The organism is Oceanobacillus jeddahensis (assembly GCF_000750635.1).
Taxonomy (GTDB): Bacteria; Bacillota; Bacilli; order Bacillales; family Amphibacillaceae; genus Oceanobacillus; species Oceanobacillus jeddahense.
Map to the genome: position 1 here is coordinate 1,499,461 of NZ_CCDM010000001.1, position 57,671 is coordinate 1,557,131.

The window sequence follows — 57,671 nt, forward strand, 5'->3', positions numbered from 1 at the left end:
AAATCCTATAAAAAAGACTAATAGGATCACCATTGAAATAATTACCATTTTTACTACCGTTAAAAATTTCCCTAAAAAGATCACCGAATAATTGATGGGCATTGCTAATAATTGTTTCCAACCTCCACCGACATGCTCACTTCTGCAAACAAGCGCTGTGTATATCCCGACCAGGATGGGCAATACAAAAGGACCCATAAACAATGCTACTTGTGTCCACACCTCTATCCATTCGTTATCTCCAGGCTGCATAAAAAGGTCGTAGTTTTTAAAGAAATTAATATAAGCCAGGAATACGCCTAATAAGGGTCCTATTACGTAAAGTAACCACAATTTGGAGCGTTTTAACTTTAATCGTTCTACATATAAAATATTTTTCAACATCATCTCTCCTTACTGAACACTCTGTTTAGCAAAATGTGTGGCCCCGATAAATACTAGGCTTATCCCTAATAGCAAACTGATAACGAGAAAGGCAGAAAAATCTGGATTATCTCCTAATCCCTCATATTGCAATATAACTGTTGATGATTGACTTGGATAGGCTAAAGGGAACCATCTTGTCGTTTGAGCAGCTGCTAAAAACAGCCCCATAATAGCAGAAATGGAACCAATAAGGATGGAGAAGGCCTGATTTTTAATGGTCATGGATAACCAAAATTGAAAAGCCATTATTGGTAATACAGTAATTAACATTCCATAACAGTCGCCTATCATTAAGTCCCATGGAATTTCCCCTTCAAATCCGAGTATCTTTCCCAAAAAAACCATGCCAAACAGAAATACAGTAACGGAAAGGAATAGGCTAATTGTTAGCCAAATAAATTTACTCAAATAGATTTTTCCTCTCGAAATAGGCATAGAAAGGGTTTGTTTCCATCCATTTGCTTGATGTTCAATATTTGCTATTACTGATGCAGTCAGGGTGGCGGCCAATGGAAAACCTAGTCCAAATAACAAACTATTGTCGTATAATAAATATATCCACATGGAATCAGCACCGAACATCTCCACTTGGTTTTCAACAAACGCAGCGCGGTAAGTTAAATTCACCATCTCATATGCCAATACAAGTAACGGTACCAATAAAACAATAAACATTAACGCCGAACGTTTTAATTTTAATTGTTCTGCCCATAATATCTTTATCATAAGCTACCCTCTGTGCCAGTTAATTCTAAGAAAATATCTTCAAGCGTTCTTTTTACTTCTTCCAGTCGATAGACAGCTATCCCCGAATGAACCAAAATAGCGTTAATATCTGAAACAAATGCTGGGTCTGTTTGTGATAACCATAAGAAATCATTTTGTAAATCAGCTTTTACTCCTCGTTCTTTTAATAATGTATTTGCTTTTAGGACATCATTAACGCCGACTTTTAATAGAGGTTTTCGCTTTTGTCTTAACTGTTCAATGGAGTCTTGGAAAATCATTTTTCCATGGTTAATGATCCCTACCTGGGTAGCCATTTGGTCAATTTCGCTTAACAAATGGCTGGATACTAGCACACTCATTCCAGCCTCAGGTAATTCCTTAATTAATTCCCGAATTTCTTGGATACCAGACGGATCTAAACCATTCGTTGGTTCATCCAGGATTAATAAGTCTGGGTTACTCAACATCGCAGCAGCAATCCCCAAACGTTGCTTCATTCCAAGGGAATATTCTTTTGTTAGCCGGTTCGCAACTTTGGTTAATCGCACAATTTCCAATACTTCGTTCACCCGTTTTTCCGGCAGAGCTCGTAACCTGCGAACTGCTTCTAAGTTTTCACGACCAGTTAAATTTCCATAGTATGTTGGAGATTCCACCAACGATCCAATCCGTTGTAAAATTTGTAGGCGATTTTTCTTTAAGCTTTGCCCAAAAATTTCAATATTGCCTTTTGTTGGTTTTATTAAACCTAGTAACATGCGGATCGTCGTTGTTTTACCAGCGCCATTTGGTCCAAGAAATCCATAAATTTGTCCACGTTCAATCTGTAAATTCAGTCCATCTACAGACATGTGTTTTTTGTACTTTTTTGTTAGATCATTTGTCATTAAGATTTGATCATTCATCTGTTCCTCACCTCATTTCTATCGTAAACGAAATGCGTTAAACAGGGATGAAACTTTCCCTAAACATTTGCTAAACAATCCAATTCCAAATAATCTTCCATTTCCACTCCATACTTAGAACAGCTTGGGATGTAGAATAATTCCATTTTTCAGAAATCTGAACAGCGTATAAATTCATTTCTGAAGTAGTTTTTTTTATTCATGATTAATGTAGAATAATAAGGAAGATAGGAAGGGGGATGTCATGTGACTTTCAAGCTCGAAGATCATCATATTCTTATGATTGATGATGATCCATATATTTTAGATTTATTAATCACGGTATTTGAAAAAGAAGGTTTTCAAAATATCTTCACTGCTAAGACTGGGGCAGAAGCGCTTTTTACGACAACCCAAAATAATCCGCATATTATATTGCTGGATGTGATGTTACCTGATATAGACGGTTTTACGTTATGTGGCAAAATCCGTTCAGAGACAAATGTACCAATACTATTCCTTACAGCGAAAACAACAGATTTAGATAAGTTACAAGGATTTAGCTTTGGAGGAGATGACTATATTACAAAACCTTTTAATCCATTAGAAGTCGTAGCCCGTGTAAAAGCTCAATTAAGACGCTCCATACAAACTCCATCCCGACAAACACGGAAACCAATTTATGATTATGGTACGTTTCATATAGATCCCAATACAGGGAGACTTATGGTTAATGGGGAGCGAATAGAGTGTCCTACTCAGGAAATAAAGCTGTTACTCTATTTTTGTGAACATCCTAATCAAATTTTAAGTAAGCATCAAATTTATAAAGAGGTATGGGGAGAATTTTATGGCGGGGACAGTACAGTGATGGTACATGTACGTCGTTTACGTGAAAAAATAGAAGAAGATCCAAGCAGACCTAAATGGATCAAAACCGTTCGTGGATTAGGCTATATATTTGAAACGAGCACGGATGAGGAATTGCTGTGAAATTAAAAAATAGAGTTGCATATTATTTTGTCTCACGTATTTTCTGGTTAATGCTTATTTGGGGGATATTGATCATCCTCAGTATTGTTTTAATCAGTTATTTTTTGGAGCACCATCAAAAAGAATCACCGCTATTATCCATTAACGATATTGTGGAATATACGGTATTCGTAGATCAAAAACCTTCTATAGAATCAGAGGTAGAAGCAGATTTGTTAAGCAACAATATGTGGGTGCAAATATTGGACGCGCAGGGGAATGAAGTCTATTCTTTTAATACACCTGAAAGTATACCAAACCATTATACTCCAGGGGAATTAGTGTCTGATTATTTATATCCTGCCAAAAACGATTTTCAATTATCCACATGGTATAACAGGATAGATAATCAGGATCTAACATGGGTCCTAGGAAAACCGATGACAAGTAATAATCCATTTCAATACTGGGTGAACAATCTATGGATTCTATTCATCATTCTAATCGGAATAGTCATCGCCATATTTTTCGGAAGACAATTAGGTGCCCCATTGCTTTATATCGTATCGTGGATTGAAAGTCTGTCTAAAGGTAATTATGAAAAACCTTTTTATAACCGAAAATTTAATATCAAGCAGCGTTGGCGAAATAAAACTGAATATAATACGTATAAAGAATTGAATCAGGCTCTTTCTGACCTTACATCAACCCTGCAAAGAAATAGAGAAGAACGGGAGCTATTAGATAAGACGAGAGAAGAATGGATGACAGGAGTCTCCCATGATCTAAAGACACCTTTGTCGGTTATCAAGGGATATACAGTACTTCTTTCCTCAGATGATCATGATTGGGAGCAGGATAAAGTTCGTTATTTTTCCAAAATCATGGAGGAGCGTGTGGAATATATGGAGCAACTAATCGAAGACTTTAATTTAACCTTCCAATTAAAAAATGACGTGATTCCAATACAGCTGGAACAAAAAGATCTTGTAAATACGCTTCAACATGTTTTGGAGCACTTGGAAAAAATGCCCGAAGCTAAAAATAAGGTATTCTCATTTGAAGCGGATAAGGAACAAATATTTCTTAATATGGATACGAACTATGTAAAGCGGGCATTTGAAAACGTCATCGCAAATAGTATCAAACATAACCCACCCCATACGAAAATTAAGGTTATACTCCATGAAGAACAGTCTTATCCAAGACAAGTTCGTGTTTCTATTGAAGATGATGGGGTAGGTATGGACCCAGAAACGATGGAGCATTTATTCGAACGGTACTATCAGGGAACGAGCGCTACCTCTGATAATACCGGAACAGGATTAGGAATGGCGATTGCCAGGCAAATTATCATTGCTCATGGCGGAGAAATTAAGGTGAATAGTAAACGTGAATTAGGAACCCAGTTTATTATTACTTTTCTAATTGAAGAAGAGTGATTTATCTATCTTATGAACAATCTATTAAAAAGAAGTTTAAGGGTGTCTGTTAGTGAAGGAAAATTAATTTAGACATGGACAAGAAGTAATTAGAATGAATTCAAAAATGTAATGTGTTAAGTATGTTTGTCCTGATAATGCATCAAAGACGACGAGCTGACGGTGACAACAGTGATAAAAAAATTGTATCTAATAACAGAACTTGATAAATTTGACTTAATGTTTAAAACAATTAATATAGATGATTTTGAAACTATAAAGTCTTTTACCAATATAAATGCAAGTAAAAGTTGACAGTCATGAATCTTAGTATATAAGGTTCTTGGCTGTTTTTTAATATTTAAATATTTAAATATTTTACAAGTGAGAAATAATTGTATATTGACTATTATTTCTCACTTGCGTTTTAATCACCTCTCGTATACTTAATATATAATTACGCCATAATTTTTCGGAAATGATTAGCAACAATAAATAACAAACAACTGCCAACAGGTAAACAATGGTTGTTGGAAGATAGAAATATGGCTGATCTAGTTTATAATTTCTGATTACTTGAAAATCAAACTAAAATTTATAACTGGGATAAGATGATTTTAAAGAGCCCCCGTTCAAAAGTAGCTTGAGCGATAAATAACTTTCAATAATTTGATATTTCTATTGACTTTTACGCTGCGTAAAGCCTCATAGTACCAAATAAAGGAGGTGTTAAAAAGTGGTGATGAGAGCAAAAGAAGTGACTGATTTAATGGGTGTTAGTGCTCGTACACTGCATCATTATGATGAGATTGGGTTATTGGCTCCAAAAGAAACTACCAGCTCCGGTTATCGATTATACTCAGAAGAAAATATACAAACGCTACAGCAAATTTTGATCTTTAAAGAATTGGGTTTATCCCTAAAGGAAATAAAAAAGATTATTTACACCCCATCATTTAATCAAAGGGAAGCATTGCTTCTCCAACGGAAAATGTTGATAGAGAAACAAAGGAATATCGATAAAATGATAACTACGATTGATAAAATCATTCAATATATGTTGGGTAAAATAAGGATGACAAATGAAGAGAAATTTGAAGGGCTTAGCTTTAGCCATAAAACCTATGAACAAGAAGCCCGCAGACGTTGGGGAAATGATTCTGTCAATCATGTAAATGTGGAGTGAAAAAGAATGTCAGAGGGTGAACGCAAAAGTTTATTGAAAAGGTGAGAATCGATTTAAAAAAACTTGCGCTTTGTCATAGTTTCCCCCTGAATCTCAAAAAGTACAAGCCATCATAAAACGAAACTTCATTCAGTGGGAGTTTTCGCCCTTCTCCCACTGAATGATTAGTTGAGTGATTCAGGGAGTTAGCGCCCGTTACCTCCCGCCTAAATAAATTTATTTTCGCTCTTTATTTTGAGGCGGGAGTTTTACGGGCGGTTCTCCGTGATAAAAGAATGATATAAATTCTTTTATGAAAATTTTAAGAACTACTCTCTTGATGAATTTTATGGATGAAGTCAAATTTATATGGAAGATAATCAGAAATAAAAAGGTGATAACAATGAAAATAATAATAGAAAATACAATGGAACAATATGAACAGTTATTCTCTATGGAGGAAAATAGAGAAAATTACTTTCGATACTCTATGATGAAGCCTTTTGAAAAGATGTGGAATACGATTAATGTTCCATTAAAGGCTAAAGACCCTAATGGGTATGATGTCATAATGGCTACAAATATGCTCGGCTATCTTGATGTATCTGAAACGCAAACAGGAAAAAAGGCATTGGAGAATTTAAAAGACATTCAAGCACTTGAAACAGCACGTAATACGTTGAATGATTGTACCCAATTTATAGAAGAAAATAATTTAAATATAAATACGAACGAATTAAGATTTGGAATGTATATAGCAGATCCCAAGAAATTAGAATTGCAAAAGGGTTATTGTGGATTCGGTGGAATTCCGGGATTTATCCAAGTGTCTATTTACCCCGATTCCTATAATACCCCTAAAATTCCAGCAGTGATTGCCCATGAATTTAACCATAATATTCGTTTTTCGTATTTTGATTGGGATCAAGGCAATGTTACAGTTGGGGACTATTTAGTCATAGAAGGATTAGCAGAATCATTTGCTAAAGAGCTTTATGGAGAGGAACTTTTAGGACCTTGGGTTACCTCTTTTGACAAAGAGGACTTAGCGTACTCTACCGAAGTAATGAAAGATGCATTAGATGTTAAAGGTTTTGCGGAAGTTAGCAGCTATATGTTTGGAGATAAAATTGCAGTGGAGCAAGGATATCAACCTGTGGGATTATCACCATTTGCCGGTTACGCCGTTGGGTTCCAAGTTGTACAGTCTTTTATGAAAGAAAATAACATAGGAATTGCTGAAGCCACTCTGCTGGGAACAGATGAAATAATAAATCATTGCGGATTGTTCGATAAATAAAAATGGATGACTGCCTCAGGCTAAAAGTCGAAACAATCTACTATTAGTCCAAAATAATTATTTAACCAATAGTTTTCATTGCTTTACTATAAATTGTACAGCAAGAAAGGAGTGAAATAATGGAATTGCCTAAAATTCATTTTTCATCCAACAGTAATTTAATAGATTCGCAGGTGGAAATCAGTATGAGCGGACTTTCTCCATATGATGTTGTAACGCTTAAAGCTGAAATGCGGGATAACTTTGGGGTAGATTGGGAATCCTGCGCTGTATTTGAAGCGGATACGGAAGGAAGAGTTGATTTAATGACTGCTCAACCTATTTCAGGAACTTATTCTGAGGCTGATGTGAATGGTCTTTTTTGGTCTATGTTCCCCAAATCAAACGTACCATCAAAAAAGCAAATACCTTTAACCCCTTTGGAAGTAAATTTAATATTGAAAAGACAAGAAGCATTGTTGGATGTGTTATCTTTGAAGCGGCATTTCGTTTTGCCCGAAGTTAAAAGAATACCGGTACGTGAACAAGGGCTAGTCGCAACGTTGTTTTCCCAACCCGGAGAGGATAAATTCCCAACCATCATTGTGCTTGGTGGATCAGAAGGTGGTTTACATGAGGAAAATGCAGCACTTTTATCTTCATATGGGTTTAATACTCTTGCTTTAGCTTACTTTGGTATAGAAAATCTGCCAGATGAGTTGGTTAATATTTCAGTTGATTATATTGAAAAAGCAATAAATTGGTTGAGCAATCAACCAAATGTAGATTCTAAGAAAATTGGTATGATTGGAACATCAAAGGGTGGGGAACTAGCTCTATTATCAGTTTCCATGTTTCCAGAAATTAAGGCAGTAGCAGGTTATGCACCAAGTTCGGTTGTTTATCCTGGAATTAGTCAAAATAATGGTAGTTCCTCCTCTTGGAAATATAAAGGGGAGGAGTTGCCCTATGCAAAAGGGAAAATACCTGAAAAGGTTGGAGCGTCTTTAGGGAAAAGTATACAAACAGGAGAGCCTATCATTTTTCGGGATTGGTATTTCCATTTAGGGGAAGGACAAACGAATGCCGAAATTGCAGTAGAAAACATAAATGGTCCTATCCTCTTGATTTCAGGTGGTGATGATCAATTGTGGCCATCAGATATAATGTCTGATAGAGTGATAGAGCGTTTAGGACAAAAAAATCATCCTTATTATTATGAACATGTAACCTATCCCGGTGCAGGACATTATTTTGTTGCTCCCGAAATGCCAACAACTGATTCAGATAAGATTGCTTTTGCTTCGGACTTCACAATGTTGCTTGGGGGAAATCCTCATGCTAATGCTGTAGCTCATGCTAAGGCTTGGGAAAGCGTCAAAGCGTTTTTTGGAAAATATTTAAGCGGGAATACAGAGAATTATAATGATTAATTATTATCGTCTTTTTTTATTACGGAGAGCCGTCCGTAAAACTCCCGTCTCAAAATAAAACGTAAAATAAATTTATTTAGACGGGAGATAATGGACGCTATTCACTGAATCACTTAGGCTAAACTCAGTGAGGGAAAAACAGCAGTCGACGTTCTGGGGTTGGGACTGGGACTGGGGCTGCGATTACTCGCCCCACCGAAGAGCTTTTGTGATTACAATCGTCCCATCGTAAAGAGCTGTGCGTTGAAAACTCCCACTGAGTGAAGTTTTGTTTTATAAATTCGATTATTGCATCTACTCCCGTGAATCAATAAACGCTTCCTACAGTTAAGAAAAATCCTTTTTATATCGAATGGCCAGATAGATTCCCGAGGCGATAAACGCAAGACCATATTTAAATAAAAAGAAAATTTGCCACATATATTCCTTTGGAAAAATGATGTCGGATAAAATTACTACCCATAATATTATGTAGGCGCTTATTAAATGAATTTGATTTGTTCTTTCATCAGCTTTACCTATTTTTCTTAGAAACCCGAACATCAGAACCAATCCAATAAAAAGCAATACAAAACCGCTGCCCAGAAGTATATTCCAGTTACCTGGTGCTGCTTGTGCCCACGTATTTAAAGGGTCAAAGATTGTATTTGATATTTCATCAGTTGTATTCATTTGAATCATTTCCTTTCTCATAAGTAAAAATTTCGTTCACATCAACATTAAAAAAATCCGCAATTCGAAAAGCTAATAACAGAGTAGGAACATAATTTCCTTTTTCCATGACGAAGATGGTTTGTTTGGAAACCCCGACTTTCTCTGCTAATTCTTTCTGAGACATTCTGGCAAGTACGCGATATTCATAAACCTTATTAGAGATTGAATCACCAGACTTTTTTTTCATAACCATCACCTCTTAAAAAAGATTGTAAATTATTTTTTGATAAAAGTAAAGTAAACTTATACAAAAGAAATAAAAACTTATATTTTATATTATATTACTTTAGCTAAATGGAAGCTAGAATGAATGATTTATGCAACTGAAACAAATTAATAAATAGGTGATAATGGAACTAAAATGTGGAATTAAAGTAAATTTATAAGTTAAAGTATGATTAATAAATTAATTCAAAATATTTCTGTTATTTAAACAGCTATTATTTAGAATAAATTTTACTTCTGAAATATTTTTTTAATGAATATGGAAATGAGATAAATATCCCGATCAAATAGCTACCAAATAATAATATTTATTGAGCAATTGATGAAAATAAAAATTTACGATGCAGTTTTTGGTTTGAAAAAGGAGGTAACTGAATTGATTAATTTGAATGGCACATACAAGCCTAGACCAATAAGATTCTTGGATTTATGGGAATACGAAGATTGGAAAATGAAATTATATGGAATTTCGTCTGCAGGAGATTATCCAAGAGAAGAACTTGTAAAAAAAGCGAAGGAAATAGCGATGGGGATATTACCGATTCCTGCTATAACTGAAGAACGCTATGGAGTTGGTTTTGTCGGCGTTCATGAAGGAGAGGGAGCAAGTTTTATTTTTGTTGATTGGTGGACAAATGAAAATGAATTAATACATCATGTGTATGTTGCTTCCCATGACAATCCAGCCGATTTTGAATATGTTACTCCTACAGGACTTATAGCTTGTTGTTGGGACTTAAAGGTGCTTAGTTTTGAAAGAGATGCGTGGGTGAGCAAGGTGCTAAACAATTCGTCTGGACACCCAGATTTAAACGAATATTTATATTGTCGTTTAAATACGGATATTTAAAAAACATTAGGAGCATGGATTAATAAATACATATTGACAATCAAAATGTAAGTCTAAAATACATCCATTATTCTTATATAGGTGAATAATAATGCTTTAAAAGGAAACCACATTACTTATTCTTTTGAGAATGAATTCGTAATGTGGCTCTTTGTATTGCTTGCTATGATCCCCAATGTTTATCTAATTCTTTCCATAACTCCTTTTAATCTCCTAACACTTTCCTCAATCTGATTTTCATGAATATAAGAATAAGAAAACCGAATATAATCGGTTGCGCTGCTATCATAAATTTCACCAGGCTGGATCAAAATATTTTCTTTGATCGCTTCATTAAAAAGTGTTTTTACATCCAGCGAAACACGCAGTTTAAACCAAATATAAAAAGAGCCGTCCGGTTTATCCCATTCTCCGTAATCCGATAAATAGGTTGTTAAAGCCTTTAGAAATAGATCCCTTTTATACATTAACTTCTTTTTTAATTCTTTGATATGGGCATCATGATAGTCGCGCAGCCACTTTGCAGCAATATACTGCGATATGGAACTCGCCCCATAATCATTTTGCATTTTTAAGTCCGCCAGGTGCCGGATAACATTTTTATCTGCTACAATCCAGCCAATTCTCAAGCCTGGACTTACGGTTTTAGACAGACTGCCTAAATACAAGACGTTATCGCTGTTTTTTAATGCTTTCATCGGCATAGGCTGTTCGGGACCAAACCATAAATCAGCATAAATATCATCTTCTACGATAGGGATGCCATTCTTTTGACATTGATTTATGATTTTCTGTTTTTCCATTTTGGTATAGGTGTTCTGCGTCGGGTTATGTAACGATGGAATAGAGTAAAAGATACTGTTTTTATAGTCACTTCCCGCTTTAAATAAATGATTTATGTTGCTTCTGATGTAGTCAATGGTTAAAGGTGTCATTCTGGCTCTAATGTTATGCCATGTTCGGACGGAATGGATATAGGATGGTGTTTCAATAATAATTTTTGATTGTGGTACAAGTAATCCGTCGGCAATCAATTTTAAACCTTGCAAAGCGCCAGAAGTGACACAAATATTGTTTATATCACATGCTACTCCTCTTTTTTTCATATAGTTAACAATTTCTAATCGTAGTTCTAACTTTCCTTTTGGCTCTTCATAGTTTGTCGTTAATTTTTCATTTTCATCCTGCCTTAAAATTTCTTTGAATAAATGGTTGGGTATTAAATCAGGCGCTAATTCCCCGGTCCCCAATCGTGTGATGTTGTCATCAAACTCCAATTCATTAATCTTTTGAATATAGTACTGATTGTTTTTAGACAAACTTTTTCCGATATAATCTTGCCAACGAATATTACTTGTTATGTATGTATTCCATTTATTTTGAGATACAAATACACCCTTTTTCTCTACAGTGTCTAAAACGCCATAGCTTTTGAGAATATCCAGAGATTGAACAACCGTTGATCTGTTGACATGATAATATTGTGCAATTTCTCTTTGGGATGCTAATTTTTCTCCGGGTTTTAGTTCGCCTTCAGCTATCTTATGAATAATATCATCAACGATTTTTTTGTATTTGAATCCGCTCATCTGATTATTCCCTTCTGGTTGGTTTTTTATTTTAAATCTGGCAGGTTCTTTTATTTGAAACCTAGTATAACATACATATGGAAGGTGGGATTTTTATGGAGGAGGAATTCAAAGAAGCTATATACTTAAAGGCTATAAAGAAAGAATGGAAAAATTTATACCAAAGGAGTCCTTATGATAATTGTATTGCATAATGTCTTTCTTGGTTGGTAATTTGAGAAATTATTTCGATGGATGGCGAAATATATTCAGGGGTACTTCAATGTACATTAAATCATAAAATGAAAGAGGGCGAATAATGATACAACCTATTGTTCATGGTTTTATACTTGCACTAGGGCTAATATTACCTTTAGGTGCTCAAAATGTATTTATATTTAATCAGGGGGCAAATCATAAAAAATTAATTGGCGCGCTTCCAGTAGTTATAACCGCTGGTCTATGTGATACATTTTTAATTGTTTTAGCAATCCTGGGTGTTTCGTTGATATTAATGTCGCTGCCTGTGCTGCAAATTTTCATCTATACGATTGGCCTTATTTTCTTAGTCTATATGGCTTGGTCTTTGTGGAATGAAAAACCCGCAAGTTTAAAAAAGTATGAATCGATGAGCGCAAAGAAACAAATTGGATTTGCGTTATCCGTTTCCTTGTTTAATCCACATGCCATTATGGATACAATAGGAGTGATTGGTACTAGTGCTGCCGTTTATTCTGGAACAGACAAATTCTTATTTAGCATTTCTACGATTATTGTGTCTTGGTTATGGTTTATTTTCCTTGCGATAATTGGGAAAGCCATCGGAACCATCGATAGAACAGGGAAATATATTATCATATTAAACAAGGTTTCCAGTGTTATTGTTATGATAGTAAGTCTGGTAATTATAAAGAATATTATTACGTTGGTTTTTTAATGAGGAAGATAATATGAATGAAATCAGCTGCCAGAAAGTTTTTATATATTTTTCTTTGTTGAATATGAGAGTGGAAAACAAGATTTATCTATATTTTAAGGTGAAACAATATTGAAAAACTGTTGCACGATCAGTTATCTGATGGTGCAACAGTTTTATTATAATAACTAGAAATAACTCCACTTTCTTAAAATGCTCTCTTCCAAACTTTTCGATAATCAATACGGCCATTGTGATCGAGTTGTATATTTTCATATAAACTATTCTCTGGTTCATATACTGTATGACTCCGATGATTTAAAAAAGTAATAAAACCTTGCTCTTTTAAATAATTTTCTAGTTGATAATAGATATCCCATTGATTTTGAAAATCCTGTGAGTGTCGCACTCTGCTAATCTGCTTTTGGACTTCTTTTTGAGCATTATCCGGTAGTAATGGATATAGAGGCATCGACATACTTTCCATAAATGTTAAAACGGACAGCAGACGATCAGTAGATAAGAAAATACCACCAACAATCAGGTCATAATTCATCATCTTATCTGGATTGCTTAATTGGGTTATATCAATAAGTTCCATATCTGTTGGAATGCCATTTTGGAGCAATAGCTGTTGTAAAATAACTGCTTCCCTATAATGATTTGCGCCTTCTCGTATCTGCTGTACTGCAATTTTTAAAGTGACTGTTGAGGATAGGTTGCCAGCAATCCGGTTTATTTTATTCGAAAAGGTTAGCGACTTTTCTACAAGCATACTATGAGCTGCGATTTCACCATTTTTTATCAGACAAAAGTCGGCTGGATGAATTACTTTACATAACCTTTTTCGATAATCTATGTTTTGTAGAGGTCCTTTCTTTCTACAATTAAAGGTGATAAAATTCGCTCCTTGCTGGTAGGTATGATTTGCTTTCCAAGAACTGTTTGGTGCTTTTAGTAACAAGGGATGCTTTTGATCGGGCAAAAATTTTTCGGGAGTTGTAATTATTTCAACTCTGTCCAGCCAGGGAGAGAGCCCGTAATAATTCTCAAATCGATCTAATTGAATTCTTTTGTCATTATATGATGTAAGTTGAAAGGGACCGCTGCCTACTGGTTTGGTGGAAAAGTTTTCTCCTGAGTTCTCAATCACATCAATTGGCACAATAGCACTCCGAATATCTGCAAGTAATCTCGGAAACAAGTAGTCTACCTTGTTTAAATGAAAGATAAGTGTTGTTGAATTAATGATTTCAATGTTACGGATGTTTATTCTAATAATGTGCTCTTTGTTAAAACGTAAAAGGGTAGATTTTATATCATTTGCATCAACCATTCTGCCATGATGAAATGGCACATTTTTTCGTAAATAAAAAGTCCACTGCTTTCCGTTCTTACTCTCCCAGTAATGTGCGATACGAGGCTCAAGGGTATTTGTTTCGGAATGATATGTTAGCAAACATTCAAAAATTTGCTGAATCATATGCGTATCGTGACGAGATTTTGCATGGAGAGGATCCAAACATAATGAGACGGGATAAAAGGGATAACGTAATACATCTAAATGTTTTTCCTTATCCATTTGAACTTGCGTAATTCCGAGCTGCTGCTGAAACCAAATACGAAATGCTTCTTGATAGGCATTACTCGCTTGATGAATAACTGTAAAACTCTTTTGATAGTTCTTTTTTTGTACTAACTCTTTCGCCCGTTCTAGCAGAATATCATCATTTTTAAAATGCAATGTTATTATCGGCTTTCGCCCTCTACCTCTAGAAACCTGCCACGTTATCCATTGTTCGTCCATCAAGTAGTGGATAATCGTTTTGGTATGCCTTTCTGAACATTGAAAAACTGCAGCCAACTCTGTAATGGTTGTTTCAGTCTGATTATGCAGGCTGTAATAACTTAATAGTTTAGAAGCGTATTTGCTGTATCTCATAAACAAATTTCTCTCCATTCTAAAAGGTGAACAATGAAAACGATTAATTCTCACTTTTTATTCATCTTTTCACAATTTAGACTAAAAGTAAATAGTAGTTGGTTTAAGGGAGATGACGGCATGGAATCGAAACAAGTAATAGAGGGCAGAGAAGAGCCGACCTCTTTATGGAAAAATAAAAATTTTCTTTTTCTATGGGGAGGATCAACCGTACAAAGTATAGGTATGCAAATGTATATGTTAGCTATACCATTATTGATTTATAGCATGACAGAGTCCGCTCTGGCAATGAGTGCGATGCGAGCTATCGATTTCTTTCCAAATATCTTTCTTGGAATTATTGCTGGAGTGTTGGTTGATCGGATGAACCGTAAAAAGATGATGCGGTGGACAAGTTTAATTTCAATTATGGCTTCTCTAGGAATAATTATGCTTCTTTTATCGAACACGATACAACTGTGGCATTTATATATACTTGGTTTTGTACTATCCTCGGCAGGATATACATTTGGGAACGCACATCATTCAGTTATGCCGCAGATTGTTTCCAAAGAGCAGCTTACTTCTGCAAACGCCAAGCTTTCTTTTGTAAATACGTTTATTCAAACGGTTGGTCCAGGTCTTGCTGGAATATTATTAGGTATCGTGACCACGGCATCTGTACTGTCCATTTATACAATGAGCTTAATTATCTTATTTATTTGTGTTGAATTTGTTCAGGTTCCTGGGAAGAAGCCAAGGAAAGAAAAACAAGCAAGAAGCTGGTCTCGTGAAATGAAAGAAGGGTGGAGAGAATTATTTCAAAATAAAACATTGCTTACACCGACTATCACAATTATTTTTATAAATTTGGCAATGAGCCTTGTTATAGGCGTACTTGTTTTTTATGCAGCAGATCAGCTGCATGCGTCAGAAAAAGAGATTGGTTTAATGTTTTCTATATCTTCATTAGGTGGTTTGTTGGGAGCTTTGGCTGTGAAACCACTACGTAAGAAATTTAACAGAGGTAGGATTTTTACCAGTTTTCGTCTGGTGGATGTGATTGCGATGGTATTGTTAATTTTTGCAAATACATGGTGGCTGTTAGGAATCGGTTTAGCTATCCGTACTTTTTCAACGGTTATATCAAATATTATTTACCTCGCTATCCGTCAGGAGGTAACACCAAATCATATGCTTGGCAGGGTTGCAGGAACTGCTTCCATGTTTATGAAGTTGACGCTGCCATTCGGTTTATTTATTGCTGGAATTTGGGCAGAATGGCTTCCTGTGCCTCTATTATTTATATTTTCAGCAGCTATATTTCTAACGCTATTTCTCTGGTTGTCCCGGCACCCTTTCCGAAAAGTGGCATAAAGCATTCTGTGTTCTGTTTATAGTTTTTTGTTTGTGTAACTAAGTGTTCTCGCAAAGCGTGCGAGTTTGAAGGACATGGAAGTTGTTCATATTTTAAATATTAGAATTCTTGGAGTGGAACTGAAATAGGATATGAAAAGAAAATCCACTCCTTTGAAATCTTCCATATTTTTAAATCTTATATAACGCATAACCCAAAACCTAAAAAAGATTTATTTGCTTTCTGTTGTAGTAATACCTAATGTTTCATATAACCCTTCGCTGCCAACTTCCGTAACACTTACAGCACGACCTGGCAATCTTTCAATCCATCCTAAATCAAGCAATTGAAGTAAAACAGCATTTCCTAAAGAACCTGCCAGGTGGTAGCGCCTTTCACTCCAATCAAGGCACTTTCGGGCAAAGTGTCTTCGTTTCTTACGTAAAGCATCCAAATCAATGTTGAAACCATGAAAGAATTGTTCACCGTCTTTTGTTACTAAAAAATTGTTTTCTTCTTCATGTAAATAACCTTTTTCAATAAAAGTTTCTGTTAATAATACTCCTAGTTTGCCAGCTAAATGATCATAGCAGGTTCGAGCTACTTGGATTTTTTCTGCACGAGAAAAATCTTTCAAGGAATTCACTTTAGGTGAAGGGGCGATCACAGTCAACATTTCGATAGCCTGTGCAACATCAGCATGAGCAATTCGAAAATAACGATGGCGACCATGCTTTTCTACATGAAGTAAGTTTCCTTCAACGAGTTTTGTTAGATGACCACTCGCTGTTTGTAAGGAGATGTTTGCTCTTTTTGCCAGCTCGCTTGCTGGAAGTCCGTCCAAATCAAGCAAAGCTTCTAACATAGCAGCTCTTGATGAATCCGCCATTAATTTTGCAACAAATGAAAAATCAGGTCTGCTTCCCATCTTAATTCCTCCCAAAACATGTATAGTTCGATTATAGCCGAAGTTTTTACGTGCTACAATAAATAGTAATATGACAGGAGGGATTAACATGAATACAAATGATTTAATCATCATTCATTTTGAAGAAGTTAGACGTAGAAGCAAAAAGGTTTGGAAAGCGATACCTGAAGAAATGTTACAATGGAGACTTGACGAAAATGCATTAAGCTGTGCTGAAATGATTAGACATGTGTTAGAAGGGGAGTTTCTTTACCATCACGTTTTAATAGGGAGAGGTAGTAATGCGTTAAAAAATATATCTAACCCATTTGACACAAAAAAGTTCACAACAGTAGATGATGAACTGGAATTTACAAAAACGTATCGAGAGGAATTTATAAATTATATAAAGACAATTAGCGCAGATAATTTAGAAAATTTGGAGATTGATCGTTCGGATGTTGGTTATAAAAGAAAACTGGGAGATATGTTGTTACGGATTGCGTACCATGAGTCTGTGCATACCGGTCAACTGTTAAATTATATGAGGACAATGGGAGTAAATCGTCCTATGATTTGGGATTAGCTATATAATTATTTCTTAGCAACTAATAGATCCCTTCATGAAAATTCATTATAATAAATTGTAGATACTATTTTTGGAAAAAGGATTAGAATCGCACGAGGAGAAATAACTAATAATAGTGAATATTTTTTAAGCTCTGTTTTAAGGTGGATAGAAAGGATTCTTATCATATTTTAGACCAAGTTTGAAAGTAACTTGTCTTAGAAAAGGAGGTAACAAATGATTGAATTACGAAAAATAACCGAGGATAACATAGACGAAGTAATAGCACTTGAGGTTAGAGAAAACCAAAAAGATTTTATGATGACTTCTAACCTCAGATGCATTGCAGACGCTTATGTGTTGAACGAAAACGGAGAACCCGCTATTCCCTTAGCCATTTATGCTGATGGAGTTGTGGTAGGGTTTTTGATGTATACTTATGATACATTGGATCATGAATCATTTGAGAATGAAGGTTTTTACAGGAAGAAAGGCTATTTTGTTTGGCATATTATGATTGATGAGCGTTATCAGGGGAAACGGTATGGTAAGCTTGCCTTTGAAAAAATGTTGATGGATATGGAAGCAATGCCTTATGGTGAAGCAGATTATGTAGCACTTTTTTATCATTTGAGTAATCTAACAGCTAAAACATTATACGCTTTATTTGGTTTTACAGAACCGGGAATTATTCAGGATAAATCGATAATGGCGATTAAAAATCTGGATAAAAAATAACAGAAGCCGTAGTAGAAATATATTTAAATTTTTCAGAAACAGACTTACGAGGACGGATAGGATAGTTTGATAGCATAATGATTTAGGAGTGATAGAGTTGTCAATAAAAGGAATCAATCATTTTTTATTTTCCGTCTCAGATTTGGAAAAATCGATTGCGTTTTATCAGGAGGTATTTGAGGCTAAGCTGCTGGTTAAAGGAAGAAGTACCGCTTATTTTGATTTGAATGGGATGTGGCTGGCGCTTAATTTAGAGGAGGATGTTCTGCGTGAAAAAATGAATCCGTCCTACACGCACATCGCTTTTTCAATTGAAGAAAATGACTTTGATAAAATGTATAACAAATTAGAAGAGTTGAATGTAAACATTTTAACCGGCCGTCCCAGGAACAAAAAAGATAAAAAGTCTATCTATTTTACGGACCCTGATGGTCATAAGTTCGAATTTCATACGGGTACTTTGCAAGACAGGATAGATTATTATAAGCAGGATAAGCCGCATATGACGTTTTATGTTTAAAAAGTATGTCAGGAATAAGCATCAACGTGGATAGGATGGATGAAAAGTGAAATTAAGGCTCGAATTGTTCGTTCATAATATAGAGAAGTCAGTGGAATTTTATCGTGATATTTTGGAGTTTAACATACCGGAAGAAATCAATGAAGGTTACATACCTGTAAGGAAAGGTGATGTCGTTTTAGGTTTAGGAGAAATGAATAAATTGCCTGACCATCATCCGATTAAAAAGTCCGGTTACGACCAGCAAACTGGTTTAGGGGTAGAAGTAGTTTTAGAAGTGGAAGATGTAGAGAATGTTTATCACGGAGAACCGCCCGTAAAACTCCCGCCTCAAAATAAAGGGTAAGAATGAATTTATTTAGGCGGGAGGTAACGGGCGCTAACTCCCTGAATCACTCAACTAATCATTCAGTGGGAGAAGAACGAAAACTCCCACTGAATGAAGTTTCGTTTTATCATAAAGTAGTTGCGAAAGGTTACCCTGTTCAGGCTGATTTGACCCAAAGACCTTGGGGAATGGTTGATTTTAGAATAATGGATCTAGATGGATATTATTTAAGAATAACATCAAGGGATAGGCTATAGTTTTTCTGCTAGTTAGTGCTTGTTTTAATAATGATCTTAAGTTATAAACAAAACTTCATTCAGTTGAAGTTTTTTCTCTTCTCCCACTACAGGAGTAGTTAATACAATAGAGTTTATAAGAAAAAAGAAGATTGGAACAAAGATAGAAGTTTAGAGGGAGAGAAATAATAATGAGCTTCAATTATAATCATGTAAAAGATGCTTATGAACGTATCCAAAAGTATCTGCCAACTACACCGCTTGAGGAAGCTTTTTACCTGGGTGATGATAACAAAAAATATTTTTTTAAGCTGGAATCAATGCACAAAGCAAAAAGTTTTAAAATTCGAGGTGCATTAAATAAAATGCTTACCTTGACTAAAGAAGAAATGGATCGAGGGGTTGCAGCAATCTCTTCAGGTAATCATGGTAGTTCTGTAAGTTACGCTGCATCTCTACTTGGAATAACTAATGTGAAAATAATCGTACCCAAAACTACTCCTCAAAGTAAAATTGATAAAATTCAACACTTTGGAGGTGAGGCAATACGCCTGGGAGATCATTATGATGAAACACATTCATTAGGAACGGAGTTTATAAAAAAACATCAACTAACCTATATTGATGCTTACTACAGTGATCATCAGATTTACGGCGGTCAAGGAACCATTGCAATCGAAATTGTTGAACAAAATAACGAGATTGATACGATCGTTGTTCCTATAGGAGGTGGCGGCTTAATTACAGGAATAGCAGTTGCAGCTAAAGCTATAAAACCGGATATTCGTATCATTGGTGTACAAACAGAAGCATGTCCTGCTATGATAAAATCTTATGAAGACAATATTTTTTATGAAGTGTATCCTAGCGGGGAATCATTATGTGATGCTCTTGTTGGAGGAATAGGTAAATTAAGCTATGAGTTAGCAAAAGATTACATTGATGATTTTATAGCAGTGTCAGAAAACTCAATTGCTAAAGCAGTTAGTTTTATGGCGAAAAAAGAGAAATTTGTTGTGGAAGCAGGAAGCTGTACAACCGTTGCTGCTGTGATGGACTACAGAGAACGAATTGGAGGAAACAACGTTGCTCTTGTTTTATCCGGCGGCAATATTGATGGAGAGGTACTGACTTATATTTTATCGAATTACTAATGGAACGTGTTTTTTGGAATTTAAAAGTAGGACACAATTATAGTAAAACATGAATAGAGTGACTTTAAAGTGATATTATAATAGATTGGGAAGATTTGTCATGCTGAGTTTCAATCTAACCAATGCAAGACAAAACCTTTCCCAATTGATTGAACAAGTTAATGAGAATAATATACCGATTGAAATTACTAGTGCAAAAATGACTGGGATGCTATTCAGGAAACGCTGTATTTATAAAATATCGGAGTACTTGAGAGGATTAAGCATTTTGAAGATGAAGAAGCAGAGGATTTAGGTGAAATTAATTGAGATACAATATAAAAATATAAAATGCAAAGATGGATTTGCCTAAGCTGGAATGGCAAATCTTTATAAAAAATTCGATAATCTAATAAAAGTAATAATTGAGAGTCCCTATTACTCTGAACCCTTAAGTATTCAGCATAGATTGGTTTATAGTGTTGATGAAGAACAGAATTTCTTTTCTTGTTATTATAGGAAAGAATAATCCACTTTAAAATAAACAAACCTACAAAGAAAAAAGAGCTATCATCAAATGCAAATCATCCATTTTCCGAAAGCTCCATTCTTTTCCTTTTTTGGAGGTGGTCTGAATGATTATTAATAAAGGCGGAGATTTAAGCAAAGAATACTTTATGGCATATTTTTCGTTGCTTATGAACAGCAGACAATGTACTTTAGAGAAGGCAAAGGAAATCACGTTTGATCGCCTATTTCGTAACGATGAAAATACGTTTGGAAACATCTCTTTTGAGCATTTTATGGAAGCCTATGAGGAATTAAAAGAGTAGGAAACACTTATACTCGCTATTTCATATTTGTTTTAATGCTAGTCTTGATCATTTTGCAACATTAGTATAGCTATATGTATTATCATAAAAGATGTTAAGATTTCATGGGAAACTTATTTTAAAACAGGTATTATTTCAATCCCTCCCATCTTATTGCTTACATTAGCAGGTATATATCTAACACTGATCCTATTTTAACAAGGAGAATGATTATGTCTAAAAAAACAATATATTTCTTATGTACTGGAAATTCGTGCAGAAGCCAGATGGCTGAAGGCTGGGCGAAGAAACATCTTGGAGATACTTGGGAAGTGAAGAGTGCAGGTATTGAGGCACATGGTTTAAATCCAAATGCAGTAAAGGCAATGCAAGAGGTTAATATTGATATTTCTAACCAAACGTCTGATATTATTGACCCGGAGATCTTACATAATGCGGACTTTGTAGTAACATTATGCGGAGACGCTGCGGATAAATGTCCAATGACACCACCACAAGTGAAACGTGACCATTGGGGATTTGATGATCCAGCCAAAGCTCAGGGGAATGAAGAGGAAAAATGGGCTGTATTCCAAAACGTTCGTGACCAAATAGGAGAAAGAATCAAACGCTTTGCGGAAATAGGAGAATAAACCAGAGTTATTCATAGAAACTCTAAATAGCTTGCCATCCCATGCCTTTCAAGTAACTATGACAGACACAGACTGCACCAAATAAATGAAAAAGAACCCGTTTCTGATAAGGTTAAAAGTATCACCAAATAACTAACAGAAAGGGTTCTTATAATGGCTGCTTTACTGTAAATCATACTTGATTTCAACCGTAAAATAAAACTATCCAATAAAAGTAGAACAAAGAAGCTGTCCCCAAATGCATACCATCATGCATTTGGGGACAGCTTCATCCCAATGTGTAAAGTACTTCTAAAATTAAATAAGAAGCAGCTTAAACCAATAATCGTTAAATTGATTATTTATTATAATTTCTCCGGAGCTTTAATCCCAAGCAATCGCAGCCCTTCTTCCAACACAATCGTAACGGATTTTACCAATGCTAACCTGCTGCTTTGTTCAGTGTCATCGGCTAAGACTTTGACATGGCTGTAATATTTATTAAACTCCTGGCTCAATTTCAGCACATATTTTGCGATAACAGATGGTTCTGCCTGGTGAAAGCTTTTTTCGATTAACTTTGGAAAATCCATCAATGTTTTTACGATTTCCCAGCTGTGTGAATCAGTCAGCCCTGTGTCAGGTAAGCTGTTTTCAGAAGAAGCTTTCCGAAGTATCGAACAAGCGCGGGCATGGGTATATTGGACATAAAGCCCGGTGGACCCTTCAAATTTCAGCATCGTCTCTAAATTAAATTCAATATTGTTTTGGCGTTCATTCTTTACATCATGAAAAATAATTGCGCCGACACCGACCATTTTTGCTACGTCTTCTTTATTTTCTAATGCAGGATTTTTAGCTTCAATATTTTTATAGGCTAGATCAATGGCTTCTTTGATAACATCCTCCAATAGGACAACCTTTCCTTTTCGGGTTGACATTTTCTTTCCGTCTTTTAATATAAAGCCGAATGGAACATGCTTTAACTCTGCTGCCCAGTCATAGCCCATTTTCTGAAGCACGAGGAAGAGCTGCTCGAAATGGAGGCGCTGTTCCTGTCCGACAATATAAAATGATTTTTCAAAATGATAGGTCTTGCTGCGGTAAATGGCAGCGGCTAAATCTCTTGTTGCATAAAGGGTAGCTCCGTCTTTCTTTTTGATTAAGCAGGGCGGCATGTTCGCATCTGCTAAATCAACTACTTCTGCTCCCTCAGAGAGAGTAAGGAGTTCTTTGTCTTCCAATTCCTGTACAATCGCGTCCATTTTATCATTATAGAAAGCTTCCCCATCATAGGAGTCAAATGTAATATCCAGCAGCTCATAAATTTTTGCAAACTCTTTCAATGATTCTTCTCTAAACCATTTCCATAGCTGACTTGCCTCTTTGTTTCCAGATTCTAATTGTTTAAACCAGCTGCGGGCTTCGTCTTCCAGATGAGGATGTTTTTCCGCTTCTTCATGGAAGGTGACATATAGATGAAATAGTTCTTTGATTGGGTTTTCCCGTACTTTTTCCTCGGCTCCCCAATGTCTATAAGCGGTAATCAGCTTGCCAAATTGTGTTCCCCAATCACCAAGATGATTGATACGAACTGCTTTATAGCCACATTTTTCTGATATATTTGCAAGGGCATTTCCAATGACGGTGGAGCGTAAATGTCCCATGGAAAAAGGTTTAGCGATATTTGGTGATGAGAAATCGAGTGTAATTGTTTTTCCATTGCCCAGAGAAAGAGAACCGTAGTTTTTCTGTTCCTTGTTGATACGTTCCATCACTTGTTTACTAACGATTTCTTTGTTTAAAAATCCATTTACGTATGGACCTTCTGCCATTGTTTTTTCTAAAAAAGGTACAGCTATTTTCCCGGATAACTCTTTTGCGATTTGCTGTGGTGCTTTTTTCAGTTTTTTTGCTAACGTAAAGCAAGGAAAGGCCAGATCGCCGTGCGTACTGTACTTCGGTTCTTCCAGTAATGAAGCAATTTCATGCACATCTAATATTCCTTCTAAGTGAGCAGCGAGTTCTTCTGCAAAGGCTTGGTGATAGTTCATGCTATTCTCCTCCTGTATGGTTGAAAATGATAATAAACATAAAAAACCCGCCTCCATGTTGTAACATAGAGACGGGGTTATCCGCGGTACCACTCTAATTGTTCTTTTTACGGTTTCAAAAGCAGGATGCGCTTTTAAATATAAATAAATAAGAACCTTCTTCGTATCATTGATAACGGAACTACCCGGCTTATCCTACTCATTGTTCAGACAGCACCTCCGAAGTGCGTTTCATTATATTTTGTATCATCAGGCTTCCACCAGATCCTGACTCGCTATCATACTGAAAATATAATTACTCTCTTCATCTACGGTCCTATATTAAAAGAATATTATACAGCTTTTTTACAAAATGACAAGTGCTTTCTTAGTAAAGACTAAAAAACTGGGATGTCTTTATAATATTCAACAGGGAATAATGTGATAATGAAAAGACTTTATCTGGACGAAGAAGAGATGTGATAAAGTGTAAAAGCCCGGCGTGATTTTACGGAGATTAAAAAAACGTCAACCCTACGCATTTCAAATGGATTATGCTAAAATGTATATCAGTTAGCTTTGATAAAGAGAGGAGCTTCATAATGGTATCGACCGTCTGTACAAAAGATTTATTGGACAGGTTTAATTTACAATTGGTAGCAGGAGAAGAAGGGGTCCATCGTGAGATTATAACAAGTGACATTTCACGTCCGGGATTAGAAATGACGGGTTTTTTTGACTATTATCCCAGAGAACGTCTACAATTAATTGGAAAAACAGAATTAGCTTATTTTCTAGGCTTAAATGCTGAGGAAAGAAAGCAGCGTGCTGAAAATCTATGTACGGATGTAACACCGGGAGTCATTATTTCCCGTGGAATGGATGTACCTGAAGAATTTTTTGAAGCCTCTAAGCATTCTGGAGTGCCTATCATACAATCGCCGCGTACAACAACGCGGGTATTGAGCCGTTTAACCAATTACTTAGAATCTAAATTTGCACCGTTTACTGCAGTACATGGTGTTTTAATTGATATTTATGGTGTCGGTGTTTTAATTATCGGGCAAAGCGGTGTTGGTAAAAGTGAGACAGCACTGGAATTAGTTAAACGCGGACATCGTCTGGTAGCGGATGATAATGTGGAAATCCGCCAAGAGGATTATGAGAGTCTGATTGGTAATGCGCCGGCTCTTATTGAACATTTGCTCGAAATTCGTGGTCTGGGTATTATTAATATCATGACATTATTTGGAGCCAGCTCGATTCGCAGCAAAAAGCGGATTTCTATGGTGATACAGCTGGAAAATTGGGATGAGAAGAAACAGTATGACCGTTTGGGGCTGGACGAGGATACCATGAAGATTATGGATGTTCATTTGCCAAAAGCAACGATACCTGTCAGACCTGGAAGAAACCTTGCTGTTATTATAGAAGTAGCGGCAATGAATTTCCGTTTAAAACGGATGGGCGTCAATACGGCAGAAGAATTTTCAGACCGTTTAACAAAAATGATAGAACAAGGTGATTTGGAATCACAATAGGAGGTTAGGATATAGATGATTGGGACAGCAGCTCCTATTGATCGTGTATTTTTAGAACTCGGACCATTAACGATTTACTGGTATGGAATTATCATTGCGGTCGGTGCCGTATTAGCTGTTTATTTAGCAACCAGGGAAGCGGAAAGAGTTGGTCTAGGCAAAGAAACCATTATGGACTTCATTATTTTTGCTGTACCGATTGCAATTATTTCAGCAAGAATTTATTATGTTCTTTTTGAATTTGATCAATATATCAATGGTCCCCTTTGGAAAATAATTGCTATCTGGGAAGGCGGAATTGCTATCCATGGAGCCATTATTGGCGGCGTGCTTACAGCGATTGTTTTCGCAAAAGTAAAGAAAATTTCATTTTGGCGGCTTGCGGATATCGTTGCACCAAGTTTAATATTGGGACAGGCGATTGGACGCTGGGGAAATTTCGTCAATCAGGAAGCACATGGCGGTCCGATTTCAGAGGCTGCATATGAAAGCTTCCATCAGTACCTACCTGACTTTATTATGAATCAGATGGTCATCGATGGTGTTATGTATCACCCCACCTTTTTATATGAGTCTGCTTGGAATTTCTTGATATTTTTCGGTCTATTATTCTTACGCAGAATGAATCCAAGACGCGGAATGGTATTCTTAACGTATGCTGTGACGTATTCAATTGGACGATTCTTTATCGAAGGGCTTCGAACAGACAGTTTATATATTATTGGTGAGCTTAGGACGGCACAGGTTGTTTCCATTTTAACAATTGTAGCAGGAGTTCTCATCATGCTATACCTAATGAAAACTACAAAGGCCCGCTACCTTGATGTGCCTGCCAAAAAGAAGCAGTCAAAGCAAACAAATAAAAATAAGAATAAAAGTAAAAAGAAGAAAAAGAAATAAGGTTCCATTCCAATTTATCAGGTGTTTTTCCTTATAAATTGCCATTGAACTAATCAGGAGATGAAGTGCCCGTTTTCCCCCAACCAAGTAGAAAGTATTTTTGTAAAATAAAGGTGGGGGAATTACCAGCACTCATGCTGTGAAAGTAATCGTGAGACGTTGAAAAGAGGTAAAAAAATGAAAGGTATGCTTTACAGGGGATTCATCCAGGGCGCAAAGACAACATATTCGCTTGGAAAAGTCATTTTTCCAATTACATTAATCATTACAATATTGCAATTCACGCCTGTTTTCCCCTGGTTTATGAATATTATCTCCCCACTGATGGGGTTATTTGGTTTACCCGGGGAAGCTGCTGTTCCCCTTGTTTTAGGAAATGGATTGAATTTATACGCAGGGATTGCAGCTATTATTTCCTTTGATTTTACGGTAAAAGAAGTATTTATTATGGCAGTGATGCTATCCTTCTCCCATAATCTCTTTATTGAATCTGCTGTAGCAACAAGAGTAGGAGTGAAATGGTGGGTTATTGTTGGAATTCGGGTAGGACTTGCTGTTTTGTCCGGGCTTTTAATTAATCTATTATGGAATGGCGGTGCAGAGCTTGCCCAATACGGATTTATCTCTAACGAGGAAGTTGTCTTAAATAACTGGTGGGAGATTGCGCTTCATGGCGCACAGGCTGCTGTAATTGCTATTGTTCAATTAGCTTGTATCGTGATCCCGTTAATGATTATTATGCAAATTATGCGGGAGCTGGGATGGATGACAGCAATGTCCGAAAAATTAGCTCCTTTTATGAAAATACTCGGAATGGATAAACGTGCTTCTATGACAATGGTTGCCGGACTTACTATTGGACTTGCTTATGGTGCCGGCTTAATGATGCAGGCTGTAAAAGAAGATAACGTGCCGAAGAAGGATATGTATTTAGCGTTAATTTTTCTTGTATCCTGCCACGCGGTCGTTGAGGATACGCTTGTCTTTATTCCACTTGGTATTCCGGTCTGGCCATTATTAATTATCCGGTTATCGGTGGCGATTATCTTAACAATGACTATTGCTTATTTTTGGAAGAAAGAAGAAAGGAAAATGCAGCATGAGCATTCGTACCATTCTGTTTGATTTAGACGGTACATTATTAAATACAAATGAACTAATACGTGCTTCTTTTGAACATACTTTTGACAAATTTCAAATGCAGTTTACACCAGAAGAGATAAAGCATTTAAACGGGCCGCCGTTAAATGAAACATTTTATCAGTTAAATCCGGAGCAGTCGGAACAAATGATTACTGTTTACCGGGAGCATAATATGAGAGAGCATGACCGTTATGTCGAAGCTTTCCCTTATGTATATGAAACCATAAAGCAGTTGTATGAACAGGGAATTGTATTAGGTATTGTCAGTACAAAAATAAAGAAAACCGTAATGATGGGATTAGATTTAACGAAGCTGACAGATTTCTTTTCTGTCATCATTACGTACGATGATGTGGTTCATAAAAAGCCTGATCCAGAACCGGTGGAAAAAGCGATACGTCTGCTCGGGGCAAATCCGGAAACGACGTTAATGGTAGGAGATAATTTCCATGATATTGTTTCCGGGCAGCGGGCTGGTACACAAACGGCTGCGGTAAGCTGGTCTGAGAAAACGGAAGACTTTTTAAAAAGCTATCATCCAACCTATTATTTAGATACAATGAGGGATTTATTAACAGTGGCAGGTGAATAGGCATGCGGAGAACGGAAAGGTATAAAGTCCATCATAAAGCGAATTCTCTATGGCAGATGTAAAGTACGGTATCTTTTTTTAAAATCGTAAAGAACTTTATTGTGATTCAGATTGCCCGTTATACACCTTTTTTAAGAATGAAAAATTGGATGTATCGGCATCTGTTGCGCATGAAAGTAGGCGACCGTACGTCATTTGCTTTAATGGCGATGCCTGATTCCATGTTCCCGGAAAAAATTAAGGTTGGAGATAATAGCATTATCGGTTATAATACAACGATTTTAGCACATGAATATTTAATTACAGAATATCGTTTGGGAGAGGTGCATATCGGTGATGAAGTAATGATCGGTGCCAACTCGACGATATTACCAGGTGTGCATATTGGTAATGGAGCTATTGTTTCTGCCGCGACACTTGTCCATAAAGATGTTCCTGCCGGAGCTTTTGCCGGCGGAAATCCCATGCGGATCATTTACACGAAGGAAGAGATGGATTCGCGTAGATTGCTGGATGACGATTAAGAGGAGGAAGCTCTCATGCAATTAAGTGCTGGTGTGTTGCCTGCTGTACGACGCATGAAGGATTTTGAAAAAGTGTTAGAAAGCAACCATGAATATATTATTATTTTAGAATCAAGGTTGGTTCAGTTGAAGAGCATGATTGCGTACAGTCATCGTGCCAATAAAAAGGTCTTTATCCACTTTGATTTAATTCAAGGACTAAAAGCAGATGAGTATGGAGTCGAATTTTTACATCGGGAAATGAAGCCTGATGGGATTTTAACAACCCGAGGCAATGTGATTACAGCTGCAAAAAAACATAAACTGCTGGCGGTTCAGCGGATCTTTGTACTGGACAGTGTAGCACTGGAGCAAAGCGTGAAGCTTGTCCACCGTTTTCAGCCGGATTACGTCGAAATACTCCCCGGCCTTGTGCCTGAAGTAATAAAAGAGATAACCGAAGAAATTGAAGTTCCTGTTATCGCCGGCGGGTTAATTAAAGAGGAAGATCATGTAGCTCAAGCACTAAACGCCGGGGCTATAGCTGTATCAACCTCCAGCCGTAAGCTTTGGGATCTTTCATAATCCTAACAAAACAGTACCGTCTTAGGTGCTGTTTTTCTATTTTCAGGTACTACATATTTCGATACGCTCTATAGCTCATTATAAAAATTTCACAGTGATTGCTGATCGAATGAAGGGAAAAGAAGGTTAAAGTATCGAGAACCTTTGTGATAAACATTATTTGCTAATTCAATGAATTGACAACGCTTGCATTTTGTTCTATTCTATAATTAAACTAATCGTGATGGAGACAAGGAGCTCACGCAAACGTGTACCAGGATAAGAATGGTGCTATTTGTTGTGGGCTTTTTAAACTTTACCCTTTTCCTCTTTCATGTAATTTCCAGGTTTTATCTTTTTCTAAACTGTTTCTGACATGATATGATTATTTAGTTGTAGGAGGAAGGATAGGTCTTGTGGAATATCCTTAAACTACCTTATATGTTTAAAAAAGTACTATGGAGGAATAGGGTATGAAAGAACAATATATATTGTCAATTGACCAGGGAACCACAAGCTCCCGGGCTATATTATTTAATAAAGGCGGGGAGATTGTTGCTACAGCTCAAAAAGAATTTGAACAGCATTTCCCTAAACCAGGCTGGGTAGAGCATGATGCCAACGAAATCTGGACCTCTGTACTCGCCTGTATTGCAGAACTATTAAATAATACGAATATCGCAGTGAATCAGATTGCTGGGATTGGAATTACAAATCAGCGTGAGACAGCGGTTGTTTGGGAGAAAGACACAGGAAAACCCATTTATAAAGCAGTAGTTTGGCAATCCCGTCAAACTGAAGATATTTGCCGTGACTTAAAACAACAGGGCTATGAAGAAACGGTTCGGCGTAAAACAGGTCTTTTAATTGATCCATATTTTTCGGGAACAAAGGTAAAATGGATTTTAGATAATGTCGAAGGAGCCAGAGAGAAGGCGGAAGCAGGCGAGCTATTATTTGGAACGATTGATACATGGTTAATTTATAAATTTTCAGGTGGCAAGACCCATGTAACCGATTATTCGAATGCTTCCCGTACATTAATGTTCAATATTTATAATTTAGAGTGGGATGAGGAGCTTTTAGACATTCTTGAAGTTCCGAAATCAATGCTTCCAGAAGTACGTCCATCATCTGAAATTTACACAAACACAGTATCCTATCATTTCTTTGGTGAAGAAGTTCCGATTGCCGGTATCGCCGGGGATCAGCAGGCTGCATTATTCGGACAAGCATGCTTCGAAAAAGGAATGGCAAAGAATACCTATGGGACAGGCTGTTTCTTATTAATGAACACTGGAGAAGAGCCAGTAGAGTCTAAACAAGGATTGTTAACAACCATTGCCTGGGGCCTGGATGGGAAAGTAAATTATGCTTTAGAAGGAAGTATTTTTGTTGCGGGTTCAGCTATTCAATGGTTACGTGATGGCTTACGGATGATCGAATCCAGTCCAGAGAGTGAAGTCTTTGCAACCAGTGTGGATACGACAGAAGGTGTCTATATGGTTCCTGCTTTTGTCGGGTTAGGTACTCCGTATTGGGATAGTGATGCCCGTGGGGCGATCTTCGGTTTGACCAGAGGAACGAAGAAAGAACACTTTATTCGTGCTACGTTAGAATCGCTTGCTTATCAGACAAAGGATGTGATGCAGGCTATGTCTGCTGATTCAGGTATTGATTTAAAAACGCTCCGTGTGGACGGTGGCGCAGTAAAAAATGATTTATTAATGCAATTCCAAGGTGACATTTTAGAAGTGCCTGTGGAACGTCCGGTGGTACAAGAAACAACAGCGTTAGGATCAGCTTATTTAGCAGGACTTGCTGTTGGATATTGGAAGGATCAGGAAGAAATAGCAACCCAATGGTTAAATGAAAAAACATTTGACCCTGAAATGGATACAGAAGAGAGTGACCGTCTGTACAGCGGTTGGCAAAAAGCTGTCAAAGCAACACGCGCGTTTAAAACAGAGTAGCTTCCCGCACAAGTAATATCGGGCTAGCGGGTTTGGAAAACTGTATATTGCTAAATAAACCAAAGTTAATTTAGGGATCAATTTGCATTTTTAACATAGATACAGAGATTGATTCAATTCATTACAAATCTGGAGGGGTAGAAATGAAGAAAGTAATCAATAATCCAAGCAATGTTATTCAAGACATGGTAAAAGGGATGACTCTGGCAAATGGTGAGCAATGGCAGCAAGTAGAAGGTACGAATGTTATTTGCCGTAAAGAACTGTCACCAGGAAAAGTTGGCCTGGTTAGTGGCGGCGGAAGCGGGCATGAACCAGCCCATGCCGGTTATGTCGGTAAAGGAATGTTAGATGCAGCAGTTGTGGGAGAAGTGTTTACCTCTCCGACACCAGACCAGATTTTTGAAGCAATTAAAGCAGTTGATCAAGGGAATGGTGTTCTGTTAGTTGTCAAAAATTATACGGGAGATGTATTAAATTTTGAGATGGCTGGAGAATTAGCTGAAGCAGAAGGTATTCGTGTGGAGCAAGTAATTGTTAATGATGATATTGCCGTGAAGGACAGTGATTTTACCATTGGCCGCCGTGGAATTGCGGGTACGGTATTTGTTCATAAAGTAGCTGGCGCAAAAGCAGAACAAGGTGCTTCCTTAGATGAAGTGAAGGCAGCAGCAGAAAAAACAATTAATGAAGTACGTTCCATGGGGATGGCCCTGACACCATGTACAGTTCCTGATGCAGGAAAGCCCAGCTTTCATTTGGATGAGGATGAAATGGAAATAGGAATTGGTATCCATGGAGAAGCTGGAACGGAGCGGAAAAAGGTTGCTTCGGCAAAAGAAATTGCGGAGGAACTAACGAATAATATTATAGAGGATGCTGGTTTGTCCGCTGGGGATGAAGTAGCTGTTATGATTAATGGAATGGGCTCTACCCCGGAAATGGAATTATTTATTGTTAATGGTCATGTACATGATCTGCTGAAGGAAAAACAAATTTCTATTCATCAGACGTATGTTGGTGAATATATGACATCACTTGAAATGGCTGGATTCTCTGTCACACTGTTAAAAGTAGATACAGAAATTAAACAGTTATTAGCAGATGCCAGTGAAGCTGTTGCATTTAGAGCATAATGTCAGAAAGGGGATTTTATCATGTTAACAACACAATCAGTCCAGGATTGGATGCAAAAAGTAAATGAATATATGCAAGAAAATAAAGCCTATTTGACAGAGCTCGATCAGGCAATTGGAGACAGCGATCATGGGATTAATATGTCCAGAGGTTTTCAGGAAGTGAGCAAAAAGCTCGAACAATCCACTTATGATGATGCAGCGGCTGTTTTAAAGGATGTTGCGATGACGCTGATGTCTAAAGTTGGCGGAGCATCCGGTCCGTTATACGGCACTGCTTTTCTTAAAATGTCGATGGCTGTAAAAGGGAAAGATACAGTTGATAAAGAAGCCTTTGCTGCAGGATTGGAAGCGGCAGCTCAAGGCATTCAGCAACGGGGGAAATCGACTGCCGGAGAAAAAACAATGGTTGACGTCTGGGCACCTCTGGTTTCCTGGTGGAAAGAACAGGATGAAATCGATCCGGAAGGCTTAGAAGCTGCAGCAAAAGAGGCGATGGAAGCAACAAAACCGATGGAAGCAACAAAAGGAAGAGCCTCTTATTTAAAAGAAAAATCGATTGGTCATATTGATCCAGGTTCTGCTTCCAGTTACTATATATTTAAATCGTTGGCAGAAGTTTTAGTATAGTTTACCATTCCTTTTCATGCGGATTTCCAATTTCTTTTTCTCTTAACAGTTAAAAAGAAAAGTCCGGATAATAAAGCAAAAGGCTATACAACATGTATCATATATGTTAGTATAAAACTAAGTTAATAAATCGGACGGAGAATTGATGGAGAGACCGCAGGAAAGCTGGTATTGTTATACCAGTGTTCTTGTGGTCTTTTTCAATTTATCTAAGGTCGTTAAAGAATAAATGCGTTTTTCTTATACTTTTAGATGAATAACCGTCTTTAAATAGGGAATAAGAAACTATAGATAATTATAGGAGTGGAGATTATGAGTGAATTTTCAGGTAAGCAACGTAAAAAAGTATTAGAATCACTTGAAAGTGATCAACTTGATTTATTAGTTATTGGTGGAGGTATTACTGGTGCTGGTATTTCATTAGATGCTGCTACAAGAGGTTTACGTACTGGCCTTATTGAAATGCAAGATTTTGCAGCAGGTACCTCAAGCCGTTCCACGAAATTAGTACATGGCGGTCTCCGTTATTTGCAGCAATTTGAAGTTAAAATGGTTGCAGAAGTAGGAAAAGAACGTGCTGTAGTATATGAAAATGGCCCGCACGTTACAACTCCGGAATGGATGCTTTTACCATTTCATAAAGGAAGTACTTTAGGACCGTTTACATCAAGTATTGGTTTGCGCGTATACGACTTCTTAGCAGGTGTAAAAAAATCAGAACGCCGTAAAATGTTAAAGCCTGCTGAAGTATTAGAGCATGAGCCTCTCGTTAAAAAAGAGGAACTTCGCGGCGGCGGATTTTATGTAGAATATAAAACAGATGATGCACGTTTAACCATTGAAGTACTTAAAAAAGCAGTTGAAAATGGCGTGAAAGCAGTCAACTATACAAAAGCAGTTGAATTTATTTATGAAGATGGTAAAGTGGTCGGCGTCGTAGCGGAAAACCAAATCAGCAAAGAAAAACATAAAATCTATGCGAAGAAAATTATTAATGCCGGCGGCCCTTGGGTGGACGATGTTCGTGAATTAGATGGTTCGAAAAAAGGGAAAACACTTCATTTAACAAAAGGTGTTCACCTTGTATTTGATGAATCTGTATTTCCGCTCAAACAAGCAGTATATTTTGATACTCCAGATGGTCGTATGGTATTTGCTATTCCACGTGACGGCAAAACCTATGTGGGTACAACAGATACTAGCTACAAAGGTGATATTGCACATCCAACAATGACAGAGGAAGATCGTAATTATATCTTAGATGCAATTAATTATATGTTCCCTTCTGTTGGGATTGATGCAAGTAAAGTAGAATCCAGCTGGGCTGGTTTACGACCTTTAATTGCTCAAGAGGGTGCCACTAGCCCAAGTGAAATCTCTCGTAAGGATGAAATTTTCCAATCTGATTCTGGTTTACTTTCTATGGCAGGCGGTAAATTAACAGGTTACCGCAAAATGGGTGAACATGTGGTGAATATGGTTGCCAAGCAGTTAAAAGAAGAAGAGGGCATCTTATATACAGAGAGTCAAACGAAGCATTTACCTATTTCCGGCGGTGAAGTTGGCGGTTCAAAAGGGTTCAAACAATTTAAAGCGGAGAAAGTGAAAGAAGGTATAGGTCTCGGTTTAACAGAAGACGAGGCAGCAGAACTTACACAGCGCTACGGTGCAAATGTAGAAAAAATCTTCACGCTTTATAAAGAAAATAAAGAAGCTGCTAAAAAAGAAAATATTGAACCAGCAGTATTTGCGCAAGTACTATACGCGATGAATGAAGAAATGGCTTATAAGGCAGTTGACTTCTTTATCCGCCGTTCAGGTGCGTTATTCTTTAACCGTCCATGGGTAGAGACGCATATGGATACGGTTCTTCCGTTTATGGAAAAAGAACTTGGCTGGACAAAAGAAGAAGCAGTAGCTTATAGAAAAGAACTGGAACAATTATTATACGAAACAACACACCCAGATAAATAAAACTGGAAAAACTAAAAATAAGATGCATGTGCCCTTCTTGCCGTGCGTCTTATTTTTTGGTTTTCGCAGAATTTATATTTTAGGACGCAAGCGAAGATAGTTCACATGTTTTAATAAATGCTAATGACAGGTTAAAATATAAAACTTTCCATCAGGATAAGCTCAAACGTTGGTTGCGATTTAAAAGCTTGACGACATCCAAATTTTTAATAAGCATAATGGCAACAAATATAGGAATCTGATATATTCTGTGGTATACTTTTCTCGACTTTGTCTTTAAGAACGGGGGAGATTCATGTTAAAAAGAAATAAAACAAAACCGAATAACGTCACCCCATTCATTCCTGAAGGCGACTTTTATTATACAAAGGGTGTAGAAGCATTTAAAAAAAGAAAGTTTGATATTGCGATTAAATGGATTCAAAAAGCAATTGATGACAAACCTTCCTTTCCTTTATATAAATGTCAGCTATCGATTATTTATACAGAAATTGGTTCTTACCATAAAGCCAATCAGCTGTTGACCGAAGTTTTGCAGACCGGGGAATATATTGATTGTTATTATTTAGCTGCAAATAATTATGCGCATCTTGGATTGCTTCAAGATGCTAAAAAATATGCGCAAATGTATTTAGATAAAAAACCAGAAGGCGATTTTAGCAAGGATGCTGCTCAGCTTCTAGATTTTATAGAAATAGAAGATGAAGAAGAGGGAACTTTTGCGCTGGAGGATGAAGATGAACTGATCATCTTACAGGAAACGGCTTTTTATCATATGGAAAATGATGAATGGGAAAAAGCAATTCCTTTTATTGAAGAGATAATGGAAAACTTTCCAGAACAAAAGCTGGCTGTTCATGATTACGCACAGGCGCTATTTTATACAGGAAAGAAAGAAGAAGCCATGCATATTGAAGAGGATATGTTAGAAGATTACCCAAATAATCTGCACAGCCATTTAAATTTAGCACTGTTTTATTATGAAGCAGGTGAGCCGGATTATCAGAAGCATATTCAAATCATCAACAATATTTATCCGATGCATGAGGAGCAAAAGCTGCGAATAGCAGAAGTGTTTGCAAAAACAGCCAATTATGCTTTAGCATATGAACGGTATCAAAATGTTTCCGGTGAGCAAGCTAAAAGAAGAGCGTCTTATTATAAATGGTACAGCATAACTGCTTATCAATCAGGGAATCCGAGCAAGGCGCTTCGTTTATGGGAAGAAGGCTTGAAGCGCCATCCGAAGTTATCAAAAGAAGAAGGACCGTGGGCGTTAAAGAAATGAGCAAAAAGATAGACGTTATTTCTTAATTTCATTACACTATACGGTGGAATAAGAATATTATAAGGATAAAGGGGCGGTACGGAATGTCCGAAGAAAAAATATATGATGTGATTATTGCCGGAGCTGGACCAGCAGGTATGACAGCTGCTGTTTATGCTTCCCGTGCAAATTTAGATACACTTATGCTGGAACGTGGAATTCCAGGAGGTCAAATGGCAAATACAGAGGACGTGGAAAATTACCCTGGATTTGATCATATTTTAGGACCGGATTTGTCGAATAAAATGTTTGATCACGCTAAAAAATTTGGTGCAGAATATGCATATGGCGATATTAAATCCATTGAAGATCATGGCAGTTACAAAACCATCCATGCAGGAAAGAAAGAATATCATACCAAAACATTAATTATTGCCACTGGCGCACAATACAAAAAACTTGGTATCCCAGGTGAAGAAGAACTTGGCGGCCGCGGTGTATCTTATTGTGCCGTTTGTGATGGTGCTTTCTTTAAAAATAAAGAACTTGTGGTTGTTGGCGGTGGAGACTCTGCTGTGGAAGAAGGCGTTTATTTAACCAGGTTTGCAAGCAAAGTAACGATTGTTCATCGCCGTGATGAATTGCGGGCACAACGTATACTTCAAGATCGTGCTTTTAACAACGATAAAATTGAATTTATTTGGGATACGATACCTGAAAAAGTTAATGGTACGGATGGAAAAGTCAGCAGTATTACATTAAAGAATGTAAAAACGGATGAAGTATATGATTTCCCAATCAGCGGAATGTTTGTTTATATCGGCATGCTTCCTTTAAATGATCCATTTACAGATTTAGGGATTACCGATGAAGAAGGATATATTCCTACATCTGAAAATATGGAAACAAAAATACCTGGAATTTTTGCAGCTGGAGATATCCGTGCCAAAGACCTTAGACAAATTGTTACAGCTACTGGTGATGGAAGTATTGCGGCTGAAACAGCTATTAAATATGTAGAAACATTAGAAGCTTAATTAGCTTAATTGTCGAATTTTAGGAAATAGCTAATTCAAAAGTTATTGGGAATTGTCGAATTTACAGGGTATATCCATCTTTGGTTAGTTTTTGTATAAAAAAATTAATCTACGGTAATTGCATCTTAACCTTGCTGTAACACGCATGAAACACAAAAAGGGTATTATAGAATTAACTAATTGACCCCCTTTTAATAGATAGATTAGTTTTGGGACAGGTGACTCACCTGTCCATTTTTTTTATGAAAATAAAAGTGAACACCATTATCAACATTGGTCATGTATCTTTTTGATGGGAGGACTAAGTGTTTCGATAGGAAGAGGAATCACAATCCTAACGAGGCATCTACTCAAAAGCTTGGCGAATGTTAAGATTTCTAATATAATGAAATAAGATATAAGTAAGCACGATAAAAGGATAGGCAGCTAAAGCTTCAGGAGTTTCAAAGCTAAAGTTTGCTAGTTCGATCAACACTATTTGGGAATGTGATTACTCGTCCCACTGAGAACAATTGTGCGTTGGAAGAGGTTTGAAAGGGGAGAGTCCAGTGAATCAGGAAAAAGAAACAAAGCTCGTTATTATTACGGGGATGTCAGGAGCTGGGAAAACAGTTGCGGTACAAAGCTTTGAAGATTTAGGTTATTATTGTGTAGATAATTTACCTCCTGCGCTTCTTCCCAAGTTTTTAGAATTAATGAAGGATGCTTCGAATACGATTCAAAAAGTAGCGCTTGTCATGGATTTACGAGGAAGAGAGTTTTTTGATTCCTTATACAAGGCACTAGATGCCATTAGTCATACACCATGGATTCAAAGCCATATCCTATTTTTAGATGCTGCAGATGAAACCTTAGTGACAAGATATAAAGAGACTAGGCGCTCTCATCCATTAGCTGTTGGTGGTCTTCCTTTAAATGGAATCCATCAAGAAAGAATTATTATCGATGAACTACGTGGCCGTTCGCAAAGAATTATTGATACCTCCAATCTTAAGCCAAGGGATTTACGGGAAAAAATTCTTCAATTGTATAAGGAAGACAAACAAGAAGTATTTTCTGCTCATTTTGTTTCCTTTGGTTTTAAATATGGAATTCCGATTGATGCTGATCTAGTATTTGACGTCCGTTTTTTACCAAACCCGCATTATGTATCTGCACTTCAACCTTTAACCGGTTTAACGCAGGAAGTTTCTTCTTATGTATTTAAATGGTCAGATACACAGCTGTTTACTGAGAAATTAAATGATTTATTCCGTTTTATGCTGCCTCAATATAAAAAAGAAGGGAAATCACAGTTAGTTATTGCGATTGGCTGTACGGGAGGACAACACCGTTCTGTCGCGTTAGCTGAGTATTTTTCAAAACAATTCAGCAACGACTATATCACTCATGTCAGCCATAGGGACATTGAGAAGAGAAAGGCGAAGTCATCATGAGCCATGTTCCTAAAATAACAGCGATTGGTGGAGGAACAGGAATGCCGGTTTTACTTCGTGGATTAAAAGATTTACCAATAGAGTTAACAGCCGTGGTGACTGTTGCAGATGATGGAGGAAGTACAGGGAGAATTCGTACAGAGATGGAGATGCCCGCACCAGGAGATATTCGAAACGTTATTGCAGCTCTTTCTGATGCAGAGCCAATGCTCTTAGAGCTTTTCCAGCATCGGTTTCAGCAGGGAAATGGGTTGATTGGCCATTCATTAGGGAATTTATTGTTAGCTGCAATGACATCGATGACCGGTAATTTTAATCAAGGCATCAAAGAAATTTCTCGGGTCCTGAATGTAAAAGGAAATATCTATCCGATTTCAAACGATAATATGTCTTTACATGCAATCATGGAAGATGGCGAGATTATTCACGGTGAATCCAAAATACCTTTATCCGGCAAGCGGATTAAACGTATTTTTTTAGAACCACAGCCCTTACAGCCCTTACCAAATGCTGTTGAATCAATTCACCAGGCAGATTTGATTGTTATTTCTCCAGGAAGTCTTTACACTTCTATTATGCCAAATTTAATTGTCCCAGAAGTAAAGGAAGCATTATTAAATACGGAAGCAAAGATTGTTTATGTTTGTAATATCATGACGCAATATGGAGAAACAACCAATTATTCTGCGGCAGATCATGTTCAAGCGATTCATGACCATGTTGGAGATGATTGCATTGACTATGTTATTGTTCATAACCAGCCAATAGATGCGCAAACGCAGGAAATTTATAAAGAAGAAAAAGCATTTCCTGTCGAAGTGGATATGGATCGCTTAAAAGCGATGAAAGTACAGGTGATTCCCGGGAATATTGTCGTGAAGCATAAAGATGGAACACTTCGTCATAATAATGGTAAAATAGCAGAGATGCTTTATCAGTTCTTATAGTATATATTCAGCGAGATAATATAACTATCTCGCTGAGTCATATTTTCGTTAAATAAACATATAAAAGAGTGTTCGAACAGGGGAAGGAGCGTGATACGATGTCCTTCGCATCAGATATTAAGAAAGAGCTAACCGCTATTCAATCGGATGCTTGCTGTCAGTTTGCTGAGCTAGCTGCATTAGTTCGAATGAATGGCGTTATTTCTATATCCAAGCAAGGTTACGGACTGGATGTCCAAACGGAAAATGCAGCCATTGCAAGACGTATCTACACATTAATTAAGCAAAATTATACATTGCCAGTTGAGCTGCTTGTCCGTAAAAAAATGAAACTAAAAAAGAATAATGTTTATATCGTTCGTATGAAAAATAACGTTCAATTTTTATTAGAGGATTTAGAATTAATTAAAAATCAATATCAAATTGTCCGGACCATTTCTAAGAAATACGTAGATAAAGAATGTTGTCGAAAGGCCTACTTACGTGGAGCATTTCTGGCTGGCGGGTCGATGAATAATCCAGAGACGTCCTCTTATCATTTGGAAATTTTTAATTATTACGAGGAACACGCTGAAAAGCTGAAGACATTAGTTAATGAATATGATTTACATGCCAGAACGTTAGAGCGAAAAAACGGATATATTGTATATATAAAAGAGGCGGAGAAAATTACTACTTTTTTAAATGTTATAGGAGCACATCAAGCGCTGTTAAAATTTGAAGATGTACGTATTGTTCGCGATATGCGGAATTCTGTAAATAGGCTAGTAAATTGTGAAACAGCGAACTTAAATAAAACGATCGGTGCAGCATTTCGTCAAATTGAAAATATTAAATTGATTGAACGCACGGTAGGGTTGGATCAGCTCCCAGAGAAACTGCAAGAAATAGCCAAGCTGCGTATCCAATATGAAGAAGTTTCACTAAAGGAATTAGGGGAACTGGTTACTAGCGGAACAATATCCAAATCAGGTGTGAATCACCGGCTGAAAAAAATTGATGAATTTGCAGAAAAAATTAAACGTGGTGAGTTACAGCTTGGTAATTAATGCTAGTATCCGCAGAATATGATATAATGCAATAAACATATTAGAATATCGCCAGGAGGCAGAGGTAGCAATTTCTCTGCTCCAAATAAATGGAGGCGTTTACTTAAAGACAGGAGAGTGAATTTATTGGTTGAGAAAACGGTGAAAATTGAATTAGATTCGGGACTGCAAGCGAGGCCAGCTGCCTATTTTGTACAAGAGGCCAATCGATTTGATTCACATATATTTTTAGAAAAGGATGATAAAAAAGTTAATGCGAAAAGCATCATGGGATTAATGAGCTTAGCTTTGACAAAAGGAGAAGAAATTAAGCTGATTATCGAGGGTGAAGATGAAGAAGAGGCAATGGCATATTTAACAACCCTTGTACGTGAAAAAGTCTAATTGAATCTATATAACAAACGTTAATCAGCAAATCATCAAATAATAAAACCTCATTCAATAAAAATCCCTCTTAAAAGCGAGTAATCATTACTCCAATTTAAGAGGGGTTTTTCATTGCATTTAAATTTTAAATAGCGCGCCCAGAGGGATTCGAACCCCCGGCAAACCTGGTACCGGAAACCAGTGCTCTATCCGGCTGAGCTATGGGCGCATATCGTTATATTAAAAAACACAATCTTAATTATACATATGAATGTCCTTTGAGACAAGTCTTTTCTCTGTAATTTAATTGAAAAGTTCTTTCGCCACTTCTTTCAATTAATTCAAGTCTTCACGTTTAACAAAGATAAAATCGGGTATGATGGTTAAAGTATAAAACGAAACTTCACTCAGTGGGAGATTGTGTTCTTCTCCCGCAAGGTGTTAGTAGAGTGATTCAGGGAGTTAGCTCACCTGATCTCCCGCCTAAATAAATTTATTTTTACGCTTTATTTGGAGGCGGTAGTTTTACGGACGGTTCTCCGTGATAAATTTGGTGAAACTTTTCGTTTGACCTTTATTGACCAATAAGCTATCATATGAAGTATAGAAAAAATCATCAGCCATTAAAGTTGGCAACTTAAGGAGGATTTTTAAATGAATTTAGTACCAACAGTTATTGAACAAACAAATCGCGGTGAACGTGCATATGATATTTACTCTCGTTTATTAAAAGACCGGATTATTCTGCTTGGCAGCGGCATTGATGATAATGTGGCCAATTCCATTGTAGCACAGCTTTTATTCTTAGAAGCAGAGGATCCAGGAAAAGACATCTCATTATATATCAATTCTCCTGGTGGTTCTATCACAGCTGGTATGGCCATTTTTGATACAATGAACTTTATCAAATCAGACGTATCAACAATTTGCATTGGTATGGCAGCTTCTATGGGAGCATTCTTGCTTAATGCAGGTGAAAAAGGTAAACGTTTTGCGTTGCCAAATAGTGAAATTATGATTCATCAGCCTTTAGGTGGCACGCAAGGTCAGGCAACAGATATTGAGATTCATGCCAATCGAATTATTGAAATTAAAAAACGTATGAACCGCATCATGTCTGAAAATACTGGCCAGCCTTTAGAAGTTATTGAGCGCGATACAGAGCGTGATAAATTCATGAGTGCAGAACAGTCTAAAGAATATGGCATCATAGATGATATCTTTGAGCGCAAAGCGTAAACAATAATAAACCATTAGATAGTTAAAAACAGGCTAAGATGTTGAACCTTAGCCTGTTTTTTTACGATAAGAAAGTCTTCTTTAAAGACAATTTGTTTAAGTTAAATACCATAATCAGTAGAGGAAAGAAAATGTTTATTAATGTATTTGATATGTAACAAATGGAACGATAGGATATATTTTACATTTTATATTTATAAAAATTCTAATCCCTTAAGTATCTGATAAACCTTGGCATATTAGTAATCTAAACATTTTCGGACTGTCTGTTTTATGGTAAAATAATGATAGAATAAGATTTTGAAATAGAATTTTATTTGGTTATTCAATGTTCCAAATAGTGATGATAGATATCGAAGTAAATGGTGCTAAAATAAATACTCTAAATTTTGTCCAAACTATACTTTTATATTTATCCCAAATTCCAGCTGGTCTTAAACACCTTTGAAGGGATGGTAAGTTGAAATTTCATAAAATTCCCTCCAGGCAAGGATCTTGTAGAGAATCAGCAAGGCTTAAGTATTTTTTATCTACAGATGATCAAAGCCTATCCCCAAAGCTTAACTATCACATTATAGTTTTTTTCCATGGAATATGAACTTTTATACACTTAATCATATAAAACGAAACTTCACTCAGTGGGAGTTTTTGTTCTTCTCCCACTGAGTGTTAGTTGAGTGATTCAGGGAGGTAGCGTCCGTTATCTCCCGCCTAAATAAATTTATTTTACGCTTTATTTTGAGGCGGGAGTTTTACGGACGGTTCTCCGTGATAAACCGCACCACTCTATGCTGTTTTAAGGTATAAGCGAATGAAAGACTATCTTTAAAGGTAACATAATTATATTAGTTGAAATATTTCAAGGAGGATACAAATGGAAAATATTGTAAATATCGTTGAATCACAAATTATTGCTTCTGTGAAGTCGCCTGAACATCTAGAAATGGCTGCTTCTTCAAATTCAAATGTTGTATTTTTATTAACTGGTGATTTATTGACAACACCGGATTACTTGAATGTGCTAAAAAGCGCTGGAAAGCAAACTTTTTTACATATAGATTTTATTGAAGGGCTTTCCAATTCAAGGAATGCATTAAAGTATATTGCGGAAGTTTGGAAGCCTAAAGGAATTATTACCACAAGAAATACGCTGATTAAATATGCAAAAGAAGAAGGTTTAATGACAATTCAAAGAATCTTTTTAATTGATAAAAATGCAATGAAAAAAGGTGTTGAAATGGCTGATCAATTTCAGCCTGATGCTATTGAAATTTTACCTGGACTGATGCCGACGGTTATTGATGAATTAACCACGATGACAAAGCTCCCTATTATTGCAGGAGGACTAATTAGTAGAGAAAAAGAAATTCATGATGGGTTGCAGGCGGGAGCTCTGGCAATTTCCTCAAGCGATCCTAAACTATGGAATATTGATGTTTAATAAAATAGCTTTGTAAAAAAAGTTCACAAAATTGTAATTTTTTCTTTACAATTGTGAAAGCGTTTGCTATACTTAGATCAATAATTAAATAACTCTATATAGAATTAGGAGAAGATAGAGTTGGATAATTACCTTTCTTTAGAGAGAGGTGTGTCCAATTTCGTATCTTCTCCTTTTTTTATAGGTTATTTTAAATAAAAAGGAGGAGAAAGTTAATGAGAGGTAAAAAGAGACAGCTATTTATAGGGGTATTATTTGTAGTTATTCTTAGTTTGCTCGCTGCGTGTGTAGATGAAGGCTCTGATGCGGATGGGGGATCTGAAGGTGGTGGAGGATCGATCACACTTTATTCCCCTGAAACGCCTGATTTAACGAATGAATTAGCAGCGAAGTTTCAAGAAGTACATGGAATAAATGTAAATGTAGATTATGCTGGGACAAATGTACTTGTAAATCAAATGATTGCTGAACAAGGGAATCCACAAGCAGATGTGTGGTATGGAGGTGGAGGAATTCTACCTTTTGAAGCAGCTGTAGATCGGGATATTATTACAGAATACATTCCGGAGGCAGCAGAGGATTGGGAAGTAACTGAAAATGGAATTAAGATGAAGCACGAAGATGGCTACTATGTAGGTACTGAAATTTTCGTGTTAGGTTTTGCGTATAACACAGAGCTTGTTTCTGAAGAAGAGGCTCCAAAAACATGGGAGGATTTATTAGATCCTAAATGGGAAGGCAAAATTCAATTTCCAAACCCGGCCGCTTCTGGTACATCAACACTAATGGTATTAAGTTATATGATGCAGCATGGTGAGGAAGAAGGATGGGAGTATTTCCAACAGTTAACGGATTACGCAAACTCTATTCCAGACTCAGGATCTAGTCCAACAAAAGGAGTTGCTATGGGAGAGGCTGAAATAGCGATTGGATTCGATTTCATGGCATATGAACTGAAAGAAAATGGAGAAGCTGTTGATTTTATTATTCCGGAAGAAACACCAGTATTAGTAAATCCTGTAACTTTGGTTAAAGATGGTCCGAACCCAGAAGGCGGTAAAGAATTTATGGACTTTATGTTAAGTGAAGAGGCACAAGAAATATTGGCTTCATGGAATCATATACCAATTAATTCAGATGTTGAATCACAAACACCTATCTCGCTGGAGACTGTCCAGGAACATGCCATTGATTTAGACATTGACTGGGTAAATGAGAACTATGATCGAATCAGAGACGAATGGAATACGAATATAGAGTAAAGGAATGGTTTTATGGGTTCTGTTGTTGTAAATCAGCTTACAAAGAATTTTTCTGGTACCGATGTGCTTAAGAATATTGAATTAGATATCCAAGAGGGCGAGTTTTTTGCCCTTTTGGGTCCCTCCGGATGCGGAAAAACGACGACAATGCGGTGCATCGCCGGATTTGAAACACCAACCAGTGGAGAAATAAAAATTGGGGACAAAGTAGTTAATGATATTTCGCCTCACCGTAGAAATTGTGGGATGGTATTCCAGAGCTATGCGTTATTTCCGCATATGAATGTTTTTGATAATATTGCCTACAGCTTGAATATAAAACATTTAAGAGACAGTAATATGGTTAAAAAACTTGGCGTGTATATACGAATGCTTAATAGTAAAATCATCAAATACCCAAAAGATATCGAAGAAAAAGTTAATAGTATTTTAGAATATGTAGAATTGAAGGACCATGCGAAGAAGTTGACTGGTGAGCTTTCCGGTGGGCAACAACAGCGGGTTGCTTTAGCCAGAGCTCTTGTTATGGAGCCGCAAGTTCTTTTAATGGACGAGCCATTATCAAACCTGGATCAGAAGTTAAGACATTCTATGAGAAATACGATTAGAAGAATTCAGCAGGAGTTGAAAATAACGACGATTTTTGTTACGCATGACCAGGAAGAAGCGATGAGTATGGCGGACCGCGTTGCTGTGATGAATAACGGAGAAATACTGCAAATTGGAACGCCGACAGATTTATATAGTAATCCTAAAACGCCGTTTATCGCAGATTTTGTTGGTACTTCTAATATTCTTCCTGGAAAAGTAACCAAACAAGAAAATAATCTGACCTATGTTCAGGTTGGTAATTATGATATTCAGTCAACAATGGATACAGAGAAGGAAGATGTCCAGATTGTGATCAGACCAGAAAACTTAATCGTAAAAGGTAAAGATGAAAGCACAATCGATAATTATTTTGAAGGTAAAGTTGAAGTAGCAACTTATTTAGGATCAACGGTTAGATATGATATACGGGTTGGAGAGCATAATTTATTGGTAGATACTATATTTGAATCGGGAGATAAGATTTTTGAAAAGGATTCTGAAATCAAAGTTGTTGTAGATCCTGAAAGGGTTTTGCTGTTATGAAAAAAATAAAAGAGAATCTTAACGGTCTTGGAATTTTAAAAATACTCGTTTATGTCTTTTTCTTATTATTCTTAGTTATCCCTTTACTATCTATCTTTTTAGTTAGTTTTACAGATGAACCTATTAATATATTTGGATCATTAATCAGTTTAGAGACACTGCAAACAACGATTAATCAATTTCAAAATGCTACATTAGATAATTTTACAGCTATTTTTCAAAATTCCACTTATTTTGCTTCCTTGAAGAATAGTTTGTATTTAGCAATAACGGTATCATTAATTGTAATGATTATTTGTATCCCGATTGCTTATGGAATTGCAAGAACAAAAATGCCCTTTAAAAAAACCATTAGTGCTTTATGTACGATTCCATTAGTTATACCAACATTTATTTCAGGCTATTCCTTTATCATTATGTTTGGTCGTTCTGGATGGGCTACGCAGATTTATCAATATTTTGGTGGGGAGGGCTTCTTCATTGACCCTTACTCTATGACAGGTATCGCAATTGTACAAATATTTTTCTTTTTCCCTTATGCACTATGGCCAATGGTAGCTGCGTTTAAAGTCAGCGACATATCCTTAGAAGAAGCATCCAGGAATATGGGAGCAAAAAGCTGGCTTACTTTTTCAACCGTTACGATGCCGCTAGTCATACCAGGAATGTTGTCCACAGCCTTAGTTATTTTTGCGGTTAGTTTTTCAGATTTTGGAACACCGATTATTTTAGCACCAACAGATCTAAACTTAATCGTCGTTGAAGCATATAGAGAAATTTCCGGTTTCTTTAACTGGGGTGGTGCAGCAATTCTAACAGTTGTCATGATAGCGATTGCAGGACTGGCATATTGGCTGCAAAATTATTTCACTAAAAACATGAATTATGGTTCGGTATCAGGAAAACCAAAACAAATTAAATTAAATGATAATAAAATGTTAACAATTCCTTTGTTTGTATTTTCATCTCTTATTATTATCGTGCCATTATTGTCATTGCTAACAGTATTATTACAATCTATTGCTACTACGTGGGGAAGAGGACTGCTTCCAAACGGATACACGTTAGAACACTATCAAACAATCTTTACTTCCTCTTTAGGGAATATTCAAAATAGTATTGTTCTGGCCTTAGGCGCTTTAGTAATCAGTGTTGTTGTATCAGCGGCAGTAGCTTACTTTGTGGTAAGACACAGGTCAACTGCACTTGATTTTGTGACAACAGTTCCATTGATCGTTCCAGGAATTGCTGTCGGTATTGCGCTGATTCAAACATTTAATACTGCCCCGTTACAACTTACCGGGACAGCATTTATATTAATCGTTGCTTATGCAATGCGTAGATTACCTTATATGGTTCGATCTACAATGAGTACAATGAAATCTATTAAAGCTGATATTGAAGAAGCGGCAATTAATCTGGGAGCATCTACATTCACTGCTTTATTAACCGTCGTAGGACCATTAATGTTACCTGGTATTGCAGCCGGGGCAATCCTTGTTTTTGTAACGGTTATTAAAGAAACAAGTATATCGATTCTGATGGCTCCGGCAAGCTGGGCCCCAATGAGTTTGGCAATTTTTCAAAATGTGATGCGGGCGGAATACTATTCTGCTGCAGCCATGTCAATTGTTCTTGTTGTCATTGTTATTGTATTCCAGCTGATTGCTGAAAAACTGACCAATAGAAGTGAAAAGAAAATGAAGTAGAATAACAGATTCAAAGTTTTGATCCGAAGAATCAAAACTTTGAATCTAAAGAATAAAGTATAAAATGTTGAGGATAGCCGCTCCAACGGGTTTCATGGGGGGAGTAATCTTAGGCCCCAGAAATACACTACGCTTTCTGTCGGCCCCGAGCTCATTTCCTTTAAAGAAGGCTTGCTGATTGGCAAGCCGACAGGCGCAGACGGAAGCATAGTCGCGCTTATGCCTATGATAGAAAAAAGAAGAACACTTTTTCCTGCGGGATCTTCCCATTGAGACTGGGGCTGGGACTGGGGCTGCGATTACTCGCCCCACCGAAGAGCTTTTGCGGTTACTCGTCCCATCAAAAAGCGTCGCTAGAATCAGTTTCGTTTCTTTGAAAGAAAGCAAATGAAACATATTTCTTCAAAGATGGGAGCGGAGGGAAGTCGACTCCTGCGGGAAAAGCAACAGGTGAAGACCCCGCAGAAAGTGCTCTTCTTTCGAGGAGGCTGAGGCGTTGCCCGCGGAAAGCGACTTCTCGGAGCGGACATCTCCTTGGCAAGAACACCAGTATTTTAAAACTAAGTGGTTTACTTGGTTTTTCTTAGTATAATAATTCATTTGAGAAGAATTGTTATACGTAAAAGGAATAAAAAAGATTAAATTTGACGGAATATTCCGATTTTATTATCACGATATTAAACACCAAGGAGGGCATCAGGGTGAAGCGGGGTTATATTTTTGATTTGGATGGAACCATTTATTTAGAGGAAAAAATTATTGAAGGAGCGGACGAAACAATTAAAGCTCTTCGGGAAAGAGGAGATGAAGTAGTTTTTTTAACTAATAAATCCATTGAAACGACAGAGACTTATGTTAATAAATTGAATCGATTAGGAGTAGAGGTAACAAATAAAGATGTCATTAATTCCAATATACTCACAGCCAGATATTTAAAATCGAAACTAGCCCAGGCAGAGAAAGTAATGGTTATAGGGGAAACTCCTTTAATTAATGAGATAAAAAAACAGAATATTGAAGTGTCAGATAATCCTGAAGAAGTAACTTATGTGGTATTAGGATGGGATAGAAAGTTTACTTATGATAAATTAAACGATGCTTTTCAGGCATGGAGAAATGGAGCCATTGTGGTAGCTACTAATCCAGACCGTACTTGCCCGATGCGTGGAGGGCAAATACCGGACTGTGGAGCGATGATAGGAGCGATGGAGGGAGCGACAGGTGAAAAAGTAGATATTATCCTGGGTAAACCTTCTCTCTTAGCAGCTAAATTTATTGTAGAAGATATTCTAAAATTACCATCAGAAAGATGCTTTATGGTAGGGGATAGGCTGGAAACAGATGTGAAAATGGGAAACGATTATGGTATGAACTCTATTTTAGTACTGACAGGAATAACGGATAAAAGTATGGTAGAAACAACATCATTCAAACCTCATTACACATTAAATAGTGTCAAAGATATTTTAAATATGAAAACAGATGCTGTTGTTTAAAATAAACAAAGTAAAAAAGCATATCTATCCAAGCAAATTTTTTATGCTTGGATAGATATGCTTTAACTATAGCAAATAAGAAAGTTTATAAAAATTAAAATGCCATAAGGTCCTTCTTCCATTTAATTAATGTTTACTTGCTAAAATCTAAAGCAAATTTAATACACTTTCAAACGCCTCTTGCTGTTTTTTTCGATGTAACCTAACCGGCATAAAGCTCCCATGCTAATTTTAAAGAGTCTACAATATAATCAGCTATTTCCTCAATTTCCTGATTATCCGTTATGATGCGGGAATGATGCTGCTCATAAATTGGTTGGCGGTCATCAAAAAGTTCTTTAATTTCCTCCATGTTTTTACCTTGTAAAACCGGCCGGCTATCTATCAGTAAACTTATTCGATCCTTCCAGCTGTTCCAGGACAAATCGAGGAAGAAAATAGTTGTTGTGGCAAGACAAATATCTTGAACTTCTTTTTGAAGAAAAGCACCGCCGCCTAATGAAATAACTTTTAATCGTTTATGGCATATTTCAGAAATAATTTCTTTTTCATACTGACGAAAGGTTGCTTCTCCATGTTTTGCAAAAATCTCTTTCGGAGGCATTTGAAACCGCCGTTCTATTTCTTCATCAATATCAATAAAGTCACGATACAGTTTTCGGGCGACGGCTTGACCAATGGTTGTTTTGCCGACACCCATAAAACCGATTAATACAATACTTTGTTCCTTTAGTGGGATATTACTCATTTTACATTTCCTCCTCGACATCCTGTTCGCTGCTATGCTTGTTGGTGGATTGCTTTTCTTGCCAGTTGATCTGCTTTGCTGTTTTCTTTTTCAGGTATCCATTTAATAAATAGAAAAGGAAAATCTGCTGCCAACGCCTGGATGATTTCAAGTAAAGGAAGAAATTGTTTGTTTTTTGTCCGTCCTTTATCAATTACTTCTGCTGCTACTTTAGAATCTGTCCGAAATGAAAGGATTTCTCCTTTAAAGTTTATTTTACAAATTTTCAATGCTTCGATGATGGCGTGAAATTCAGCTTCATGATTAGACATATAAGGTAAGGAAACAGCATATTCCAGCTTATTTCCTCCTGCTTTTATATAAACGCCGGCACCGCTTTTCTCTATGTTAACATTTGTGGCTCCATCGGTATAGACCTGAATCAAAGCATATCACCTCGCTTGCATTTCTACCTTAATAGTATAAAGAATTTTAAATCAAAAAGGAATGTGTATCAGCGAGTATGTTTAAAAGCTGTCGCTATTCTTTACTCATCTTCATCTTCATGATCGTGTTCGCTTTCTTCATGGCCATGTTCGTGATGCTCGTGGTCCATTTCATCATGGGCATCTTCTTCAGACGGTTCAGCATCTCCTGCGATAACGGTTTCTAAAGGCATATTATGCTGTCCTTCTGCTGTTGTGTGTGCATACATTTCGTAAACAGCTTCCTCTTCAAATGTAAAACTTGCTGTATATGTGCCGTTCTCCTGATGAGTACCTTCGAATTCAACACTGTCGTCAGCATGTCCTTGTGTCCATACTTCAAATAAAACTTCATGCGCATCTTCTACAGGCTCACCGTCAAAGCTGACATGGGCAGTTAAATCAATTGTTTCCCCAACTTCAACATGCTCGGGAACATCAAAATCTACTTCCAAAGCGGGTAATTCCGGTAACTCACCTTCATCTTCCTCTGATGAATCCGCTTCCCCATTTGAACAAGCAGCTAAAGTAATCAGCAGAATGATCAGCATAAAAAATAATTTTTTCTTCATTATGTATATCCCCTTTCTATAATGTTTATCCGACACCTAGTATAGCATGACTTACCCAAAGTAAGGTTGAATAAATTATGACATATCTGTTTCCTTTCCAGGGATAACTCTATTATAATAAGGAAAAGAAGGAGGAATAGAGATGAAATTAGTCGCTTATCGGAAAGAGGAAAATGAGAATTACCGTACGGGTGTGTTAACGGATTCAGAATCCATTGCAGATGTGGAAGAATTATCAAAACAGTTTGGGGAGAAAACGCTTCCTGCAAATCCAGTTGATTTTTATACACATGCATTAGAATACATAGAAGAATTGCAGAAGATTCTTCAAGAAGCAAGAGGATATGAAAGCCTTTCCCTTCATGATGTTCATTTGGGAATGCCTCTTGGAAAAGCAAAAAAAGTAATTTGTGTTGGTAAAAATTATCAAGAGCATGTTCATGAAATGAAATCAGATATTCCTGACTTTCCTGTTTTATTTGCTAAATTTGATAATGCCATTATTGGACCGGAGGATGAGATTTATTATCCTTCCATTACTGAAAAATTAGACTATGAAGTAGAATTAACGGTCGTCATTGGAAAAACAGCTTCTAAAGTCAAAAAAGAGGATGCTTTTGACTATATTGCTGGCTATACACTTGCCAATGATACATCAGCACGTGATTTGCAAAAACGTACACCACAATGGCTGCAAGGAAAATCATTGGATCATACAACACCTGTTGGGCCATGGGTCGTCACAAAAGAAGAAATGGATAATCCACACGCAGTAAATATCCGTTCTTATGTGAATGGAGAAGTGCGTCAGTCTTCTAATACAGAGCATCTTATCTTTGATATTCCCTTCTTAGTTAACTTTATTTCAGAAATCATGACATTGGAGCCGGGAGATATTATTTTAACAGGAACTCCGCATGGGGTAGGGTTAGCGATGGAACCATCAGGACTGCTTCAGGCAGGGGATCGTGTGAAATTAGAGGTAGAAGGAATTGGTACGATGGAAAATCAAGTGAAGAAAGTGTAATAATTGGATAGAAATAAACTTGATATGTTAACAACGCTAAAATATAGTATTTTCTATTGAAACGCGTGGAGGGGGAGGGAAAGCATGCAACAAAGTCTAGTGTTAAAGCAAGCATTATCCTGGAAAATGAATCAATCTCTTCACCAATCAATTGAAATTTTACAGTTATCTGGTATTGAATTATATGATTATGTGCAGAAAATTGCTGAAGAGAACCCGCTAATTGAAGATATTCGTCCGATCGATCAACAAGTGCTAAGTCAATTTCATGGAGAGACGAATGCATTTGAAAATATGAATGCTTCCAAAAAAAATATGTACGAGCAATTAAAAGAGAATGTGTATATGCTTTCCATACCAGAGGATACTCTAAAACAAGCGGTTTTTTTTGGAATTGATTCCTTAAATGAGAATGGCTATTTAGATATTACTTTAGAGGATTGGGCGGCAAACTGCCAATTAACTATAGAGGAAACGGAGCAAGCGTTATCCTATTTGCAAGCTCTTGATCCACCAGGAATTGGAGCTAGAAATTTACAAGAGTGTATTCAGTTGCAGCTGAAAGAAATGGATTGTGATTATCCTTTTCTGGAAGATCTCTTTGAACATCATTTGGTCCTCATTGCAGAGGAAGATGTTTCGGCTTTAGCTGAAAAGTATGCGATTACAGAAGACGAAGCCAGCAAACTGATTACGAATATGAAGCTTTGTCATCCGAATCCAGGTAAGTTATTGGAGCAGGAAGAGACGGAGTATATTATCCCGGAAGCGGCTGTTTTTAAAGAGCATGGAGAGTGGCAATTGTCTTTTTTCAATTGGTCAAGCCCTACCATTCAGATTCGGGATGATATATTACAAATGGATATGCCGAAAGAAGGAGCAGACTTTTTAAAAGAGAAGAAGAAAGAAGTAGAAATGCTGGAGCAGGCCATTCAATATCGCGGGAAAACATTGGAGCAGGTTTTACGCATTATTGTCAATAAGCAACTGTCCTTTTTTGAAGAAGGGTTAACGGCCTTAAAGCCTTTAACCCTCCAGGATATTGCAGATACTTTGGACCTCCATGTTTCTACGATTAGCCGGACGATTAGCCATAAATATCTGCAGACGGATTTTGGTATTCTCCGAGTAAAGTATCTGCTGCAGCGTGAAACACGGAAAGGAGAAGGGATTGCTCGTGTTGTGGTAAAGCAGTATGTACATCAAATTATAGCGGATGAAGATCCGGGACATCCGCTTTCCGATGAAAAAATTCGGATGAAATTAGAAGAACTTTATCAGGTATATGTGGCAAGGAGAACCGTAATGAAATATCGGGAAGAGTTGGGTATTCTATCTTCTTCCAAGCGTAAAAGGAGAACAAACGGAAGCAATGATTAAATTTTATACGAAAACGAATTGTTTACTATGTGAAGAAGCGAAAGAATTATTAGACATGTTAAATACGGATAACATACCTGTGAAAGAAATAGATATTTATCAATCAGACACTTTACTGGAAAAATATCAATTAATTATTCCGGTCATCGCTTATAAAGATGGTGAAGTGTATGGAAATGACATAAATATAGAAAATATCAACAATTTGTTGGCTGGATAAAAGGGAAGGCATTCTTTATAAAACGATTAAATTCGTTTTAGAGAATGTCTTTTTATCACGGAGAAACGCCCGTAAAATTCCCGCCTCAAAATAAAGAGCGAAAATAAATTAATTTAGGCGGGAGAGAACGGGCACTAACTCCCTGAATCACTTAGGCTAATTCAGTGGGAGAATGAAGGAAGCAGATTAAGTTCGCAACGTCTTGGGACTGGGACTGCGATTACCAATGTTGTCAGGTTAATACGACCGCTACGGAAAAACACTACGCTTTCCGTGGGCTTGAGCTCAGCCTCCTCGAAAAAAGAAGTTCGCTTTTTTCTGCGGGGTCTTCCCTCCGCGCTTTCCCACAGGAGTCTCCGTGTTTTTCCTCCACTAGATAGTTGTTGTTATCTATCTGTAACCAATATAATATTTAAAATATTTATTAACCTGACAACATTGAGACCTGCGATTACTCGGTCTATTAAAAACGTTGCTGCGATTACTCGTCCCATCGTAAAGAGTTGTGCGTCGAAAAACTCCCACTGAATGAAGTTTCGTTTTATTGTTGTATCTATCGTTGTCGAAATAGGTGAAAATCAGTTTCTGTGTTTAACCTCACATGCAATGGGAATAGATAAACTGTATGGACTTTTATATTGTAAAAGGTCGATCCTGCATTTGCCAGGTTCCTCGCTTTTTAGACAAAATATTGGTTTATACCGCAGCATTTTTAAGAGTTTTTCTTTGCTTTTGAAATGCGTTATGTTATAATACAAATGAATCGGGACATAAAATAACCACATGGGACACTTTTAATCCCGTATGGAGGAGAATGGTTAAAATGGAATCCATCATGGCCCTACAGAGAAAAATTGTACCTGAATTGGTTAGTTTGATGCAGGAAAGGTACACGTTATTACAGCATGTACATTTACATCAGCCAATTGGAAGGCGGGCATTAGCAGAAAGTACAAATTTAACAGAACGGCATGTTCGTGGAGAAATTGATTTTCTACATGGACAGGGATTGGTCGAAATTACTTCCAAAGGTATGTTTATAACGAATGAGGGAAAAGTAGTCTTAGATCAATTAGCTGCTTTAATTGGGGATTTGTCCCGGTTGGAAACCTTAGAAGATCAGTTAAAACGTGCTTTATCGATTGATAATGTCATTGTAGTGCCTGGTGATAGTGACCATAATCCTCAAATAAAAGTAGAGATGGGCAAAGCATGTGTCGCTCATTTACAATCTACTTTACAAAAAAGCAATACAGTTGCCGTAACAGGTGGCAGCACGATAGCAGCTGTCGCAGATGCAATGAAGCCATTACCTGAAGGAACAGACGTATTATTTGTTCCGGCAAGAGGCGGTATTGGGGAAAAGGTAGAAAATCAAGCATCGCGTATTGTGTCTGAGATGGCAAGAAGGTCAAATAGTCAGTACAGAATGCTTTATGTACCTGATCCAATTAGTGATTCCACATACGAGTTAATTATGCAGGAACCACATGTTATTGATGCATTATCTGTTATCAAAGATTCTAACATTGTTTTACATGGTGTTGGAGATGCTTTACGGATGGCAGAAAGAAGAAAATCTTCCCAAAAAGTAATTGATTTATTAAAATCCGAAAATGCTGTTTCAGAAGCCTTTGGCTATTACTTTGACGTGGATGGCCGCGTCGTTTATAAAGTGAAAACAGTAGGACTGCAACTGGAGGATATGGATACATCCAAACATATTATTACAGTTGCCGGTGGCGCGTCAAAAGGGCATGCAATTACTTCTTATTTTAAACAAGGGAAGAGCAATATGTTAATCACCGATCAAGGTGCTGCAGAAAAGATATTAAGAGGATAACCTCTTTATATAAATAAAAAATTCAAGAAATTCTTAGGAGGAATTTAATATGACTGTAAAAGTTGGTATTAATGGCTTTGGAAGAATTGGACGTAACGTATTTCGTCAATCTTTAAAAAATGACCAAGTGGAAATTGTGGCAATCAATGATTTAACAGATGCTAACATGCTTGCACACTTATTGAAATATGATTCTGTTCACGGAAAATTGGAAGAAGAAATCAGCGTAAATGGTTCTAATCTTGTAGTTGGCGGAAAAGAAATTACAGTACTTTCTGAGCGTGACCCTGCAAATCTTGGATGGGGAGATCTTGGCGTAGAAATCGTTATCGAATCTACTGGTATCTTCACGAAGAAAGAAGATGCTGACAAGCACATCCAGGCAGGAGCTAAAAAAGTAATTATCTCTGCACCAGCTAACGGTGAAGATTTAACAATGGTATTAGGTGTTAATGATGACAAATACGATCCGGCTCAACATCACGTTATATCAAACGCATCTTGTACAACAAACTGCTTAGCACCATTTGCGAAAGTATTGCATGATAACTTTGGTATTAAACGCGGATTAATGACTACTATTCACTCTTATACGAATGACCAGTCAATCCTTGATTTACCGCATAAAGACTATCGTCGTGCGCGTGCAGCTGCTCAAAACATCATCCCTACTTCAACTGGGGCTGCTAAAGCAGTTGGACTTGTATTACCAGAACTTAATGGTAAATTAAACGGTAACGCAGTACGTGTTCCAACTCCAGACGGTTCATTAACAGACTTAGTTGCTGAGCTTGATAAAGATGTAACTGCTGAAGATGTGAACAATGCAATGAAAGAAGCTGCACAAGGACCACTTAAAGGAATTCTTGAATATACAGAAGATCCAATTGTTTCTTCTGATATTGTAGGAAACACACATTCTTCTATTTTCGATTCACTATCTACTATCGTTATGGAAGATAACCTTGTAAAAGTTGTTTCTTGGTACGATAACGAAATGGGTTATTCTAGCCGTTGTGTAGATTTAGCAGTATTTATTGCTGAAAAAGGACTTTAAGAAAATAATTAAAACGTTCGTTGTAAGGCAAGCCTCTCCGAACGGTATAAATAGAGGAGGGAGCAATTCCTCCTCTATTTTCTTTTTTTATACGATAAGAAAATATAAGAAAAACTATCGATTTTCTATGAAGTAAGTAAATCCAAGTTTTTCTAAGGTAGAATTAGTAGTAAAGTAAGATAAAATGGTATAATAACAAGAGTTGTATATACCAAACTAGGAGGGATTCCGTTGAACAAAAAAACCATTGCTGATTTACAAGTAGAAGGCAAACGTGTATTTTGCCGTGTTGATTTTAACGTACCTTTAAAAGACGGTGAAATTACGGACGATACACGTATTCGTGCTGCATTGCCGACGATCCGTGAGTTAACGGATAAAGGAGCAAAGCTTATTTTAGCGAGTCATTTAGGACGTCCCAAAGGAACTGTTGTAGATGAACTTCGTTTAGATCCCGTAGCAAAACACTTGAGTGAATTACTAAATAAAGAGGTTCTTAAAACGGATGAAGTCTACGGTGAAGAAGTAAATAAAGCCATCGACCAATTAAACAATGGCGATGTTTTATTAATTGAAAATGTTCGTTTTGAAGCTGGTGAAGAGAAAAATGATCCAGAGCTTGTTGATGCATTTGCTAAAATGGCAGATGTTTATGTGAATGATGCATTTGGAGCAGCACACCGTGCACATGCTTCCACAACTGGTATTGCGACAAAGCTTCCAGCTGCAGCAGGACTATTAATGGAAAAAGAAATTGAAGTTCTCGGAAAAGCATTAGAAGATCCAGCACGTCCGTTTACAGCAATTATCGGTGGAGCAAAAGTAAAAGATAAAATTAATGTAATTGATAACTTGCTTGATAAAGTGGATAACTTGATAATTGGCGGTGGCTTAGCTTATACGTTTGTTAAAGCGTTAGGTCATGAAATCGGGAAGTCACTATTAGAAGAAGATAAAATGGATTTAGCAAAAGAATTCATGCAAAAAGCGAAAGACAAAGGCGTTAACTTTGTGTTGCCGTCAGATGTTGTCGTAGCTGATGATTTCTCAGAAGAAGCAAATACAAAAAATGTAGGTATTGATGAAATCCCTGCTGATTGGGAAGCGTTAGATATTGGCATTCAAACTCGTGAAAAGTATGCTTCTATTATAAAGGATTCTAAATTAGTTATTTGGAATGGACCAATGGGTGTGTTTGAATTAAATACATTCGCAGGCGGTACCAAAGCAGTTGCTGATGCTGTAGCGGAAACA

General features: G+C 36.8%; 54 protein-coding genes, 1 tRNA gene, 3 pseudogenes and 1 other annotated feature (2 of these 59 only partly in view). Of the genes and pseudogenes, 45 read left to right on the plus strand and 13 right to left on the minus strand.

The features are described 5' to 3' along the window. The 3 genes in view from BN986_RS06545 to BN986_RS06555 are tightly spaced (at most 9 nt apart) and all read right to left on the minus strand, a layout consistent with a single transcriptional unit that may run on beyond the window. Positions 1 to 384, minus strand: the 5' portion of a protein-coding gene (locus tag BN986_RS06545) for an ABC transporter permease (RefSeq protein ID WP_244444952.1). Its footprint begins 354 nt before the window's first position; only the first 384 of its 738 coding nucleotides appear in the window; its start codon is at positions 382 to 384; the stop codon falls past the left edge of the window. A gap of 9 nt (positions 385 to 393) precedes the next feature. Next, positions 394 to 1,152 carry an ABC transporter permease gene (locus BN986_RS06550; protein WP_040978853.1) on the minus strand — a complete coding sequence of 253 codons (759 nt, stop codon included), beginning with the start codon at positions 1,150 to 1,152 and terminating at the stop codon, positions 394 to 396. Then, positions 1,149 to 2,060: an ABC transporter ATP-binding protein gene (locus BN986_RS06555; RefSeq protein WP_040978854.1), complete on the minus strand. Its 912-nt coding sequence runs from the start codon at positions 2,058 to 2,060 to the stop codon at positions 1,149 to 1,151. Before BN986_RS06555 ends, BN986_RS06550 begins: the two co-directional genes overlap by 4 nt. Before the next feature lie 279 nt (positions 2,061 to 2,339). On the opposite strand from BN986_RS06555, the gene BN986_RS06560 reads away from it, so the two are divergent. From BN986_RS06560 to BN986_RS06580, 5 genes and pseudogenes are all read left to right on the plus strand, one after another. Beyond that, positions 2,340 to 3,032, plus strand: coding sequence for a response regulator transcription factor (locus tag BN986_RS06560; protein ID WP_040979242.1), 693 nt, complete (start codon positions 2,340 to 2,342; stop codon positions 3,030 to 3,032). Next, the gene (locus BN986_RS06565) at positions 3,029 to 4,453 is read left to right on the plus strand and encodes a sensor histidine kinase (protein WP_040978855.1); all 1,425 of its coding nucleotides are present in this window, start codon (positions 3,029 to 3,031) and stop codon (positions 4,451 to 4,453) included. Before BN986_RS06560 ends, BN986_RS06565 begins: the two co-directional genes overlap by 4 nt. A 715-nt stretch (positions 4,454 to 5,168) precedes the next feature. Next, positions 5,169 to 5,615 (plus strand): annotated as a pseudogene (locus BN986_RS06570) (MerR family transcriptional regulator); the annotation flags it as partial. A gap of 385 nt (positions 5,616 to 6,000) precedes the next feature. Then, positions 6,001 to 6,897: a DUF2268 domain-containing putative Zn-dependent protease gene (locus BN986_RS06575; protein ID WP_040978856.1), complete on the plus strand. Its 897-nt coding sequence runs from the start codon at positions 6,001 to 6,003 to the stop codon at positions 6,895 to 6,897. A 119-nt stretch (positions 6,898 to 7,016) separates the two neighbouring features. Continuing rightward, positions 7,017 to 8,309, plus strand: coding sequence for an acyl-CoA thioesterase/bile acid-CoA:amino acid N-acyltransferase family protein (locus BN986_RS06580; protein ID WP_052400667.1), 1,293 nt, complete (start codon positions 7,017 to 7,019; stop codon positions 8,307 to 8,309). Positions 8,310 to 8,636: 327 nt separating this feature from the next. Here the strand turns inward: BN986_RS06580 and BN986_RS06585 are convergent, their stop codons facing one another. Both BN986_RS06585 and BN986_RS06590 read right to left on the minus strand, forming a co-directional pair. Further along, positions 8,637 to 8,987, minus strand: a complete 351-nt coding sequence (locus BN986_RS06585; RefSeq protein WP_040979244.1) for a hypothetical protein — start codon at positions 8,985 to 8,987, stop codon at positions 8,637 to 8,639. Beyond that, complete coding sequence (locus BN986_RS06590) at positions 8,968 to 9,210, minus strand: helix-turn-helix transcriptional regulator (protein ID WP_040978857.1); 243 nt, start codon at positions 9,208 to 9,210, stop codon at positions 8,968 to 8,970. Before BN986_RS06590 ends, BN986_RS06585 begins: the two co-directional genes overlap by 20 nt. A gap of 414 nt (positions 9,211 to 9,624) precedes the next feature. Between BN986_RS06590 and BN986_RS06595 the strand changes: the two genes are divergently transcribed. Next, positions 9,625 to 10,098, plus strand: coding sequence for a hypothetical protein (locus tag BN986_RS06595; RefSeq protein ID WP_040978858.1), 474 nt, complete (start codon positions 9,625 to 9,627; stop codon positions 10,096 to 10,098). A 179-nt stretch (positions 10,099 to 10,277) separates the two neighbouring features. Here BN986_RS06595 and BN986_RS06600 read toward each other — a convergent pair whose 3' ends face one another. After that, entirely contained in the window at positions 10,278 to 11,687 is a 1,410-nt protein-coding gene (locus tag BN986_RS06600; RefSeq protein WP_040978860.1) for an aminotransferase-like domain-containing protein, read from the minus strand. 298 nt (positions 11,688 to 11,985) lie between these two features. On the opposite strand from BN986_RS06600, the gene BN986_RS06605 reads away from it, so the two are divergent. Continuing rightward, positions 11,986 to 12,603, plus strand: a complete 618-nt coding sequence (locus BN986_RS06605) for a LysE/ArgO family amino acid transporter (protein ID WP_040978861.1) — start codon at positions 11,986 to 11,988, stop codon at positions 12,601 to 12,603. Between the two features lie 187 nt (positions 12,604 to 12,790). Here BN986_RS06605 and BN986_RS06610 read toward each other — a convergent pair whose 3' ends face one another. Next, positions 12,791 to 14,524: an ABC transporter substrate-binding protein gene (locus BN986_RS06610; protein WP_040978862.1), complete on the minus strand. Its 1,734-nt coding sequence runs from the start codon at positions 14,522 to 14,524 to the stop codon at positions 12,791 to 12,793. A 120-nt stretch (positions 14,525 to 14,644) separates the two neighbouring features. Between BN986_RS06610 and BN986_RS06615 the strand changes: the two genes are divergently transcribed. Continuing rightward, the gene (locus BN986_RS06615; RefSeq protein WP_040978863.1) at positions 14,645 to 15,880 is read left to right on the plus strand and encodes an MFS transporter; all 1,236 of its coding nucleotides are present in this window, start codon (positions 14,645 to 14,647) and stop codon (positions 15,878 to 15,880) included. Positions 15,881 to 16,092: 212 nt separating this feature from the next. Here the strand turns inward: BN986_RS06615 and BN986_RS06620 are convergent, their stop codons facing one another. After that, entirely contained in the window at positions 16,093 to 16,788 is a 696-nt protein-coding gene (locus BN986_RS06620; protein WP_040978864.1) for an ArsR/SmtB family transcription factor, read from the minus strand. 88 nt (positions 16,789 to 16,876) lie between these two features. Between BN986_RS06620 and BN986_RS06625 the strand changes: the two genes are divergently transcribed. The 9 genes and pseudogenes from BN986_RS06625 to arsC all read left to right on the plus strand — a co-directional run bounded on the left by BN986_RS06625 (position 16,877) and on the right by arsC (position 21,755). Next, positions 16,877 to 17,353: a DinB family protein gene (locus BN986_RS06625; protein WP_040978865.1), complete on the plus strand. Its 477-nt coding sequence runs from the start codon at positions 16,877 to 16,879 to the stop codon at positions 17,351 to 17,353. Between the two features lie 219 nt (positions 17,354 to 17,572). Then, positions 17,573 to 18,073 carry a GNAT family N-acetyltransferase gene (locus tag BN986_RS06630; protein WP_040978866.1) on the plus strand — a complete coding sequence of 167 codons (501 nt, stop codon included), beginning with the start codon at positions 17,573 to 17,575 and terminating at the stop codon, positions 18,071 to 18,073. A 97-nt stretch (positions 18,074 to 18,170) separates the two neighbouring features. Next, the gene (fosM, locus tag BN986_RS06635; RefSeq protein WP_040978867.1) at positions 18,171 to 18,593 is read left to right on the plus strand and encodes a FosM family fosfomycin resistance protein; all 423 of its coding nucleotides are present in this window, start codon (positions 18,171 to 18,173) and stop codon (positions 18,591 to 18,593) included. 46 nt (positions 18,594 to 18,639) lie between these two features. Then, positions 18,640 to 18,939 (plus strand): VOC family protein, encoded by a 300-nt coding sequence (locus tag BN986_RS06640; RefSeq protein WP_052400668.1) that lies wholly within the window; start codon positions 18,640 to 18,642, stop codon positions 18,937 to 18,939. Positions 18,940 to 19,348: 409 nt separating this feature from the next. Next, positions 19,349 to 20,311 carry a threonine ammonia-lyase gene (locus BN986_RS06650; protein ID WP_040978869.1) on the plus strand — a complete coding sequence of 321 codons (963 nt, stop codon included), beginning with the start codon at positions 19,349 to 19,351 and terminating at the stop codon, positions 20,309 to 20,311. A 100-nt stretch (positions 20,312 to 20,411) separates the two neighbouring features. Next, positions 20,412 to 20,606 (plus strand): type II toxin-antitoxin system prevent-host-death family antitoxin, encoded by a 195-nt coding sequence (locus tag BN986_RS28070; RefSeq protein ID WP_040978870.1) that lies wholly within the window; start codon positions 20,412 to 20,414, stop codon positions 20,604 to 20,606. A gap of 319 nt (positions 20,607 to 20,925) precedes the next feature. Beyond that, positions 20,926 to 21,123: a hypothetical protein gene (locus tag BN986_RS06660; protein ID WP_040978871.1), complete on the plus strand. Its 198-nt coding sequence runs from the start codon at positions 20,926 to 20,928 to the stop codon at positions 21,121 to 21,123. Positions 21,124 to 21,210: 87 nt separating this feature from the next. Then, positions 21,211 to 21,321, plus strand: a pseudogene (locus tag BN986_RS26100) (ArsB/NhaD family transporter); the annotation flags it as partial. A 14-nt stretch (positions 21,322 to 21,335) separates the two neighbouring features. After that, positions 21,336 to 21,755 (plus strand): arsenate reductase (thioredoxin), encoded by a 420-nt coding sequence (arsC, locus tag BN986_RS06665; RefSeq protein WP_040978872.1) that lies wholly within the window; start codon positions 21,336 to 21,338, stop codon positions 21,753 to 21,755. 344 nt (positions 21,756 to 22,099) lie between these two features. On the opposite strand, the gene argS is transcribed toward arsC, so the two are convergent. Further along, positions 22,100 to 23,788, minus strand: a complete 1,689-nt coding sequence (argS, locus tag BN986_RS06670) for an arginine--tRNA ligase (protein WP_040978873.1) — start codon at positions 23,786 to 23,788, stop codon at positions 22,100 to 22,102. Between the two features lie 64 nt (positions 23,789 to 23,852). Beyond that, positions 23,853 to 24,108 (minus strand) — a binding site (T-box leader). A gap of 261 nt (positions 24,109 to 24,369) precedes the next feature. Between argS and hprK the strand changes: the two genes are divergently transcribed. The 16 genes and pseudogenes from hprK (at position 24,370) to BN986_RS06750 (ending at position 40,843) form a co-directional block, all read left to right on the plus strand. Then, positions 24,370 to 25,308, plus strand: a complete 939-nt coding sequence (hprK, locus tag BN986_RS06675; protein ID WP_040978874.1) for an HPr(Ser) kinase/phosphatase — start codon at positions 24,370 to 24,372, stop codon at positions 25,306 to 25,308. Positions 25,309 to 25,323: 15 nt separating this feature from the next. Then, complete coding sequence (lgt, locus tag BN986_RS06680; RefSeq protein ID WP_040978875.1) at positions 25,324 to 26,208, plus strand: prolipoprotein diacylglyceryl transferase; 885 nt, start codon at positions 25,324 to 25,326, stop codon at positions 26,206 to 26,208. 177 nt (positions 26,209 to 26,385) lie between these two features. Then, positions 26,386 to 27,333, plus strand: coding sequence for a nucleoside recognition domain-containing protein (locus BN986_RS06685; protein ID WP_040978876.1), 948 nt, complete (start codon positions 26,386 to 26,388; stop codon positions 27,331 to 27,333). Beyond that, complete coding sequence (ppaX, locus tag BN986_RS06690; protein ID WP_040978877.1) at positions 27,308 to 27,943, plus strand: pyrophosphatase PpaX; 636 nt, start codon at positions 27,308 to 27,310, stop codon at positions 27,941 to 27,943. The genes BN986_RS06685 and ppaX overlap by 26 nt, the downstream gene beginning before the upstream one ends. Before the next feature lie 2 nt (positions 27,944 to 27,945). Continuing rightward, positions 27,946 to 28,467 (plus strand): annotated as a pseudogene (locus BN986_RS06695) (acyltransferase). A gap of 15 nt (positions 28,468 to 28,482) precedes the next feature. Then, positions 28,483 to 29,031, plus strand: a complete 549-nt coding sequence (locus BN986_RS06700; RefSeq protein WP_040978878.1) for a glycerol-3-phosphate responsive antiterminator — start codon at positions 28,483 to 28,485, stop codon at positions 29,029 to 29,031. A gap of 452 nt (positions 29,032 to 29,483) precedes the next feature. After that, the gene (gene glpK / locus BN986_RS06705) at positions 29,484 to 30,983 is read left to right on the plus strand and encodes a glycerol kinase GlpK (protein ID WP_040978879.1); all 1,500 of its coding nucleotides are present in this window, start codon (positions 29,484 to 29,486) and stop codon (positions 30,981 to 30,983) included. Positions 30,984 to 31,126: 143 nt separating this feature from the next. Continuing rightward, positions 31,127 to 32,119, plus strand: a complete 993-nt coding sequence (dhaK, locus tag BN986_RS06710; protein WP_040978880.1) for a dihydroxyacetone kinase subunit DhaK — start codon at positions 31,127 to 31,129, stop codon at positions 32,117 to 32,119. Positions 32,120 to 32,140: 21 nt separating this feature from the next. Further along, a complete protein-coding gene (dhaL, locus tag BN986_RS06715) occupies positions 32,141 to 32,749 on the plus strand; it encodes a dihydroxyacetone kinase subunit DhaL (RefSeq protein ID WP_040978882.1) in 609 nt (202 codons plus the stop codon). A gap of 312 nt (positions 32,750 to 33,061) precedes the next feature. Then, complete coding sequence (locus tag BN986_RS06720; protein ID WP_040978884.1) at positions 33,062 to 34,723, plus strand: glycerol-3-phosphate dehydrogenase/oxidase; 1,662 nt, start codon at positions 33,062 to 33,064, stop codon at positions 34,721 to 34,723. Positions 34,724 to 35,018: 295 nt separating this feature from the next. Next, entirely contained in the window at positions 35,019 to 36,011 is a 993-nt protein-coding gene (locus BN986_RS06725; protein ID WP_040978885.1) for a tetratricopeptide repeat protein, read from the plus strand. Between the two features lie 83 nt (positions 36,012 to 36,094). Beyond that, positions 36,095 to 37,027: a thioredoxin-disulfide reductase gene (gene trxB / locus BN986_RS06730; protein WP_040978886.1), complete on the plus strand. Its 933-nt coding sequence runs from the start codon at positions 36,095 to 36,097 to the stop codon at positions 37,025 to 37,027. A 548-nt stretch (positions 37,028 to 37,575) separates the two neighbouring features. Then, the gene (gene rapZ, locus BN986_RS06735; protein WP_040978887.1) at positions 37,576 to 38,463 is read left to right on the plus strand and encodes an RNase adapter RapZ; all 888 of its coding nucleotides are present in this window, start codon (positions 37,576 to 37,578) and stop codon (positions 38,461 to 38,463) included. Then, entirely contained in the window at positions 38,460 to 39,410 is a 951-nt protein-coding gene (locus BN986_RS06740) for a gluconeogenesis factor YvcK family protein (RefSeq protein ID WP_040978888.1), read from the plus strand. Before rapZ ends, BN986_RS06740 begins: the two co-directional genes overlap by 4 nt. 98 nt (positions 39,411 to 39,508) lie before the next feature. Continuing rightward, entirely contained in the window at positions 39,509 to 40,459 is a 951-nt protein-coding gene (gene whiA, locus BN986_RS06745; protein WP_040978889.1) for a DNA-binding protein WhiA, read from the plus strand. A gap of 126 nt (positions 40,460 to 40,585) precedes the next feature. Then, positions 40,586 to 40,843: an HPr family phosphocarrier protein gene (locus BN986_RS06750; RefSeq protein WP_040978890.1), complete on the plus strand. Its 258-nt coding sequence runs from the start codon at positions 40,586 to 40,588 to the stop codon at positions 40,841 to 40,843. A gap of 135 nt (positions 40,844 to 40,978) precedes the next feature. On the opposite strand, the gene BN986_RS06755 is transcribed toward BN986_RS06750, so the two are convergent. Then, positions 40,979 to 41,054 (minus strand) — tRNA-Arg (locus tag BN986_RS06755). 425 nt (positions 41,055 to 41,479) lie between these two features. On the opposite strand from BN986_RS06755, the gene clpP reads away from it, so the two are divergent. The 6 genes from clpP (at position 41,480) to BN986_RS06790 (ending at position 49,106) form a co-directional block, all read left to right on the plus strand. Further along, positions 41,480 to 42,064 (plus strand): ATP-dependent Clp endopeptidase proteolytic subunit ClpP, encoded by a 585-nt coding sequence (gene clpP, locus BN986_RS06760; RefSeq protein ID WP_040978891.1) that lies wholly within the window; start codon positions 41,480 to 41,482, stop codon positions 42,062 to 42,064. A gap of 874 nt (positions 42,065 to 42,938) precedes the next feature. Beyond that, the gene (locus tag BN986_RS06765; protein ID WP_052400669.1) at positions 42,939 to 43,505 is read left to right on the plus strand and encodes a glycerol-3-phosphate responsive antiterminator; all 567 of its coding nucleotides are present in this window, start codon (positions 42,939 to 42,941) and stop codon (positions 43,503 to 43,505) included. Positions 43,506 to 43,720: 215 nt separating this feature from the next. After that, positions 43,721 to 44,767, plus strand: a complete 1,047-nt coding sequence (locus BN986_RS06770; protein WP_040978893.1) for an ABC transporter substrate-binding protein — start codon at positions 43,721 to 43,723, stop codon at positions 44,765 to 44,767. Between the two features lie 12 nt (positions 44,768 to 44,779). Continuing rightward, positions 44,780 to 45,901: an ABC transporter ATP-binding protein gene (locus BN986_RS06775; RefSeq protein ID WP_040978894.1), complete on the plus strand. Its 1,122-nt coding sequence runs from the start codon at positions 44,780 to 44,782 to the stop codon at positions 45,899 to 45,901. Continuing rightward, complete coding sequence (locus tag BN986_RS06780; protein WP_040978896.1) at positions 45,898 to 47,610, plus strand: ABC transporter permease; 1,713 nt, start codon at positions 45,898 to 45,900, stop codon at positions 47,608 to 47,610. The genes BN986_RS06775 and BN986_RS06780 overlap by 4 nt, the downstream gene beginning before the upstream one ends. Positions 47,611 to 48,311: 701 nt before the next feature. Next, positions 48,312 to 49,106, plus strand: a complete 795-nt coding sequence (locus tag BN986_RS06790; RefSeq protein WP_040978898.1) for an HAD-IIA family hydrolase — start codon at positions 48,312 to 48,314, stop codon at positions 49,104 to 49,106. Positions 49,107 to 49,308: 202 nt separating this feature from the next. Here BN986_RS06790 and BN986_RS06795 read toward each other — a convergent pair whose 3' ends face one another. From BN986_RS06795 to BN986_RS06805, 3 genes are all read right to left on the minus strand, one after another. Further along, positions 49,309 to 49,854, minus strand: a complete 546-nt coding sequence (locus BN986_RS06795) for a shikimate kinase (protein ID WP_040978899.1) — start codon at positions 49,852 to 49,854, stop codon at positions 49,309 to 49,311. Between the two features lie 32 nt (positions 49,855 to 49,886). Further along, positions 49,887 to 50,279, minus strand: a complete 393-nt coding sequence (locus BN986_RS06800; RefSeq protein WP_040978901.1) for an RNase H family protein — start codon at positions 50,277 to 50,279, stop codon at positions 49,887 to 49,889. Positions 50,280 to 50,380: 101 nt separating this feature from the next. Beyond that, positions 50,381 to 50,890: a FixH family protein gene (locus BN986_RS06805; RefSeq protein ID WP_040978902.1), complete on the minus strand. Its 510-nt coding sequence runs from the start codon at positions 50,888 to 50,890 to the stop codon at positions 50,381 to 50,383. A 142-nt stretch (positions 50,891 to 51,032) separates the two neighbouring features. Here BN986_RS06805 and BN986_RS06810 point away from each other — a divergent pair, with 142 nt between their 5' ends. The 6 genes from BN986_RS06810 to BN986_RS06835 all read left to right on the plus strand — a co-directional run. Next, a complete protein-coding gene (locus tag BN986_RS06810) occupies positions 51,033 to 51,917 on the plus strand; it encodes a fumarylacetoacetate hydrolase family protein (protein WP_040978903.1) in 885 nt (294 codons plus the stop codon). Positions 51,918 to 52,001: 84 nt separating this feature from the next. After that, complete coding sequence (gene rpoN / locus BN986_RS06815; protein WP_040978904.1) at positions 52,002 to 53,297, plus strand: RNA polymerase factor sigma-54; 1,296 nt, start codon at positions 52,002 to 52,004, stop codon at positions 53,295 to 53,297. Further along, a complete protein-coding gene (locus tag BN986_RS06820; RefSeq protein ID WP_040978905.1) occupies positions 53,290 to 53,517 on the plus strand; it encodes a glutaredoxin family protein in 228 nt (75 codons plus the stop codon). The genes rpoN and BN986_RS06820 overlap by 8 nt, the downstream gene beginning before the upstream one ends. 823 nt (positions 53,518 to 54,340) lie before the next feature. Beyond that, complete coding sequence (locus BN986_RS06825) at positions 54,341 to 55,360, plus strand: sugar-binding transcriptional regulator (RefSeq protein WP_040978906.1); 1,020 nt, start codon at positions 54,341 to 54,343, stop codon at positions 55,358 to 55,360. A gap of 49 nt (positions 55,361 to 55,409) precedes the next feature. Then, entirely contained in the window at positions 55,410 to 56,417 is a 1,008-nt protein-coding gene (gap, locus tag BN986_RS06830) for a type I glyceraldehyde-3-phosphate dehydrogenase (protein ID WP_040978907.1), read from the plus strand. Positions 56,418 to 56,648: 231 nt separating this feature from the next. Next, positions 56,649 to 57,671, plus strand: the 5' portion of a protein-coding gene (locus BN986_RS06835) for a phosphoglycerate kinase (RefSeq protein WP_040978908.1). Its footprint extends 159 nt past the window's final position; only the first 1,023 of its 1,182 coding nucleotides appear in the window; it begins with the start codon at positions 56,649 to 56,651; its stop codon lies beyond the right edge, outside the window.

Bases quoted from the DNA above. Each gene is read 5' to 3' on its own strand.
- BN986_RS06550 (WP_040978853.1), bottom strand. From the start codon at position 1,152: ATGATAAAGATATTATGGGCAGAACAATTAAAATTAAAACGTTCGGCG.
- BN986_RS06555 (WP_040978854.1), bottom strand. From the start codon at position 2,060: ATGAATGATCAAATCTTAATGACAAATGATCTAACAAAAAAGTACAAA.
- BN986_RS06560 (WP_040979242.1), top strand. From the start codon at position 2,340: ATGATTGATGATGATCCATATATTTTAGATTTATTAATCACGGTATTT.
- BN986_RS06575 (WP_040978856.1), top strand. From the start codon at position 6,001: ATGAAAATAATAATAGAAAATACAATGGAACAATATGAACAGTTATTC.
- BN986_RS06580 (WP_052400667.1), top strand. From the start codon at position 7,017: ATGGAATTGCCTAAAATTCATTTTTCATCCAACAGTAATTTAATAGAT.
- BN986_RS06590 (WP_040978857.1), bottom strand. From the start codon at position 9,210: ATGAAAAAAAAGTCTGGTGATTCAATCTCTAATAAGGTTTATGAATAT.
- BN986_RS06600 (WP_040978860.1), bottom strand. From the start codon at position 11,687: ATGAGCGGATTCAAATACAAAAAAATCGTTGATGATATTATTCATAAG.
- BN986_RS06605 (WP_040978861.1), top strand. From the start codon at position 11,986: ATGATACAACCTATTGTTCATGGTTTTATACTTGCACTAGGGCTAATA.
- BN986_RS06610 (WP_040978862.1), bottom strand. From the start codon at position 14,524: ATGAGATACAGCAAATACGCTTCTAAACTATTAAGTTATTACAGCCTG.
- BN986_RS06615 (WP_040978863.1), top strand. From the start codon at position 14,645: ATGGAATCGAAACAAGTAATAGAGGGCAGAGAAGAGCCGACCTCTTTA.
- BN986_RS06620 (WP_040978864.1), bottom strand. From the start codon at position 16,788: ATGGGAAGCAGACCTGATTTTTCATTTGTTGCAAAATTAATGGCGGAT.
- BN986_RS06625 (WP_040978865.1), top strand. From the start codon at position 16,877: ATGAATACAAATGATTTAATCATCATTCATTTTGAAGAAGTTAGACGT.
- BN986_RS06630 (WP_040978866.1), top strand. From the start codon at position 17,573: ATGATTGAATTACGAAAAATAACCGAGGATAACATAGACGAAGTAATA.
- BN986_RS06650 (WP_040978869.1), top strand. From the start codon at position 19,349: ATGAGCTTCAATTATAATCATGTAAAAGATGCTTATGAACGTATCCAA.
- BN986_RS28070 (WP_040978870.1), top strand. From the start codon at position 20,412: ATGCTGAGTTTCAATCTAACCAATGCAAGACAAAACCTTTCCCAATTG.
- BN986_RS06660 (WP_040978871.1), top strand. From the start codon at position 20,926: ATGATTATTAATAAAGGCGGAGATTTAAGCAAAGAATACTTTATGGCA.
- arsC (WP_040978872.1), top strand. From the start codon at position 21,336: ATGTCTAAAAAAACAATATATTTCTTATGTACTGGAAATTCGTGCAGA.
- argS (WP_040978873.1), bottom strand. From the start codon at position 23,788: ATGAACTATCACCAAGCCTTTGCAGAAGAACTCGCTGCTCACTTAGAA.
- hprK (WP_040978874.1), top strand. From the start codon at position 24,370: ATGGTATCGACCGTCTGTACAAAAGATTTATTGGACAGGTTTAATTTA.
- lgt (WP_040978875.1), top strand. From the start codon at position 25,324: ATGATTGGGACAGCAGCTCCTATTGATCGTGTATTTTTAGAACTCGGA.
- BN986_RS06685 (WP_040978876.1), top strand. From the start codon at position 26,386: ATGAAAGGTATGCTTTACAGGGGATTCATCCAGGGCGCAAAGACAACA.
- ppaX (WP_040978877.1), top strand. From the start codon at position 27,308: ATGAGCATTCGTACCATTCTGTTTGATTTAGACGGTACATTATTAAAT.
- BN986_RS06700 (WP_040978878.1), top strand. From the start codon at position 28,483: ATGCAATTAAGTGCTGGTGTGTTGCCTGCTGTACGACGCATGAAGGAT.
- glpK (WP_040978879.1), top strand. From the start codon at position 29,484: ATGAAAGAACAATATATATTGTCAATTGACCAGGGAACCACAAGCTCC.
- dhaK (WP_040978880.1), top strand. From the start codon at position 31,127: ATGAAGAAAGTAATCAATAATCCAAGCAATGTTATTCAAGACATGGTA.
- dhaL (WP_040978882.1), top strand. From the start codon at position 32,141: ATGTTAACAACACAATCAGTCCAGGATTGGATGCAAAAAGTAAATGAA.
- BN986_RS06720 (WP_040978884.1), top strand. From the start codon at position 33,062: ATGAGTGAATTTTCAGGTAAGCAACGTAAAAAAGTATTAGAATCACTT.
- BN986_RS06725 (WP_040978885.1), top strand. From the start codon at position 35,019: ATGTTAAAAAGAAATAAAACAAAACCGAATAACGTCACCCCATTCATT.
- trxB (WP_040978886.1), top strand. From the start codon at position 36,095: ATGTCCGAAGAAAAAATATATGATGTGATTATTGCCGGAGCTGGACCA.
- BN986_RS06740 (WP_040978888.1), top strand. From the start codon at position 38,460: ATGAGCCATGTTCCTAAAATAACAGCGATTGGTGGAGGAACAGGAATG.
- whiA (WP_040978889.1), top strand. From the start codon at position 39,509: ATGTCCTTCGCATCAGATATTAAGAAAGAGCTAACCGCTATTCAATCG.
- clpP (WP_040978891.1), top strand. From the start codon at position 41,480: ATGAATTTAGTACCAACAGTTATTGAACAAACAAATCGCGGTGAACGT.
- BN986_RS06765 (WP_052400669.1), top strand. From the start codon at position 42,939: ATGGAAAATATTGTAAATATCGTTGAATCACAAATTATTGCTTCTGTG.
- BN986_RS06770 (WP_040978893.1), top strand. From the start codon at position 43,721: ATGAGAGGTAAAAAGAGACAGCTATTTATAGGGGTATTATTTGTAGTT.
- BN986_RS06775 (WP_040978894.1), top strand. From the start codon at position 44,780: ATGGGTTCTGTTGTTGTAAATCAGCTTACAAAGAATTTTTCTGGTACC.
- BN986_RS06780 (WP_040978896.1), top strand. From the start codon at position 45,898: ATGAAAAAAATAAAAGAGAATCTTAACGGTCTTGGAATTTTAAAAATA.
- BN986_RS06795 (WP_040978899.1), bottom strand. From the start codon at position 49,854: ATGAGTAATATCCCACTAAAGGAACAAAGTATTGTATTAATCGGTTTT.
- BN986_RS06805 (WP_040978902.1), bottom strand. From the start codon at position 50,890: ATGAAGAAAAAATTATTTTTTATGCTGATCATTCTGCTGATTACTTTA.
- BN986_RS06810 (WP_040978903.1), top strand. From the start codon at position 51,033: ATGAAATTAGTCGCTTATCGGAAAGAGGAAAATGAGAATTACCGTACG.
- rpoN (WP_040978904.1), top strand. From the start codon at position 52,002: ATGCAACAAAGTCTAGTGTTAAAGCAAGCATTATCCTGGAAAATGAAT.
- BN986_RS06820 (WP_040978905.1), top strand. From the start codon at position 53,290: ATGATTAAATTTTATACGAAAACGAATTGTTTACTATGTGAAGAAGCG.
- BN986_RS06825 (WP_040978906.1), top strand. From the start codon at position 54,341: ATGGAATCCATCATGGCCCTACAGAGAAAAATTGTACCTGAATTGGTT.
- gap (WP_040978907.1), top strand. From the start codon at position 55,410: ATGACTGTAAAAGTTGGTATTAATGGCTTTGGAAGAATTGGACGTAAC.